The organism is Undibacterium sp. Ji22W (assembly GCF_049340305.1).
GTDB lineage: Bacteria > Pseudomonadota > Gammaproteobacteria > Burkholderiales > Burkholderiaceae_D > Undibacterium.
The window spans coordinates 801,864-859,534 of sequence record NZ_JBMPOU010000002.1 but is presented as its reverse complement, the minus strand read 5'-3'; the positions used below and the strand labels follow the sequence as shown (position 1 = coordinate 859,534).

The following is a 57,671-nucleotide window of genomic DNA, read 5'->3' as shown; positions in this document are numbered from 1 at the left end:
TCCTCCGCGAAGAATGTTTGTGCCGTAGTAGTCAGTTAAGATATCGTCGCCGTCACCACCTTCGAGAGTATCGTTGCCACTGTCTCCATTTAAATCGTCATTTCCGGCACCGCCCGATAAGGTATCGTCACCGCTGTCACCATTTATTCTGTCATTTCCGGCATCTCCGTACAGGCGATCATTGCCTGCCCCGCCTTGAATTGTGTCATTCCCGTCGGCGCCATAAATGGTGTCATTCAGGTTTTTTCCGATGAGGTTGTCATTGCCATCGGTGCCACGAATTTCTTCGCCAATATCACTACCGTTAGGTTGCCACCCATTTTTGAAATTATTGGCGGTTAATGTGGATAACTGGATATTCTCCAAGTTAAGTATTGGGCGCATGCCATATGTACTGCCCTCCGCCCCATCGGCATCAAAGGAAATAATGACGTTATTTCCTTCCTGGCTCGCTTTAAAATAGCCAAGGCTTCCAAAAGGATTCCCTACAAATTGATTTTGCAATAACAGCGTGAGGTCTATGACATCACCATCGGCAACAGAGAAATCAATTACTTTTGCGTCAGCAATATTGGCGTTACGGAACAGGATCGTATCGGCACCAGCACCACCGCTAATACTGATATTCTTTATTTTGGTGTAGGCATTGATATCGAACGTATCTTTGCCATTTCCACCCTCATAAACTCCACCTTCGAAGTTGACCGAATCATTAGGAGCGATTCTAAATTCATCGTCTCCATCTTGACCGCGAAGTGTGTTAAAACCATTGGAGTCGATCAATATATCGTTACCGCTGCCACCTTCTAAAGTGTCGTTTCCATTTCCGCCATAAAGCGTGTCGTTACCAGCTCCGCCTATCAACAAATCATTACCGTCATCACCGTATAACGTGTCTGAATCTTGAAGAGAATCTTCGTTGCCGCCGATCAGGGTGTCGTCTCCTGCGCCACCGTACAGCGTATCAGGGCCGGCCAAGCCAGAAATATGATCGTTGAGGATATTGCCACTTAACGTGTCGGCGCCATTGGTGCCAACGATGGTCATCCCAACCTGGCTGCCATCTGGATTAAAGCCGCCCACAAAATTTGATGCTGTTAATTGATTTGGTGCGATGTTTGCGAATGTCAGCAAAGTCAGAAAATCTGCATTGCCTTGTATAGTTGGCTTAAATTGCAATTGCGTGTCGGCACCGTTTTTTAGAAGGCGTAGAGAGCCATTGGCAGCAAAGGGATTGGTGTTGGAATTCCAAGGTACAAAATTACTCAGATTTATTTGGTCACCATTCGCACCAACGGTAAAATCTTGTACGATGTAGCGCATACCTTGAGAAGCATCGAAGCTATACCCAAAGGCGATTGTATCCGTTCCAGCACCGAGTTTGATATTGATGACATTTCTATGTGCCCCTAACCCAAGTGTCAATTTATCGTTGCCATTGCCCGCATCCAAACTGGCAGTGCGTGTTTGATAATTATTGGGTTGAAAATTGATATTGTCATTGCCATCGTCGCCATTAACGTCATCTGCGCCACCCGCGCTGATTTCATCGTTTCCTGCACCGCCCGATAGCTGATTAAAATCGCCAGTTGTATAGTTGTTGCCAGAACTTAATCTGTCGTTTCCATCACCACCAAAAAAGATGTTGCTTCCGCTGTAGTCAGAGAGATTGTCGTCACCAGCTCCACCATACAAAATGTCATTGCCAATGCCGCCATTTAGGACATCGTTGCCTGCATCTCCGTATAAGGTATCATTGCCCTCGTCACCATTCAGGTAGTCGTTGCCTGTGTTGCCATGTACGACGTCGTTGCCGGTACCACCGTTGATGTTGTCATTCGCATAGCTTGATGTGTCGGTTTCATTATCACCGTTGATGATGTCGTCACCGTCATAGCCGTTAATGTAATCAGATCCACCTGCGCCATTCAGAATATCTGCCTTGCTTCCTCCATGGATCGTGTCCGAGCCATCGGTACCAGTGAAGTTGATGGCGACATTACTAAGCTCTGTTTTAAAACTTACTACGTCATAATATGGGGCTTGATATGCCAAGCCTTCTTTCGTTGTGACAATCCCGGTGGACAAGGTGACGCGATAATCCGTCATAAAAGCAAAATCAACGCTAGGGTTGAGTGTCAAGACATTGCCTGAAATAGAAACATTAGGGCCAGTGACACTTTCATATACAACCACTTCGCCAATGCTATTTTTAATCGTGATGTAACCGACTCCAGCGATAATTGCTTCGCTGAACGTGAAGGTAATATTGCTATTGATGGCAACGCCGTTTCCATATACCGGGGTGGTCGAACTGAGATAAAGTGTTGTGTTTGCTTGAGTCATTTTGCGAAATGGGATAGGAATGTTGTTTGTCAAAAAGGCACGCGAGTTTATAGCATAAAAGACCAATCTTACCGATGAAATATATTAATTTTTATGCCATCAATCGGTCTCCTAATGAGACTCAATTCGGGTAAATGACGAGCTTTAGATCGGTGACGGGAGCAAGACCGGGATGTAGCTCGCTCTGTAATATGCCTTTACGACAGTGGAATTTGGAACGATGTTCCAAAATGTAGATGGAAAGTCGAACCTAGATTAAGCGGATAATTTGAGCAGATAACTTAAGCAGATAACTTAAGCAGATAATGATTGCAATCAGGATGCGTATTGATCTTTCCTAAATCAATACGCTTCAGTTTTTAAACCCCAAAAAATTCCGCATGCACCGCTTGCAAAGCCAGCTTGCAGTCATCTTGATGCACCAGCATATACGCTGCCACTTCACTCGCACCTGCAGCAGCCAGACAAACGCGCACACCACTGGCAATCGCGGCGGATAAGGCACGGCTGGCAATCGCGCTACCGACATCAGACGCTTCTAACACGCCATCACCGACTACCGCGACGATCGCTACTTCGGCGTTGCGTGAGACCTCGACCACGCCAGCTAAATGATGTTCAGCAACGATCGCATAAGCAGCATCCAGATGGTCGCGCGCGAGTAAAATATTGATCGCCGTTTGCGCGGTCAGTACGCTCTTGATATTGATGCCATTGCTATCGAGTGCATTCGTCACATGCGCCAAAATGCCGGATTTGAATCCAACGCCCGGGCCATGCAATTTGAGAATCGCTACGTCCTCGGTCGACGTCACGCTCTTCACCACATCTTTGGTGACTTTGCGCTGCGCGTTAATTACCGTGTAAGGCTGCAGCCCGCGCTCAGGTTTGGTGATGTTCAAGATACGGATAGGAATGTCTTGGTTGAACAAAGGTTCGACGGTGCGTGGATGCAAGATTTTCGCACCAAAATACGAAAGCTCCGCAGCTTCCAAATAATTTAATTGCGAAATTGAACGGGGTGTACTAACTGCGCCCGGATCTGCGCTTAAGAAGCCATCCACGTCTTTCCAGACATCGAGTGATTCTGCGCATATGCAACAGGCAATGGAGGCGGCCGAATAATCCGACCCGCCTCGCCCGAACAATGTCGCTTTACCTTCTTTATCGATACCGTAGAAGCCGGGCACGATGATGACTTCATCGCCGCTCAGTGCTTGCGCAACAGAGGCCGTACTTGCTGCAAAATCACAGGCCGAATTCCCAAATACGCCGTCCGTAATCAGACCGATATCTTCTGGCAAAGCTTCACGCGCCGGAACGCCACGGGTCAGTAAGACTTCCGTGAGTAACAAACTCGACAGGCGTTCGCCATAACTGAGAATCGCATCGTAGACAAAAGTCGGCACGTCGCCTATGCAGTGAATGCCCGTTAAATAGCGATCCAGTTGATCAATGCGTACGGCTAAGGCTTTTTCAATGCGATCACGGTCAGCCGGATTACTGACATTGGCCGCTATGATTTCGCGTTTCAGGCGACGCAAATGCTGCGTGTAATCCTGACTTTCCGCCAGTGCGGCTTTGGTGCCTGCACCTTCTTTGGCATTTTGTACGCACGCAATTAAGGTATTGGTGATCCCGAAAAACGCCGAGACGACCAAGACTAGAGGACGATTATAGGTCTGCACGACGCTGATCACGCGATCAATATCTTGTGGTTGACGCAAATTAGAACCACCAAATTTTACAACGATCTTTTTCATTTCAATTTCCAAAGGGATGAAGTGTCAGCGCTGCTGACGGTGCGTTATTGTTGGCGCACTCTGATTAGCACTACTGCGAAGAGCGGCTAGGTTACTGCACTGGCGTATTTGGGTCAATTGGCCGTCCTGCTATTTTTGATCAGTGTGAGGGTAGGATCAAAGCACCGAGCAGATTCACGAAGCACCGCATGTTCTAGGCTTAGCCTGAGCTATAGTTGTTTACAGTAGTGCTGTAGTTCGCTCAATTCTCTGGTGTTCTTTTGTAATCTCTTGTGTTGTGCAGTCATGAATAAAAGTCAAGCTTATCAAACCATGCAAAGTCTGTTATCGCAGACTTCGTCTGTGACTGCGTCGCCGCACTATCAGGCCGAGAAAAGTGCGACCTACTTGCATTTTAGTGGTTACGATCCGCGCGCTGCAGGTGGTCGTCAGACCTTAAAGCTGGAACTGCGCTCAGAGCTTGATGGCGCCATTCAAGAATTGCGTTTTGAATTCCGTTCGGAATTATTGTTTCCGCAGACATCGCAACAAACGCTGCAGCGCACGCCATCTGGCGCCTGGCAAGCCGTGTTGCTGAAATTTTCGAGCAAGGGCAAAGAGCATGGGCAATACCCTTTGGATGTGCAACTTAGCTATCTTGATGCCAGAGGATGTCAACATGTGTGGGTTTGCACGACGACGGTCTTGATCCCACGCGCCAATGCCAGTTTGAGTGAAATTCATCAAGTCTTTTTAGCTTCGCAAAAGAACGTGCGTGTGCATGCCGAAGATGGTGCGATCGCTAAACTCGGTGGGCTTTCGACTAGGCAAGAGACCCAGCATCGTCAATTAAATATCGATATTTATGCTAAAGACGCAGCGATTGCGCAATGGGACGGTGCAAGCGAACAGCGCGAGGAATCATCCGCACAGTTTGAAATGGGATTGAGCAGCATCGCCTGGGATGAAAATTTGATCGAAGTTGCGGTGCCGATCTATCAAAATTTGACAGGCGCGCCTATCGTCGCAAACAAAGTCATTGCTCAACCCACGCCTGCACCCATGTCCCAACCGGTGCTCATGCTGACACGTGGGGTCCTTTTGCCGTTAGCCGAAATGATGACAGCGGCGAACCAGCTGACAAATATCCCGATTCAATTGTTAGCACGGCAAGAATGGACGCTGGGTCGTGAGAGCGCGAAGGGCCGCACTGATATCGCCTTGCGCCATCCTAGCTTAGAGCGGCGCATCAGTGCGCAGCATGCCATTATTCGCCGCAGCGTGCGTGGTGTCGAGATCGTCGATACGTCGCGTTACGGTACTTTGCTCAATTCTGTGCTACTTGAGAAGCATCAGCCCATGCCCTTGTTGCCAGGTATGCAGATTGAATTGTGTGCCAGTTTCAAAGGCTTGGTGCAATTGCGTGTGCTGCATATATTGCCGCATGCATTAATACTGGGCCGAATGCAGCAAGGGAAGGCGCAAGATGGAATTCTGGAAATATATTATTTGCTGACGCCAGATTTGCGTCCCGAAGCGAGTCTGTCTGCACCAATGATAGCAGGCGGTAAATTACCCTTGTTATTTCACGCGCAAGGGCAGTTTTATGCACATGATCCGGTGACGATGGAAGATACGAATTTAATGAATGTCAGCTCGGAAAATACCTCCACAAGACCAGGGTTTCCTTACCGCTTTGAATACGCATGATACGTATGATATGCATGAACAAGCTAAGTTGCCCTAAATATCGCAAACAAAAAACGAGCTGAAATTTCTTCAAGCTCGCTTTTTTGTCACTATGTTCGCTTACAGTTGATTCACAAAATTGAGTAATTTTTCGTGGAAAATTGTTGGTTGATCGAGCATCACGAAATGACGTGCGTCTTTGATGCTGACCAAACTCAGTTTCGGAATGCCTTGCATAAAGCTCATGTAGTAAGCGCTTTTCGCTTCTTCCGACATATTCATGCGAACGAAATCGGTGGCATAGTAAGGTGACACCAAGACCACTGGCACGCTAATTTTTGGCAGGTCTTGACGTGTATCCATTATCAATAATTCTGCCATGTAATCAGCGGTTGCCGCTGGATCGCTCGTTGCGCTACGTACCGCGATTTTTTCTGCTTGTGCTTGGTCGACTAGACCGATCATGCGCATGTATTGCAATTGTTGTTCGGCGAAGGTTTTTGCATCCGCACCCGCCATTTGGCGACGAGCTGCTTCTGCCATCGCTGTACGTTGTTCTAGCGTCATATTCTGCGTGCCAGGGAAAACCGGCAAACCATCCACCGCAAATACCCCACGGATTAAGTTTGAGTGAGATTCAGCAAACCAGAGCGATAGCGCTGATCCCAAACTATGACCGACCAATATCGGTTGATTGATTTTCTGCGTTTGAATTAATTCTAGTAGCGACTCTTTGGCCTTAGGCAGTTTGGCACCAGGCATCGCCGATTTTCCATTAAAGCCCGCCAGCGTGACCACATACAATTCGTGCTCAGCGCGTAATTGCTTGACGGTTTCATCCCACACATAACCGCCACTCGACAAGCCTGGAATCAAAATCACCGGTGCGCCTTTGGCTTGTGGGTTTGCATATTTTTCTACATACATACTGCCCACTTGAAATTGTTCTGCGGCTGAAGTTGCGCTAGCAGTGGTCGCATTTGCTGCAGCACTGACCGGAGCAACAACGGCAGCGTAAGCCGTTTCATAGGTCGCCGCACCGATAGCCGTGGCGAAGGCGATACTGAAGAAAGTCGAGGTGAATGTTTTGCTGATATTCATGATGTTTTCCTTATCTTGATGATTTGTGATGTAAAGCAAAGTTGACACGTCTGGCGATAAAAAAAGCAGGGAATCCATAGACACCTTGCCGTTCGGTATTTTTTACTAACAACTCATGCCATTCGCTATGTAAAGCCTGCTTGACATGTCAATTCAAAAAATAAGCAGCACTTGGAATATCCGTGTGAGCTGCTTGTTGCTTGCTAAGCACTTAATGCGTAGAGCATGTGTGTAAAGCATGTTTGACATAGTAAACCAAAAAAAATCTTTGTCAAGCATCCTTTACATAATTTTTTGAACGATTTTTCGTCATAGTTTTATCGATAAAAAAAACCCGTCAAGACAGTCGTCGTGACGGGCTCATTCAACTATTCATTCACGTAGGATGCGCTTATTTACTCAACAGCACAGGCTCACCAAAACCTAGCTCCTTCATCCGCAACAATTGGGTTTTGGCATCGCCAACTACCAGCCAGATCATTTTGTTAGGGTCCAGATACTTCTGCGATAAAGCCTTGATCTGTTCCAACGTCATGGTTTTTACGATCTGTTCGCGCTCTTTCACATAGTTTGCAGTCCAGTCGTATTTGCTGATGTTTTCGAGCATCCCCAGTTTGGCACTGAAGGTTTCAAAAGCACGTGCATTGCTTTTAATCAGGAAGCTCTTCGTCGTCGCTAAATCGGCATCTGAATAAGTGACAGCGTAATCCTGCAGAATCTGCTTGATCAATTGCGCCGATTCCAGCGTCACATTGCTGCGTACGCCACTGCTGATGCTGAAATCGCCGACACTACGACTGCCCGAAAAGCCAGAACGAATGCCATAGGTATAGCCCTTGCCTTCACGTAATTGCTGAGTCAAACGTGAAGCAAAACCACCGCCGCCCAAGATGTAATTCATGACGGTTGCCGCATAAAAATCTTTATCCGTCGCAGCAAGTGCAGGATAACCAATTTGCAAAACGGATTGTTTGGCGTCGGGCACGTCCACAAAATACACTTTCGCCGTGCTCAAATTGGCAGCTTTCATTGGTGCTGGCAAATCAACTTTTTTGGCTTGCCATTTTTTTGCGAGCTCGCTCAAAGAATGACTGATACTGGCTTTCGGCAAGGCACCGACCACGTGCATACGCGCTACAGATGGCGATAGATTTTTACTGTAATAGGCTTTTAAGTCTTCGATGTTGATCGCATTCACGGTTTCCGCGCTACCCAAAATATTGCGTGAACGGATATTCTCGTTACCATAAATGAGTTTGCTATAGGCAATCGCCGCCAGCATATTTGGATTTGCATCTTGTTGACGAATCTGGCTTAAAACGCTTTGCTTGAGTAAGCTAAATTCCTTTTCATCCCACCGTGGCTCCAACAAAATCTCTTCGACTAAAGCCAATGTCGCCGCATAGTTGCGCGCTAAGGTGTTGACGGTGATGCGGATGTCTTCGGTGCGGGCGTTGACGTTGATAGAGGCACCCAATTGCTGGATCGCTTCTTCCAATTCTTGCGGAGTCTTTTTCGCCGTGCCTTGTGTCATCATGCGTGCCATCAAATTTGCCACGCCAACTTTATTGATGTCCTCTAATAACAGGCCACCATCAATCAAGATTTCAAATTGCACCAAGGGCACTTCAGCATTTTGTATACCGTACACGCGCAAGCCATTTTTCAACTTGTCATTCCACACGGTCGGTAATTTAACTTCGGCCGCAGCGCCATACGCAGGTTCGGTAGCACGCGCAATTTTGGATGGCGTTTTGGTATAGGTCGCATTGATACTAGGATCCACTGCATCTTCGGCGCCTTGCACGATCTTTTCTTCGACCACTTCTGCTTTGGTGGAGCCGCTGAGGGCAACCGCGACTTTGCCTTTAGGCACAAAGCTGGTTGCGACATAATTCTTACCCTTGATGTATTTCTCGTACACGCGCATCACGTCTGCTGGTGTCACGGCGAGGATATTCTTGATATCCTGCTCGACAAAACCGGGATTGCCCGTCAGATAGTTGTATTCCGCCAGTTGAGAAGACTTACCCAACACGCTGGAAAGTGAATTATAAAACTGCGTTTCTTGTCCGGCCTTAATTCGGTTCAAATCCTTTTCCGCAATTCCTTCTTTTTCAAATTTCGCAAAAGCCTCCGTGACGGCAGCAGCGACTTCGTCCAGGGATTTGCCATCGAAAGCACGTACACTCAACATGAATTGACCGGCGACTTCGGATGTACGATTGCCGATGCTGACATTCGAAGTGAGTTTTTTGTCTTCGACTAAGACTTTATAGAACGGCGCTTTTTTACCGCGTGACAGATACTCACTCAAGACATCCAAGGCGTAAGAATCGGCATGCAATTGCTCAACCGCCGGCCATACCATGGTCAGCGCGGGGACGCGTGCAAAATTATCTTCGTGATACAGCTTGACCGTTTCTTTGACAAAACCCGCACGCTTGGCAATAGGCTTGATCTCTTCACCACGTTTGATTTCACCGAAATATTTCTCTACCCATTTTTTGGCTTGTGCGGTATCGAAGTCACCTGCGATGACCAGCGTGACATTGTTCGGGACATACCAGCGGCGGAAAAATTCTTTGACATCATCGACAGTCGCGTTTTGTAAATCTTCAAGCGAACCGATGACTTGCCAATTGTAAGGATGGTCGGCCGGATACAGGGCTTTGTCGATCACATAGGAAGTATGGCCGTAAGGATTATTGTCGACGCTTTGACGTTTCTCATTCTTAACGACTTGCTTCTCTTTCGCTAATACCTGATCGGTCACGGTATTGATAAACCAACCCAACTTATCGGCCTCGGCCCAGATCATTTTTTCGAGGGCGTCTTTCGGCACGGTTTGCAAATAGTTGGTGCGGTCTTGCGATGTCGAGCCGTTGGCACCTGAACCACCGATGCGTGCAGTCATTTTATCGAGGCCACCTTTGCCGAGGTTTTCGGATTCTAAAAATAACAGATGCTCGAACAAATGCGCGAAGCCAGTGCGACCCGCTTTTTCGCGGGCAGAACCAACGTGGGCAGTGAGATTGACTGCCACCACAGGATCTGAGCGGTCTACATGGAAAATTACTTCTAGGCCATTCGCTAAGCTGAATTTTTGGTAATCGACTTTTAGGTTGGCAGCGGCGTTGGCTTTGGCCTTAGTCATAACATTATTAGCTTGCGCTGGCTTGTCGTTTGCCGCAGCCATTACAGGCAGGGCGTTGGCTGACGAGAACGCAGCTGCAATGAGCAGCGAGGTGGTGGCAATCTTCATAAAGTGTGGTGTCCTCAAAAGTGCAGAATCCCAAAGCAGAATTCGGGCGTTTTAAAATTTTCAGAATATCTTGCAGAGCAGCAATGTTCTTTTTGTATGAATAGGCTTGCAGTATTCCCTATGCGAGTTCGTCGCACAAGAGCTGTTGTTATTTCGTGTGCAGCCTTCGCCGCAATGCGCGCGACACGGTAAGTGCAGACCATGTAAGGTAAGCAAAGTTCCACATCGGGTGTGAAGTGGTGAAGATGAAATGCGATGGGGAAGAGGAGAGGCCAGCGCTTGCCTTATGAGCTGACCTAAAAACGAAAAATGAGCGCTCTAGGCTGGGCTATTAGCCTGCGCCAGCGCTTGTGCAAGCACAGCACGGGCACGTTGATAGTTACCCATGCGCTCTATTTGCTCATCAGTCACGGGCATGCGGCTGACTACCGCTGCATGCTCTTCCACGTCGGCGCGTTTGACGCGAGTGGCGAGTGGGTGCTGAATCACGCGCTGGATGTAGTCGTCATAACTTTCATCCATGCGTCCTGTGAGGGTTTCGACCGCTAAAATAATCTCTTCTGTGAATCCAGCTTGGCGTAATTCTGGCGCTGTCATGCCGCCATCTTCGATCACATCATGCAAAATCGCCGTCTGTCTTTCGTCATCGGCGCTCAAGCGCAGCATGACGCGCAGTACATGCAAAATCTCCGGATCACCATCTTCACCTATTCGACCGGCATGCGCCTGCGCGGCTACTTGTAGTGCTTTTTCTATGCTAGACACAAAAGAGTTTCCTGAAAAATCGACCGCGGATTAACGATAAAATGGCTCAACCGTGCCTTTGACTTTAATCATCATAGGCATGCCCTTACGATCTAAAGTTTTGCCAGCCGGGACTGTGATCCAACCTTCGCTGATGCAGTATTCCTCTACGCCCAAACGTTCTTTACCATTGAGCATGATGCCGACTTCGTGGTCAAAAATTGCAGCGACATAATATTTGCTGCGTGGGTCTACAGAAAGGCGATCGGGAAAGGCGGGTTTGCTGATATCAGTCATGTTTACTCATCATCCATGGTCAAATTATGTACCGCGCTGTTTGCCTGACACGGTTTGGCAAGCGGCTGGCGGCATGAAGTTCGCTAGTTTATCTGGTTTTACGAAAGAATTGGTTGACGCTCTGGCAGCATCTGAGAGATTTTAGCCCAGCGCTGCCTTTGCTCGTAAGGCTTGTAGTTGCTGATGCACCTCGTCGTCCCAATTAATTTTTAGTTGTTGTTTAGCACTCAGATAGTGATTGGTGAATACATCCAGATAGGCGCTCAACGTTTCTGCCGCCAGAGTCTCGCCGGCTAGGCCAAGGCAGATTGCAGCGACTTCGGATGTACATAAATGATCTTCGCGGCGTGAGCGACGTAGACGATAGCGCGATAATTGTTCAGGCGCGATACTCAGTACGGGGAATCGATCCAAATAAGGGCTTTTCTTGAAAATTTTTCTCGCCTCGGGCCAAGTAGCATCAAGCAAGATAAACAAGGGACGTTTAGTGTTGACGGTGTTGGCTGTATTTTCCTCTACCCCGAATACATTCGACACCACACGTTCGGGCGCCACGAATTCACCAGGGAACACTACATACGGTTGCCATTGCGTATCGGCTAACAAGCTCAGCAAAGCGGGTTCCACCGTCGTTCTTGCCCACGGAAAAGCCCAAGTGTTGGGCACGACATCGGCAATCAGCCAACCCGTATTGCTGGGCTTTAAGGTTTCATGTTCAGCCATTAATAGGCAGACGCCCGATTGTGTCGGGATAATTGTTCGTAGCGTACAAATGCAGTGACTAAGAATTAAGCGACAACCGGCACAACGTTCGCCGCTCGGTCCGCCACGAGCGAGAAAGGGGCGAGTGCTGCGCTCTAAGCGTGCGGAGCGCAGGCGCGACACGGCGTGTGGTGGGTGAGATTGTATTGTGGTTGTTGTCATGTCAACAGACGCTCGGTGCAGAAAGTAATCCGGCATTTTAGTCGAATCGAGGTGGCACAGGGAGGACATCAAGCATGACACGTCAGCCTTTTTCATGCTGGTTCAATGGATCGAATCGTCCGCGTACCCCTTTTATTTCGCGATTGTCGTTGTCGCCATTTTGGTCTTGATGATGTCAATTTACTGGTGCGAATATTTCTTTCAGTGCATATCTAGATTACTATCTAGGCGTATTTCGGGAGGTATGAGTGGAGAAAATTAGCGGAATTTCGCTGCGCTGGCGCTTGGCATTGATTATTTTTTTGTGCTTACTGATACCCAGTAGCGCGGTGGTTGGTCTTGCCTATTACCTTAGCTATGGCAACACGCGCAATCACGCGATTGAGGTGGTAGGAATTTCCGCGCAAAATCAACATAACAACCTGCAAAATTTTCTACTGCAAAATCAACGCCAGCTCGAAGTTGGTTTATCTGAGCTCGAAAAAAGCTGCGCGCCAATCCAGAAAAATCGTGCTTGTGTGGAGGTCGCTTTAAGCAGCTTAGTGCGTTTCGAAAACGCCGAAGGCGCGTTCTTTGTGCTCGAAGATGCAGCACCAATTCAAGTAGGCGAATTACGCCCGTTCGATCCCAATACTGTTCGGTTTTACGACGGCCAACTCGCTTATTTTTTGCCGCGGGAATCTGGGCGTATTCCAAGTTTTTTAATGAGAGCTAGCACTGCCGAGTCGAAGGCGCATTTATACCTGAGTTATTCAGCAAGTAGCTTGCAATTTATTTTTGTCAAACCGAAAGAGTTGGGTCACTCCGGTGAGACATTTTTAGCTGACGCCAAAGGCTTCTTCATTACCAGTGCCCGTTATCAATCGTTGCAAGGGCATGGCGTTGATCCAATTTCTGCGGAACCTATGCGGCGTTGTCTGTCGCTAGAAAATAGCGAAACCTTGGATCTGGACTATCGGAATGTTCCGATCATTCATGGTTTTCGGTATGTCAAAGAGATTGGTGGTGGCTGCATCATGGCGCATATCGATCAGGCCGAAGCATTTTTACCGGTGCATGGATTAGGTGCGGTCACGATCTTGATGTTGATTTTACTCAGTGCCGTTGGTGCTATTCTCGCTTTGGCACTGTCAAACAATATTGCGAAGCCGATTGAAGAAATCACTCAGAATATTGCGCAATTTGATCTCGCATCGGCAGACTCGCCGCATTCTATGCGAAAAGTCGATGCCAATTACCGCGAGATTGAAAGCTTGGCGCAAACATTTGATGCGATGGGCGTTAAGCTGAGCAGCGCAGTGCGGGATAAAGATGCCTTGCTGAATGCATTAAATTTGCACGCGATTGTGTCGGTCAGTGATCCCGCGGGAAATATTTTGGATATGAATGAAGCATTTTGCGAGCGCAGCGGTTATAGCAGAAGTGATTTAATCGGGAAAAACCATCGATTGGTGAATTCTGGCAGGCAAGACGCTGCATTCTGGGTCGAGATGTGGTTGACAATTTCCAGTGGGAAGCCCTGGCGCGGTGAGGTCTGTAACTGCGCCAAAGACGGCAGTATTTATTGGGTCGATACATTTATTGCGCCATTCACAAACTTCAGAGGCGAGATAGAAAAATATATTGCGATTCGCTTTGACATCACTGTCAGCAAAAACAATGCCTTAGCAATGCGCGCGGCAAATGAAATTACCAGCGCAGCTCTTGAAGAGATGCGTATCGTAGAAGAGCGTCTGGCGTTTGCATTTGATGGCAGTGGTGACGGCGTGTGGGATTGGGATTTGCAGACGGGCAAAATTTTATTATCGAATCGCTGGAAGAGTATGCTGGGGTACGCCGAACATGAAGTCGGTCAAGAGTTGATCGATTGGTCATCGCGTGTCCATCCCGACGATTTGCCTAGAGTCATGGCCAGTGTGCAAGCGAATCTTGATGGAAAAACTGCATCGTTTTCGATTGAAAACAGGATGCTGTGCAAAGATGGCAGCTATTTGTGGATATTGGATCGCGGTAAAGTTGTGGCTCGCAATGCGGAGGGCAAGGCTTTGCGCATGATAGGCACGCATACCGATATTTCTCAACACAAGGAATTGGAACGAATCAAAGCCGAGCTGATCTCCACGGTCAGTCATGAGTTGCGTACGCCAGTCACCTCGATACGCGGGGCATTAGGTTTATTAGAAGCGGGAGTGCTCGGAGAGCTGCCGGTTAAGGCGATGGATTTTGTCAAAGTTGCCCATAGAAATAGTCAACGGCTTTTATCATTGGTGAATGATATTCTCGACATGGATAAATTGTTATCTGGAAAAATGACTTTGCATTTGGATAAAATTGATTTGAATGAATTAATACAGGATGCAATCACTGTGAACGCACCTTATGCCGCAAATTACCGCACACAATTCCGTTATACAGCGAGCGAAAATTTGCCGATGGTCGTGGCGGATTATCAACGCTTAATGCAGGTTATGGCCAACCTGATGTCGAATGCCGCAAAATTTTCAGTAGCAGATAAATTTGTGGATATTCGCGTACAAGTTAGTGGAACGATGATGCAGATTGAGGTTGAAGATTATGGTTGCGGTATGCCTACTGCGTTTCAATCGCGTGTTTTCGAAGCCTTCTCGCAGGCCGACAGTGCGAGCACCCGGAAACAAGGTGGTACAGGTTTAGGTCTAAATATTACAAAGAAAATCGTGGAAGCGATGGGCGGTGAAATTGGATTCTCATCGGTCGTTGATGCGGGTAGTCGTTTTTGGTTTACGATTCCCATTGCGGGCGATCAAGACAAAGAAGACGATGGCGGCAATACTAGTAGCATCGCGTCAGCATAAAGTTACCAGAGGCTAGCGCCTCTGGTAACCTATTTGCGATAAGTAAAAACTTCGCGAATTATTTTGCAAATTGTGCGTAGTAAGCGACGACTGCTGGATGTTCCGCAATACGTTTTGCGTGCGCATTGAGTGCTGGGGCAACTTGTTCAACTAAGTCGGTTGGGACATGATCAAGACGACCTGAGTTCAATGTGCGAACATCGATAAAGACTTTCAAATCAGCGACCGTTAAACGTTGATCTGCAAAATATTCGCCACCATGCGCCAACAATTGTTTTTCCAGCCAGCGCAGATAAACAGGTACGGAGCCGTTGACCAGCGCGAGACGTGCTGCCTTTTGTTCTTCGCCAGTCATTCGATACGTGGGCCCCATTTTCACGCTTGCTTCTTCGACGACATACATGACTTCATCGCATAAAAGGGCTTGATAGGCATCTTCTGGATACAAACCAGCTAATTTACCTGCATAGCGCAGCATGGAATCACATTGTGTTACCTGAACACCATCGACTTCTAAAGTTGGCACCTGGCCAAATGGTGTGCTTTTGCGCACTTCAGCGAATGCTGGAAAGGCAAAACGGTGATCTTCGAAGGCAACATTGCCAATCGCCAAGGCAAGTCGGACTGGCTCAGCACGACCACCGTGGGTGTCGAAATAAGTAATTTTAAGTTGTGGCATAGTGAATTCCCGCAGAAAAGGTTAACGCCCAATGGCGCACAAAAATGCAAAGCTCAGCTAGTGTAACAAAAGTTTTGATGACGCATCCTGCCAACCTGAATTTGGATTTTGGTTGGCATGTCCTGCGCTTTCATGTTGAGCTTTATTCGAGCTTCATACGTGGGAACTCAGTAGCCAAGTTCCATAAAAAACGCTGCGTTCACGCTCACCAGCGTGACGCAGCATCGATGCAATGAACACATCGAAAAAACAAACTTAGGTCATTAATTTGCGTAAATTAGTTTGCAGTAGATTAAGTGACGATGATTACCTTGTCATAAATTGTTCATTCCCGATGATACCCAAAGATTTAACTCCCCTGCTTTGCGCTGAGGCCAAAACAGCGGCCACATTTTTGTAAGCAGCCAGTCGATGCGCGAGTAACTGTACTTCTGGTTGTTTGCGCATTTCTGCGAGGCCGGTAAAGCGCGCGTCTAATTGCGATTTATCCAGCACTATCCCGTTCCAACTCAAGGTTCCATCAAAATCAACATCAACTCTGACGACATCTGGCAGCGGGCAATTGCCATCACAGGAGTTCGGCATCGTCATATTTACTGCATTTTGTGAGAGTGGTAAGGTCGTAATGAACATAATAATCAAGACGAGCATCACGTCTATCATCGGTGTCATATTCATTTCTAGCAGGGGAACCGAAGGATCATTTTCGGTGTTGGTGGCCGAGGCATGTTTATTGTGTTCCATGACGATATCCTTTCGACTAGCTAATCAAAAAAACAGACAAACTGCGGAATGCGGACGGATACAGCGAGAGTATTTACACGGGGAATTGCGGCAAGAGAGAAGACACAAGCAAAAAAATGACCTCCTTCATCACAATATGGACGATGTGAAGGCAGAATTCAAGGAAAAATATTGCTTATGCAGGAAAGTAAGAATAGTGCGTTCAAATGATTAAGCGACTTCGCAACTCGCCCGTACCAACTCGCGCAACCAACGATGCGCAGGATCGGCTTGCATACGTGGATGCCAGATTAAGGCAATACTGATTTCAGGCACAGAAAATGGCAATGCAAAGCTATGCATCCCATTGCGCAAGTCACCGGTATGACGCGCGGGTACGCTAGCGATTAAATCTGTTGCACGTGCCAGTGCCAGGGCGGTCGAAAACCCGCCGGCGATAGTTTTGATATTTCTTTCCACGCCAAGTTTCTGCAATGTAGAGTCAACCGGACCAGAAATAATTCCTTTGCGTGAAATACCTATGTGTTGACTGGCTAAATAACGAGGCAATGTGATGCTGACTTCCCCTGTTTTTTTGCTTTTGACCGTGCTTAGGAGTAATGGATGATCGGCCCGCATAACACCGACAAATCGATCTTTGAATAAGGCCTGTGTGCGTAATTCTGGACTCATATTATCGTCGATCACGCCGGTTTCCAAATCAACTGTACCATCGCGCAATGAGGCGCTATCCTTATCTGGCTTGGGCATAAAACAAAGGCGAACATTCGGTGCCTGAGCATGTACACGCCTGATTATTTCTGCACCAAAATTTTCCGCAAAACCCTCACTGCTACGTAGCGTAAATGTTCGCTTCAGTTGCCCAAGATCAGGCGCGCTAACAGGACGTAAAACTGCCTCCGCCGCCTGCACTAAATGACTAACTTGTTCGCGCAGCGCCAATGCTCGCGGCGTTGCCACTAATCCACGACCAGCACGCACTAACAAAGGATCGCCAGTCGCCTCACGTAAACGCGCTAGAGCCCGGCTCATCGCAGACGGACTCAACTGCAAACGGCGGGCGGCCTTCGCCACACTGCCTTCAGTTAATACGGCATCGAGTGTGATCAGTAAATTGAAATCGGGTGTAGGCATACAGCTATTGTAACGTTGATTTCTGATAGCTAGCGTCCCATACACGAATAAAGTGCAAATGCTGCGCCTTCCGCTAGGTGTTCGAGCGGCGTAAGCTAACGACATTCAGTTTATTGAGAGTGCACTTTGTTTGCTTGATGCCTTCTCGCTTTGAATCTTTTCCTATTCAATAAGACCAAAATTTATCGGCAATAAAATGACCTCTGAAAACATCAAATCCTATGCAATATTAGTGGCGCTAGGTCTTAGCATCTTGCTGTCATCTCTCAGCACCAGCATTGCCAACGTGGCCTTACCCAATTTGGCACAAAACTTTCACGCCAGTATGCAAGAGGTGCAATGGGTGGTGCTTGCGTATCTGCTGACGATCACCACATTGATCGTCAGTGTAGGCCGTTTGGGCGATCTCATCGGGCGACGACGTTTGCTTTTATTTGGGTTGATGACCTTCACAATCGCATCCGTTCTGTGCGCAATAGCTTCCGATTTGTGGTTCCTAATCGCAGCACGAGCCTTGCAAGGTGCGGCTGCTGCGACCATGATGGCGCTTGCTATGGCGATGGTAGCCGGAGCACTCCCTAAAGAGCGAACCGGAAGCGCGATGGGGCTGCTAGGGAGTATGTCGGCTGTTGGTACTGCGCTTGGACCTGTAGTGGGTGGGTTCTTGATTGGTGGCGTTGGTTGGCAGGCGATTTTCGCGATCAATATTCCGTTCGCTTTGTTGACGTGGTTGCTTGTCTATTGCTATTTGCCGGCGGAGAGTCAGTCGGAAAAGCAGCCGCGCTTGGCATTCGATTTTGTGGGGAGTCTGTTGTTAGCCTTTAGTCTGGGAACTTACGCACTGGCAATGACTTTGGGTCGTAGCAGTTTTCAATCGACGAATGCGGCTTTATTGCTAATGACATTGACAGGACTAGCTATGTTTGTGCGTGTGCAAAGTCGTAGCACAGCACCATTAATTGAGCTGAGTCTATTCCGTCAGCCTGAGCTCAGCGGTGGTTTTGCCATGAGCGCCCTTGTCACGACGGTGGTCATGGCAACACTGGTAGTTGGCCCCTTCTACCTTGCGGAGGCATTTAACTTAGATACGGCACATATAGGACTCGTGATGTCATCCGGTCCTATTGTTGCTGCTGTCACAGGCCTACCTGCAGGACGTTTGGTCGATCGTTTTGGGGCAACAATCATGTGCAGCGTTGGGCTTGTCGTCATGTTCGTTGGCAGTGCGTCGGTCGTCATGCTGGCTGGGCATTTTGGCCTTGCTGCTTACATAGCACCATTGGTGTTGATGACAGCGGGTTATGCATTATTTCAAGCGGCAAATAATGCGGCTGTGATGAGCAGCATCGACGTCGGACAACGCGGCTTGATTGCGGGCATGCTCAACTTGGCACGCAATCTCGGTCTGATCACTGGTGCTTCGTTGATGGGTAGGATTTTTGCTATTAGTAGCGCTAGCCATACGTTGACACCCGACACCCTTGGCGGCTTGCGAATCACATTTGCCGTGGCGACGGGTTTAATTATTCTGGCATTGTTTATTCAGGTACGACGCACATAGTTAAGCCAGCTCAGTTACGCCAGCTCAGTTACGCCAATAAGTCTCGCATATCATCTGCATGTTCTTCTTCCATTGCCATAATACCGACCAACATATGTCGTGTCGTCGGGTCGGTTTCCCCTATCTGTTCTATCATTTGACGATAGGTTTCGATTGCGACACGCTCGGCGATCAAATTAGCTTTGATCATGGCTTGAATATCATCGGCTTCATCATATTCAACATGACTGCGTTCCATCAAGGTGGCAGGATTGAAATCGGGTTTGCCATTGAGTTGCACGATGCGCTCTGCCAGCTGATCGGCATGCGCTTGCTCTTCAAGTGCATGTTGTAAAAACTCGGCTTTGATTGGTCCATTTTGTAAACCGCTGGCAGTGTAATAATGGCGCTTGTAACGCAAGACACATACCAATTCGGTTGCCAATGCCGCATTCAACAAAGCGATCACTTGTTTGCGGTCGCCCTGATAACCTGCAGTGACCGCACCATCATCAAAATTTTTAGCTGCTTCGCGGATTGCATCGGTATCGATGCCGGTGTGTGCTGATTTTTTGGATTCGTGCATGATGTTCTTTCTGTGGAAAATGGGATTAGGGAGTTCGGTGAAATTCTTAGGCAGACTGTTTCGCGTGCTTTTTGACCCAAGCCACATAGGAATCCATCCAAGTTTGGATAAACTTCTTGCTTCCCGCATTAACATTGCCATCGGTATCAAAGAAACCCTCTATTGCATGAATGAAGGCTTCCGGTTGCCCGAGGGTTGGCACATCCAGATTCGCCAGAATATTGCGTAAGTGTTGTTGTGCCAGCGCAGTACCGATCGCACCAATGGATACGCCCAATACACCCGCCGGCTTGCCAGCCCAAGCACTCTGACCATATGGTCGGGAAGCATGATCAATCGCGTTTTTTAACACGCCAGGAATCGAGCGGTTGTATTCTGGAGTGACAAAGAGCAATCCCTGCGACGCCAAAATATCGGCTTTCAATCGTTTCACCGCCTCGCATTGGTTCGCATCATCATCTTGGTTGTACAGCGGTAAGTCACCAATATCGACTTGTTTAAAAACGAATTCTGGCGGCGCCATCTTTGCCATCGCATCTGCTAGTTTGCGGTTAAGTGAAGCCTTGCGAAGACTACCAACTACGACAGCGATTTGATATTGAGTCATGATGATTTCCTAGACAATTGATCCGATAAAATTGGCTGAATACGGCCTACTTTTCTTTCTTTGCTGGTTCTATACTTTGGCTATTTTGATGGTCTACACCTGCATCGACCATTTCAGGCGCGACCTCAATTCGTGTGATTCCGGAGTTCACCGAAATCGGATCGCTGGAAGGAAAGCTCATTTCTAATGCATCATCGAGCAAAGTTTCTTTCGCGTTTTCTGTGGCTTCTTTTTTATTCGGCTCTACGGCTAACTCTATGCGCGAGCCAGGTTTGGATTTGGAGATTTCAGTGGCATAGTCGAACGCACTCTCTCTCGTCTCAAAGGTTCCGAGCGGTGTCTGAGTACCAGTTTCGTTGACCTCCCACTGTGTATCGCAGACTTGTCGTATTTGAATAAGGACACCGCTTTTTTGGTCAATTTCCACTTCTGCCTCCTATCATTACTGAATATGATGAGAACGCAGCATGCGCCGATCTGACGCTTTCGTTTGTTCGTTGCCGTACAAAAATTGGTTGATCTGTGGGATTGGTTTAGCTAATGGAAGGTGGAAGAAGCAGAAGAAGCAGAAGAAGCAGAAGAAGCGCCCGATAGTCATGGTGACCGAGGACGCCAAAAATCAACGATTTGCAGCAATCTAAGCGGGCGTTGTCACGATATTAAATGCGCATATTCAAATGCTATCTTTGTCAGCCGATGGCTTAAACAAATCTTCTAAAGCAGAACGACTGGTAGAAGGTGAAGAAGAACGAGTCGTACCACGTTTACCATGAAATTCTTCTTCGATATTATCGCGATAAAAACTCCATGCCGTACTTGATGATGCGGTCGATAAGCGCCGCCAGATCTCCTGCCCGACGCCAGAATAATCGATGGACGTACCGTCATCCATCTCCACGCGCAGTTGGCGTTCACGTAGGTCGTAACCAATCGCGCGTAGCTTGCCAGCATTGATGTGCTTCATGTCCATGTTGATTTCCTTTAGGTAATCGCATGACTGATTTTAAACCATTGAAGCGCTCTTAGCTCTTAATGGCGTGGCGTTAGCAAACCGACGTAATGTGCTTCTGCATTACTACATCGCGTAAGGCAGCTTGTCCCAAAACTATATCAATTAAAGCGCAAGGTTCATACGACCATTTTCTATAAAAATCCTGCGCCTGATGATTGTGCTCCCAGACCGTGAGATAAATGCCATCATGTTGTCGATTTGCCGCTTCGAGTATACATCTTTCCATTAAGCTGGCACCGACGCCCAGACCTAGAAAACGCTGTCTGCAATACAGTCGTCTTAGCTTAATAGGATTATTTAGGTGCACGCCGGGCATCCCTTGCTGTACCTCCATTTTTGCATAACCGACTGCCTCACCCGCATGCTCAGCTAGCAGAAAAAAAGATTTTTCATCTCCTAATTGGGCTGCCAAATTAGCGACTGTAAACTCGGCTTTTAAATAGCTGGCGAGATCGTCAGCCGGCATTTGTGGATAGACAGAAAATGCATCGTGAAATGTTTCTCTACCGAGCTCAGTAAGTAGCTCGGCATCATTTTCTCCCGCGAAGCGTATGCTAATTTCAACGTGTTTTTCTTGCGCTGTGTCGACTAGTGTTTTTTCGAAGCAGACACTATTTGCCACACCCTGATATTGCCCATAGTTGGGAATAATTTGGTAGTCATTTTTTTGATACAAACGTATCGCTTCCAGCTGATTTACGCCGGTTTCCAGCAGACATTTTGGATGCGCCAACTGTACAGCCCAATTTTCTAATTCTTTCAATATAGATGAGGCAAGGCCTTTGCCACGCGCACTTGGCGCGACGTACATACGTTTCACTTCCATAACCTCGTCAGCATAGTTCTTGATCGCACCACAGCCGAGCGGCGTATCGCCATCGTAGGCTACAACAACGTATTTCAAACCGTTCGATTTATTAAATTGCGTGTAAAACGCATGCTCATCCCCATCCGTGATGGCCAGATAACGATCGAGTTCAACAACCAGTTGTTGAAAATCCGTATTACTTGAATCAGTGCGTTTTAGCGTAATCATTGTTCTCTTCCATTCACAATGTGGCATTTAGAATTTGGTGTTTAGAATGCGGTATTTAATTCTTCTGATCTAAACTTTTTCAATCAGCGCCAGCACCGTCATGAACAAATAAACACCGTTCAAAAAAGTATTGGCGAAAGCTTGTTTTCTGTATGTGTAGTAGATCAGGCAGCAGCACCCAAATACATTCATCAGCAGAAATGCCATCGACGTGCTGGCCAATAGTTGTTGGGTGTTTAAACCATACGCAATGAGGCACACGATACCGCCACCCCAGCCCAAGCCATTTAAGTATTTGTCCTGTTTCATTTGCTGCGTTTTCATACTCTTTCCTTCGCTTCACCTCAACAGTGATCTGTTGAACACATAGACGCAATTTACACTTCTATTTAATGCATAAAAATGCTAAATTCGATTCAATTAATGTGAAATATGGGTTAGTTAATTAATCTTAACGAGCGGCGCAGCGATGAACCTTCAACAAATACAATACTTCTTGGCATTGGCAGATGAACTCCATTTTTGGAAAACGTCCGAGAAAGTCTTCATCACCCAATCGGCGCTCAGTCGACATATCAAAAGCATGGAGCAAGAGCTGGGTTTTGATTTGTTTGAACGTGATAAACGTAATGTCAAACTCACGCCCGCCGGTGAATTTCTACGCGATCAATATGCCAAGTTAGTAGCCGACTATGAAAGCGTAACGCGCCGCGCGAGCCTGATTGCCTCCGGTGAAATCGGCGCAATACGTATAGGATTTCCGGCCTCGATTACCTTTTCGGTGTTGCCTGATCTGCTGTTAGCTTTGCATCAAAAGTACCCACATATCGTCGCGCAAATGATCGAGGTCGACGCCAGCGATGTCGATCCGTTTTTGCTGGCGCATCGTATTGATATAGCCTTCAATCGAGAATCGGCAAAAGCTAATGATCTGTCATCAAGCTATTTGATGACAGAGAATTTTGCCTTGGTAGTGCCTGCTGGCCATCGCTTTGCGGGTAAGCGCGAACTTAAATTGCAGGACCTTTACAAACTCAAAGACGAAGAATTCGTATTGCCAGCGCTTACCGGCAAAAGCGAACATGCTTCGCAGCTACGTGCGATTTTTCAAGGTGCGGGCTTCGATCCCATCATCCATGTGGAATCCGATTTCGGCGTCGCACTCTTGGGTCTGGTCGCCAAAGGGCTGGGCATTTCTATCATGCCGATTTCTTATTCGCATCACTTAAAACATGAAGTGAACTTCATCAAAATACCGCCGACTTCAGATTTGCTGGTTCTTTGGCGCGAGGGTGATGCCAATCCTGCTTTGCAGATTTTTTTGCAGGTCATTGAAAAGTTTGATTTTAACTTGGGTTCCGGCTAATTTATTTGTGGCCGTTTAGCTGCGCAGCGATTCTTTAGAAGGTGGGAGAGCCGGGTTATTGCACAAAAATTTAGAATGCGCTGCCATCGATCAAGGGCTTGATCGCTAAAGTCACCGCAACTGTGCTCAAATGTGTGTCGCGTAATTTCTGCATTGCTTGCGTAATTCGTGGCTGTTCTCGCGCAGTTTGCAGTGCTGGCCAAGTCAAGGCTAATTGTCGCAAAATCTGTGTGGTGAGTTGATCTAATTCTGGGCGAATGATGGTATCCAAGTTTGGTACATTTTCAAATTTGCCGCGTTGCTGTGTTTGCCACTGCACAAAATGTTCATGCTGAATTTGCTTCGCCGCTTCGATTTGCCCTCGAAAAAAATGTTCCGCCCATGTCGCTGGGATACCGAGTGCTGTTGCTTGTTGCTGTAAAGAAGCGATGATTTTTTGTTCGCGCGGCAGATCTTCGATCGCGCTTTGCTGATTCCATTTATGGCGCGCCACATCTTCCATCATAGACAAACGTTGCGCCATCAGATCACGTAGTTCATCGACTTGTATTGCAGACGGACTCGCTTGCGGCCACGGATGATGCAACCACTTTTCCAAGCTATCAGCGAGCTTGCCGTGTTCCATATACGACAGCAACCAACGATCAACGAAGGCTTTCCATACCGCGTCTTGTGGTAGCAGATACGCCTTCTCAGAGACGTTGAAGGGTGCTTCGGGATGTACTGCACACAAGCTTGGTTTGAGTTGTTGCTGCAAGCGTGCTTCGATTGCGTCGGTGATCATTAAATCCGCTTTGCCCTCCACAATCTGATCGAAGATGTGATTGTTATCGGGATAGACAATCATCTGCGCACGCTGCAAATTGGCACGTGCAAAACTTTCATTGGTTCCACCCGGATTCACCACCACACGCACGTCAGCCTGATCTATCTGTGCCAAGCTTTGAAAGCGCGCCTGATGCGCGCACAAAGTAATCGGCGTCTTCCCATCCTGTAAATAAGCGATCGAAAACATCGCCAATTTTTGCCGCGCAGCAGAGATCGACACGCCACTCATTGCCACATCAAAGCGATCATTCTCTAGATCGTTCATCAGCGTTGGCCACGAGGTTGGCACCAGTTCGAGCTTCACACCAAGCGCTTTCGCCAACGCCTGTGCCATCTCGATATCAAAGCCGATGAAGGGGCTGTTCGTATTGGTACGATAACTGAAGGGCTTGTAATCACCGGTGGTGCCTACGCGCAGAGTGTTGCGGGTTTTGATTTGCGCTAGGTGCGATGTAGTTTGTGCTTGTACCAGCGTGTTCGATGTAAAGTCAGCTAATAGCGTGGCACAGAAGAGTAAGACACATTGAAGTCGACGCATGGTACAGGGACAGAATAGAAAAGAAGAATGCTATCGATCATTGACCTTGATCGTGGCGGCATTTTGAATCTAAATGAAACATCAAATCAGGGGCGCCAAAAACGGGATAAGGTCTTGGCATCAAGATCTACAACGATGCTTCACACAGTAACTTTATGTGAAAAAAATGCAGTGCGTATAGACTTTAAAATCTTGATAGTTCGTGATTCATGATTCATGATTATAGGAGTCGGCAATGTCACGATCACTTGGCATTTTTCAGGGGACAGCATGAAAGAACTATTTCTTGCTACCGACCCCTGACAACTTGGGACAGGCTTACATTCCTAAAGACCGCAATAACTCATCGCTATCATTGTCCTCAGCAGGCGCTGCGGCTGCCGCTTGCACACCTTTTGCGCGATCTGCTTGCTCACTATCGAGCAAGGCATCTGGGTCGAGCACTTCGCTAGAATCAAAGTCGTGAAGTTTGATAAATTCGGTGCGGTCGATTGCCAGCTCCAGATAGAAGATGTTGTTGCTCTCGGTGAAGAAAGAGACGCGCCGGATTTCTGGGCGATCAAGCGGCGTATCGACGCTGAGCATGACTTGTTTGTTGAGTACCAACATTTTTGGTTGGTTTTGCGTGATATTGGTTTGCAGCTCGCGACGGATCTTGCCAGTGAAGTCACCCACGATTTGGTTCATTAGTTCACCCAAAATATTCGAGACTTCATCCGAAGTAAACGCAGAGGCAAGCTCGGATTTTGGCATGCCCATACTCAACATGTATTTTTCGTAAATTTCTAAGGCAGCGGAACCAGAAAAATTCAATACGACCAAGCCAGAAAAACCGCCATCGAATAACACGAAGCAGCCGATGTCTGGCTTGAGTCCGATTTTGGTAATGCGTTGCACCATGGCCGAATAATGGATCTTCGTTTGTGTCGCCACGTTCAATACTCGCGTGACGGAATTACATAAAGCGGTTAACAGATCTTCCGTTCCGTACACAACACCGTTTTCGTCCTTGCCCATAACCAACTCCTAAAAATTCTTTAAAAAATAATACGGTTCAACGCCATCAGTGGTCTGAATTATTGTTGATAGATGATTGGCACAGCAAACATGGTTACTGAATTAATCATTTGTCCATTAAGCAACGCACTCGCTGCTTTGGAACCATTACCTCAGGGAATAGTGAAAGAATATTCCTTTGGGGCACTTGCCGTCTAGTTGTTTCATGTTTTCTGTGCGGTTTGTCGCTTGCGTGGCCGTGCTTTTCAAAAGGCATAAAGAATTGCATGAGCAAAAAAGCAAGAAAGGCTGCAATCGCAGCCTTTCATCCATCTTACCCTCGCCGGTTAGCACTTCTCAAATTTCCTCGGCGACACGTCCTAGTCTTCGCTCGCATGACAGCAGATACCAATCTTGTTCCCATCAAGATCACGGAAATAGGCACCGTAATAATTGGGATGGTAATGCGGGCGTAGGCCAGGGGTACCTTCGCAAGTTGCGCCGAGTGCGATGGCTTTAGCATGAGTTGCATCCACTATTTTTCGAGTTTTGGCTAACAATGCCAGCATCTGACCATTCCCCGCACTCATGGGCTCTCCGTCGTAGGGCTTACCAATGCCTACGATGGGCCGAAGCGTACCTTTCTCAACCCAGCCAGACCACGATTTTTCGGGATAACAAAACTTCAAAACATAGCCCAGCTCATCCATGATCGCGGAATAAAAATCATGGGCACGCGCGTGTTCGGTAATTCCTAGGAAGACATGTGAAATCAATTGCCACCTCTCTATTTAAATTTGATCGATACTAATCGGTTATTAAACTTCTAGCGTCGCCTTGACGGTCAGAGGCACGCCATTGCGCAGTGAATGCACACCAATGACAGAGCGCACGTGCATGCCTGCTTCGCCAAAAATCTCCACTAACAAATCAGATGCCCCATCAAGCACATGCGCATGATCACTAAAATCTTCTGTGGTATTCAAAGCACCATGCAATTCAACGAATCGTACGATTTGATTCAGCGAACTCAATTCCTTTTGTACTGCCGCTAGCAAATCGAGGCAGGCGAGGCGCGCAAATTGATAACCCTCATCGCTGGTGTATTCTCTACCCAATTTGCCCTTAGGCACGACCCCGTCTATTGCTGGCGCTGCCCGGCCAGATGTTAACACCAGATTTCCGGTTCTGATGACCGACACATAATTACCGGCGGGTGGGCTTATTGAAGGCAAGACGATGCCGAGTTCACGAAGTTTTAATTCTGGTCCACTGATGCTCATAGTTTATTCAATCCGATTTCGTTATAGTTGTCCGCCAGTCTGCACGCAAAATGCGAAGACTACCGAATGACACAATTACTTATTTACCGCCTGCGATATCCAAAAAGGCACCCGTCATATAGGACGACGCCTCGCTCGCTAAAAAACAAATAGCCTCTGCAACTTCGTTCGGATACCCGCCACGTCCTAAAGGAATCCCTGCACTCAAGCGATCAACACGCAGCGGATCACCTCCGGCAGCGTGGATGTCGGTATGGATGAATCCTGGACGGACGGAATTTACTCGTATGCCCTGTGGCGCAAGCTCCAAGGACAAGCCTTTGGTTAGCGAATCGATTGCACCTTTTGATGCGGCGTAATCGACGTATTCGTTAGGCGAGCCAAGGCGAGCTGCTGCCGAGGAGACGTTCACGATCGCACCGCCTTTGCCATGAAACTGAGTCGACATGCGCTGGATTGCGTACTTACTACACAAGAATGCGCTCAGTACATTGGTCTGCAACACGCGAAGAATTCTCTCCGCGTCCATATCGACGACACTGGCTTGCGGCAACAAGATACCCACGTTATTGACCAAGACATCGATCGTTCCTAGCTCTTTATCCAACCGTAGAAACATCTGCTCAACTTCGTTCTGCTGTGACACATCGGCCTTTAACAACACGGCACGCCCACGCAACTTCATCACCTCGTTCAGCAATTGCTGTGCAGCGCTGTCGCTACTCAAATAGTTGATACCGACCGCATAGCCGTCACGTGCAAGTGCCAAAACGGTGGCCGCGCCTATCCCTCTGCTGGCACCGGTGACCAGAGCGACTTTGGAGGCTCTTGAAGAAACATTCATCATTGGCTTATTTATCCTTGTTAATCAATATTGCGAACACCCCGACTAGACATCGTTACCATAAGGACGTCCGTCTTTATGCACGAATTGCCAGCGCCCATCAACGCGCAGCGCCTGTAAATCATCCTGAGGATAGATTCCCTCGTCACCCTCTGTTCTATCACCGATCTCGAGATAACGTACCATCTTATCACTGCGATTAATGAGTGAGTGCGCAGCGCCCATCGCTGGAAAACCACAGCACATACCTGCATGCAGCACTTGCTCGGCATCACCAAGGATCAAGCTCACGCTCCCTTCCAACACGTAGATGAATTCATCTTGCCGTGTGTGATAGTGAACCAATGATGAACGCGCACCTGGTTGTAGTTCAGTCAAATTCACACCGAAGTTATTCAGACCAAAATAGTCACCTAACGCGTGCTTTTTTCGCCCGTCCATTTGGATCGCGAAAATCGATGGATAGTTAGATGGCGTCAATCGCGCAGGGACTTGTGAAGCAGCAATTGGTGGCTTTGGATGGTTCTCGGTGATTGGATTGGGCATGGTCATTAGTAGTCTCTTAATAAAGGTGATTATTTAGTTCCTGTGATAAGACTTGCTTCGGTCAAATGCAAACAAGTGAACTGTCATTCCGGACTTGATCCGGAATCTAGTTTCACAGACGTAAAGGCGAATTCTGGATGCAGTCCGAAATAATTTTCTTGCCAGTTTTGGCTTGTAACTCCCTTCTCCCGCATGCGGGAGAAGGGGCGGGGATGAGGGACGCCCAGATTCAGATAACATTTTTTAAACCAGAAATATCTAAATCTTTGTCCTGTTTCGTATTATTCAAACACTTCGCGGTCGCTGAGCTACCCTCACCCTAGCCCTCTCCCGCTAGCGGGAGAGGGAATATTTCCCCCACCACCTATCGTTCGATTTCAATTCCAGCATAACGCCAATACGCCTTAGTTCCGATCATAAACCCCTCGTGCAAAATGCAAAGCATCCTCCAATCTGTCATCCCCCCAGAACAGCTGTCCTTCCACAATAAAACTCGGTGCCCCAAAGATCTTCTTCGTTATCGCCAATTCGGTTTGTTGCCTCAGCTTGATCTTATTCTCGTCGCTCTCCATGTTTCTCAATATGAGATTGGCGTCTAGTGCGAGATCCGTCAACACTTGCTGGACGACCGTCGCACTATCGATCTCCCTATCTCGCACAAAATTGATGTGCATGATCGCTCGGCAGAATTCAGCTATCCATGACGCATCTTTATAGGCTGCCGCGACCCGCATAGGCAATAAAGCAGAACGAGGAAATTGTGTCGGTTGCGTCCATGCGAGGCCATACTTTTTTGCTTGGCGCGCCATGTCTTGCCACACATAGTCCCCCTTATTTTTCTGCAGGACAAAGGGTGAAGTATTCCAACCCAGCGATTTGAAAATAGGCCCGAGTAAAAATGGACACCACTTTATTTTGACTTGATAGAGACGAGCCAATTCCTCAATGCGCATGACGCTGAGGTAGCTATAGTTGCTGGCAAATTCAAACCAAAATTCGATTTCTGGCAATGCTTTTGCAGAAGTGTTTTTATGCATGGAAAACTCTAATAGGTGACTAAGCAACGTAATTCAATACTCTCACGTGGCGGCGTATCAGGCGGAACTGCGGGTAAGTCAAAGGCTGAATGTGGCGTAAAGCGAGAGGTGTTGGTGTGCAAGGAATCGTATTGCTTGAAAATCAGCACTTCTTCTTTACGCATAGACGGATAGTAAAACCAGCGATGTTGAGGAGAATGCTGAAGCAAATAGATATCACCTGTGCGATTCGGATAGCGTACATCGCAATGGAATAATTCCTTGCTCGATACCGTTCTAGCGTCACAAATCGCCAAAGGCGCGTCTTGCATGGGGCCATTGAGTGCGCGCCACATATTGATGATGCTAAAGCGCGTGACTTGTTCGCGTTGATGCAAGTCTTCAATCACGAGTGCGAGTCGCCGCTTCCCTGATTCCTCGGTGTAATCATTATGAATGCGACCATTCGCTGCCGCATAGCCATTCGCGCCGCGCTTACCAAAATCGAGAGGATTGTCTCTCGGCGCTCGACGCCTAAGTAAATGATCAAACACATAGGCCTGTTTGGCACCTGTCACCGCGAGTGCAAGTTGACGGGCTTCGCGGTAGTACACGTCTTCAATATTTGCACGATCACTAAAATCGCTAACCTCGGTGCTCGCATCCCACAACTCAAATCCCTCCACTTGAAGTCGCGGTCTCGTGGCTAATTGTCGGGCGTTGTGTATCGCCATTTTGTGCACATCATAGTCGCCACTCTCCCATGGCACGCCTGCAGGCGGCTCGAACGTGTAGCTAACCGGGCGGGTAGAGCTAGGTCGATAGTAATTAAGCTCAGCAAGCACATGCGGCGCGAGGCTGCGTACCGGTTGATCTGCACCTAAGGATAAGCTTGCTGTGTTGATCGTCATTCGCACATCCTTCACTAACAATGATTGTTGGACGACGCTGGCGCTATTTCAGACAGCGTGGTGTCCGTCGCAGGCAACAATTTGCTTTTGAAAAATTCCAGAATTTCGTCCCGTGCGGCGATGGTAGGCTGTCCTTGCTCATCCACCAGATGCGCCGTCACCACGCTATGCGGACAAGCGACGACTTTTTCGAAGAACGGCGGCGGATGAGGATGCGCAGCGCTATCGGGTAAAACCTTGGCGACGAATCGTTTACCTAAGGCCTTGCTATACGCATCAAAGCGCTCGGCGCGGCAATAGCGATCGCCTTCAAAGCGGTAGGCCAGCACCGACAAATCGTCTTTCTCTAGCCTAGCGGCGACGGCTTGCAGCTCATCATCCGACATATTAATCGCTGAAGGATCATCGAATGGTAGCGAAGGCTGGCACAACACCGGCGCTAGCATGACCGATTCCAGCATCATGGTCAGCGCAAAGTTACCCGTAAAGCACATACCAATCGCCCCCACACCGACGCCACCGCACTCTTGATGCGCGTGCTTGGCCAATTGCCGTAACCACTGTGTCACCGGGCTAGACTCATTACTCGCAAAGGCGCGAAACTCGGCGCTGACACAAGCCCGTTTCAAAATCGCAGCACCGTCTTCAGCATTCGGCACCGCGCCATCGACACCAAACAAAGACGGTAGATACACGGTAAAACCGGCGTCTATCACCCACTTAGCGAAGCGGATCACTTGCGGACTGATGCCAGGCATCTCTGTGAGCACGATGACTGCGGGTCCATCACCAGCGACATAGACTTTCTTCGTGCTGCCAATGAAGCTCAACATCCTCACTTGAAAACCCGCTAGCAAGAGACTTGGCTGGTCGGAAAGCGGTAGCTGCGGATTGGATTGTGGAACCTGACTCATGAAACCTCACCTCGTACGTAATATTTCGACAGTGAGCAAACTATAGATGGAGGGTGCGTGTTTTTGAAGTGTCTAATCTGACATATTTCATGTGATAATGGACAAATGAAAACCTTTCTTGTTTTAGCCACAGAAGGCATATTGGATTCCGGTCTGGCAATTACGCTGGACATTTTGCGCACGGCTAACTTCCTCATCGAGCGCAACCACGAGTCGCAAAGCTTTCGTATCGTCACCGCCGGACATCGTAAAAAAATCCGCACGGGAGCGGGATTAGAGCTCACATGTGACTACACTTTTCAGCAACTACTACGCGGTGAAGCGGAAGCCGATTGGGTGCTACTACCAGGCTCAGGCAAAAAATTGCTCGCGGAACTAGAAGACAGTTTGAGCAGCAAAGAAGTCTCGCAAGTCATGGACGTACTTAAACACTATGCAGAACGCGGGAGCTGCCTCAGTGTCTCTTGCGCCTCGACCTTCATGCTTGCAGAAGCGGGTTTACTCAAAGGCAGGACAGCAACCACCAGCTGGTGGCTAGCCACGGCGTTCAGGCAACGCTACCCCGATGTCATCCTAGATGAAGCCAAAATGCTGGTACGCGACGGTAATTTCCTCACAGCGGGCGCGGTTTTTTCACAAATGGACGTGGTGCTCGACATCGTCGCGGAAGTAGTAGGCTCAAACATCGCCTATTTGTGCTCACGCTATCTCCTGATCGAACAGCGCTCATCGCAAGCACGATTTATGATTCCCACCCAGAATCAACACCTCGACCCCATCGTCATCGCTGCCGAAAAATGGATAGACAAAAACATCGCCCGCCCACTCTCAGTGCAAGAACTCGCATCACAATTCGCTGTCTCCACCAAAACGCTATCGAGAAAAATACAAGAAGCCACAGGCGACTCGACTATCAAATTTATTCAAAGACGAAAACTGATGCGCGCTGTGCATTTGTTAGAGTCGACCAACTTATCCATCGAGCTAGTCGCAGAACGTGTCGGCTATCAGAATGGGACCATGCTGCGGCATTTGGTTAAGCGGGAGTTGGGGGTTTTGCCGGGAGGGATTCGGTAGGCCACGAAATTTATGCATGGGGTTTTTAAATATGGAGTGAAAGGGTGCATCGATAACAAATTAATTGATGCTGAGGCCTTTCATTGGGTACGTCAACTTGTGTGAGAGATGGGGTGGGTAGTAAAGAAACACGATGACTACCATTGCAAATATTACCAGGGTAGAATAATTATTCATTCTGGTTTAACGTCTCAAAATCGGGGCTTTGCAATGAATATCGAATTTTCTTACTTATATCGTGATGCTGGAAATTTCAAAAATTTCGGCACCGTAGTCTTTGCGAATAAAGATCAAACTTCGCTAGAAAAGCTCAATGAAATGATCAAACAAAGACTCATTGATGAAATGTATTTTGATGCGTTCAATGCGGGTGTTCCTTCGCTTTTCTTTGATGACTATGACGAGGAACTGGACCATGATTGGCATGAGTTTGAATGCATAAATGAAGTTGAAAGCGTACCCACCGATTCGCATAGGAGAGACATCACCGCTTTCATTTCAAAACTCGCGGAAAAACCAGCATGAGTACGTCAACTTTGACACTGCATGAAGATACTTTCTACAAACACTTCAAGCCCTACCACCATCCAAAGGCTAGTTATGATATTTGGGGTGGGCTTGGTTTAGAAACTTTCGATGCAGACTACGATCTGGTTCGTAGTTTGCGCGGCGAATTTGTTTGGACCGTTCTCGATGGTGAAGCGAATGATCAATGGATAGTACCGGGCATCCAATACGTGAACCGCGTTTGCTATCTTGTGACAGAGGTACCGCATAATGATTTGTCCATTGAATTTAGAATCAAACATCGAGCAGCATCACTCACAAAAATCGGATTGGCGCGTCAAATCAAGCGTCCGATTAACTTCAGATGATCCATATCTTAAATCCGAGTTAACGAAGGAAAAAATTACACTACCCACCTCGGAGTATGCTGAACCGTCGAAATATTTCAACAGGCATAGGATTTTTTAATCTCCATGTAATTGAGATTGGTCGATCACCTTCGTGTTCCTCTAGAACGACGGGGCCTAGTGTGACATAAGCGCTCTCTGTGTTTTCCCGTACAAACAGTTGAAAACACCAACCGTTTTCTCGACTATCGATATAGCGACGGCCTGTTGCATTGTCAAAACCTGCGCGATTTTGGGTCTGCCAATGAAACTGTTCTGGACTAATGGCGTAATCGTGGTATTGCACACGCTCAGAGAAACCTTCACGTTTATCTAGCGTGACGAACAACAATTCTATTTTTTTATCGGCAAAGAGTAAACACCCTTCGTTAAACATTGGCCGTGAAAAAGGAGTCAAATGTCCAGCAGCAGTTTGAATTTCTCGACGGCCATAGCGCGCATGTAAATTGAGTGGCCAATCAGACGGAACGTCAGGCAATGGATGGGAGCTAATCGTGGTTTCATCAATTAGGAAATCAATAATTTCACGCAATTCATCACGTATAGCTGGATGCAAGTTCATCATCTGATGGAAGCCCTCTGGGTCAATCAGATCATCGCGATTATCAAGCAATTGATACGCTAACATCTGGACTCTATACGGATCGATTTCGCCGCTACTAAGAACCGTTGTCCATGCGTTAAGTGCATTAGGGTCGTTGACATGCAACACTCGTCCAAGGTTGCGAGAAAGCTCGCTCTCTCTCGGACCTGCTTCTGGCACGGGCAATCCGACATCTCGCTTGAAACTGCTCCAAGAATGCCGCTTTGCATAGATATCAGAAATATCCAATTGATTTTCACGCAAAAAATCTTTTAACGTAAGCGGTTTTCCTGCACGAAGTGCAGCCCAAGCTGCGAGTTCTTTACGAAGTCGAACAGCGTTCAAATTAAGTGCTGCTCGCAAGCTCAAAAGAACCCGCTCACGCGACACGCGATCGAACTGAATATGACAACCAGTCGGTAAAAGACCGAAGCCGCTTTCCACAGACTCCTTGAGTTGTAACCGTGATAAACCTGTAATTGTTCTCAGCAAAGTATCAAACCGAAATTCTTCATTATATTGACCAACGAAATCGAGAATCAGACAGCTGTCTTTACCATCTAAAAGGCGTAAACCACGTCCAATTTGCTGTTGAAAAAGTACAGGGCTTTGTGTTGGACGTAGAAGCAGTAATGTATTTACTTCTGGGATATCTACGCCCTCATTAAATAGGTCGCACGTACAGATGAGTTTGATTACACCAGATCGCAAATTCCTTATCGTACTATCGCGTTCTTCGCTAGTGTTCATGCCCGTAAGGCTACGTGCCGGAAGTCCAGATTTTTCAAACCATTCAGCCATAAATTTGGCATGCTGCACACTGACACAAAACGCAATGCCTTTTAATTTACCCAAATCAGATACGTAGAGCTCCAAAGCATTAACAATAGTTCTGCTGCGAATAGTGTTGCTTGATATTAATTGATCAAGCTGCGATGTTTCTTCTGCCCGATTCCATTTCACTGTCGACAAATCGGTTTCGTCCGCTGTCGCATAGTATTCAAACGGTGCTACCAGTTGTTGGTCTAATGCATCCCATAGACGTAAGGAAACCGCAGGAGAACCATCTGGTCTTGCATCAAAATATTCGTTCAAACTTTTTCCGTCTGCACGCTCGGGGGTTGCAGTCAGCCCTAACAATATATGCGGTTTAACCGCTCGAACAAATTGCTCAAATGATTTTGCGGGTATGTGATGAGCTTCATCAACAATCACTACGCGCCAATGCTCAGCACCCAACTGCATAACCAAATTGCGGCTGTGTACGGTATTAATCGTCGCGAACAAATGATCATATTGTGTAGGCTCATTGTCTCCGTCAAGTAGTTCACCGAAACTTGGTTCACGCAAAACTTGGCGAAATGTGGCGAGCGCTTGTTTTAAAATTTGTACACGGTGTGCTATGAACAGTAGCCGCGGTGGAGTCCCCTCTTCGCGAGCTCTACGTTGATAATCAAAAGCCGAAACAACTGTTTTTCCAGTACCAGTTGCGGCAACAAGCAGATTGCGTCTACGTCCATGACGCCGCTCTGCTTCGAGTCGTTCGAGCATTTCGAGCTGATATGACTTTGGACGAAGTTCAAACCATGCGTGAATCGCGATAGGTTCTTCCACATTTTTATTCGTTCGGGGGTCGCGTCTTTGGTCTCGTATTGCTTGCTCGAGAGATTGACGTTGTTGCGCGTCATGTGGGTTGTATGGCTGAAATTCTTGATCATTCCAAAGCGTTTCGAAGTGCGCACCGGCCGCTGAAAATAATTCATGATCTGTTGCTTGCGCAATTTTCACTGTCCATTCGATTCCACCAATTAGTGCTGATTCAGATAGATTTGCACTACCTACAAAAGCTGTGCCGAATCCTGAGTGTCGATGGAATATCCACGCTTTCGCGTGCAACCGACTGCGTCGCCCATCTAAAGAAATACGCAATTCAACTCCGGGTAATTCAGCGAGACAGTTGACCGCACGCGCCTCAGTAGCGCCGATATAGGTAGTGGTCAAAATGCGAAAGCGCGTACGTGAAACCCCTTGGGCATTCAATGCTGTTGTTTGCTTAAATACATCCAATAGTTTGCGGACGCCACTCCATGTAATAAAACTAACTAAAATATCAACCCGATCTACTGTTGCCAATTCTGCGCGAAGTTCGTCAAGTAAGGCTGGATCACTACGTGCAGATGTGAAGAGCCAAGGACGCCGCAATCCAGTTGATGGTAATACTGGAGGTGCATTGGGAGCATGTAAAGCTCGCAGAATACGCAAAGGTTCTACAGGTGCACGATCGATTGACGTAGTTTTTGTTTGCAGGCGGGCTTCGCGCAATAAATGGCTAATCAACTTTAATTCAGCCCGCGCTTGTTCTGCTTTTCCTTCAGAGTCAGTTTCGACTTCATCAAGAAGCTCTGGTAATCGAGAGGAAATTTCATGAATCAAATGTTCGCGACGTTGGATTTCTGATGGCTCTTCAATGAGTGCCTGATTGCTTTCAATCAAGGCATTAAGTTGACTCATTTCATCTGAATAAATAAGTCGATCATACAAGCCTAACGGAAGTGTTTCGCGCTTCGATCCTTGACTGCTCATTAATGAAGCCTCTGATGGTTTGGATTTGGAACTAAAAGGGTCATCATCAGCTAATTTATCTGATGATGATTCTTACTTTATTCTTACCTTGTGGCTTTCTATGATCCCGCGAAACGCCGGACTAATAATCTAAGGGGTCAGCATCGCTTAAATTTAATGCGATGCTGACCCCTGGTCGTTCGGCTTCGTCGGCGACAATTATAAGGCTTCGCTAGCGTCTGGGTTAGAAAAGCGTAACAGCCCGAGTTTTGCGTCGACTCATCAAGCTACAGCAAGCGTGAATATGAATTTCTAGTTTGCAAGCAAACTCGTTTTCATGACGCTTCTCCAGATTCTGTACCCGCTTCGCGCAAGGTCAGTTCTAGCTCGCGGCGGAGTTCTTCGCGCTCGGGCAGGTAGAGCTGGTATTTCTGTACAAAGAGCTGGCTGTTCATTTGGTAGGTGGCGTATTCGACCAGCAGCTCGTCCTTGTTACGGCTTAGGATGATGCCGATGGGCGGGTTGTCGCCTTCTGTGTTTTCTTCTGCGGCAAAGTAGCCGAGGTACATGTTCATCTGGCCGATATCGTGGTGCTGCACATCGGTAATTTTGAGGTCGATCAGCACAAAGCAGCGCAGGATACGATGATAAAAAACCAGATCCACTTTGTAGTGTGTATTGTTCAGGGTAACTCGGTATTGCCGTCCTACGAAGGTAAAGCCCTTGCCCAATTCCAGCAGAAACTGCTGCAGGTGGTTGCACAGCAGGGTTTCTAGCTGGGTTTCAGACACTAGATAAGGCTCGGGAATTTTCAGAAACTCGAATACATAGGGCTCGCGCAACAGATCGGCGGGCTGTTCTATGAGCTGGCCTTGTGTGGCAAGCTGCATGATGCTGGCTTTGTCTTTGCTGGCGGCGAGGCGCAGAAACAGGGCGCTGTTTTTTTGCCGTATCAACTCTCGAACCGACCAACGCTGGCGTATGCTTTGTTGCTCGTAGAAGCTACGTTCCAGCGGGTCGTCTATTTTGAGCAGTTCCACCCACTGTGACCAGCCCAATAAGTCAGACAGTGTCTGACTTATTGGGTAACGCAGGTACAGCAGCCGCATAGAGATTAAGTTAGTGCGGCTAAACCCCTTGCCATGGCGCAGACTGAGGTCGTTGGCGAGATTGCTGATCAGCGCTTTGCCGTATTGGGCTTTGGCTTTGCCGCCCTGCTCAAACTCCACAATCTGCCGCCCGACTTGCCAATAGGTTTGCGTGATGTGGGTGTTGACAGCCTGCACCGCCTGAATACGCCCTTGCGTATAGGTGTCTGATATTTGCCTGAGTAGATCAAGGTAGGCTTGATCTGCATCTGGCGGTAAAGCTGGTTGATTGGTTTTATTGGTCATAACTGCCTCAAATATAGGGGTCAGCTTCGATTAAAAATTAATTGATGCTCACTCATTTTGTTATAACTGCTCGGCGTAGTCTAATGAGATCAAAAAATCCCTCGCCCAAGTATTGGCTTCTTGCTCTTGTTGGTTGTTAGAACCAGCCTGTCCTATGTCATCAAGAAAAATGGATTTTTTTTCCTTACTGTGCAACAGAATATGTGCGATTTCGTGGCAAAGCGTGAACCAGAATTTATCATTGCTCTTACCGTACAACGACAACTGAATTAATGGTCGATGTGGGTTAAGCCAACGCGCAACGCCTGATACGTGGGTGCCGGTAATCGCCGGTACGAGAACGAGTGCGACTCCCGCTTCATGTAGAAGCTGCTTTAACTGCGGAAGAAACTCTGCTGGTGTTAAGGTCGTCAATGCGCGAATCTGTGGCAGATTTGCGCGTAAGCGTGCTTCATCGTATTTGGCGTTTGCCGATTTATCTAACAAGAGCTTTTCTGCCGCTTGCTCACCTAGTCTTAGCCACGCTGAAATCGCGCCAATATTTGACTGTTCTTCACGGCTGCGACGAAACGCTAATTGCATATCGCAATAATGGCTTTGCCATTGATTCGGTGTCGCCACTCCAAAAAATGCCAATAGCTTGCCAACCAGTTGCGGTTTAGATTTGGCGTCGACTCGGCACTTGTCTAATACACCTGCATCCATTAAGGCTTTAATTGGGAACTGATCGAGCCAAGACACCCTATTCGCATTTTGCTCTGCGGCCTCAATCGATGCGATACGTTGACGGTATTGCGCCTCGCGCGTGAGCCAAAAGCCAGCGGAGGCACCAAATACATTTTGTAAGCGTATGGCAGCATCTTCGCTGAGTGGAACTTTACCATTAATAAGTTGGCTGACGTGCTTGGTGGAATAGCCTAGTCGATCTGCTAATTGGTTTTGCGTCCAATCACGTTCTTCCAAAAGATCCAAAATGGTGTCGCCAGGCGGCGATACCCAATCGGGTGCGAACGATTGGGTATCGCTTGCTTTTTGTAAAGTGAGATTAGTCATGATAATCACCAATAAATTCAATACTTATGATGGTCACACGGGACCAATCAATTGATGCGTCTAGATTACGTGGAATGGGATCATTTGCCGATTCAAACACCAAGCGCCAACCGCCAGCAAGATCTAATGCAAATTGACCTAACCTATCGCCCTTCAACGGATGAGGGTTTCCAGCGATGAGATCTGTTACTCGGTTAACAGCCGCTAAGTCAGACAGTCGAGAAAATAACTTCCTTGCACCGATATCGCCCAAAAGCTTTTTTGCGTGTGCTTGCTTTTCGCAAATGTCACGTAATTTCTTGTTCTTAAAGAGAATTTCCAAAGATATGTTCTCCGCATTGCATAATACTTATTTTTACCTAGTAGGTAAATAAAAATTTACGGCTAGCCTGAATCAATATCGCTTCAGACGACTATTAATAATTAAAAATTTACTATCTTTTAGTTAGATGGGCGAGCTAGAATTTTACATTAAACCACAATAATGCTGTATGCGTAATCAGTGTTTTGCGAATTGGTTCTTATTAATTATGTTTTTCAAAGCGAAAAAAAACCCAACACAAGGTTGGGCTTCTCCAGATCGCGTTGACGATCAAACGTCAATATTCCCAGCCCGAAGCGCATTAGACTCAATAAACGCACGACGTGGTTCCACATCGTCGCCCATCAAGGTCGTAAAGATCTGATCCGCTGCAATCGCGTCTTCGATTTGTACTTTGAGCAGGCGGCGTACGGTTGGGTCCATCGTGGTTTCCCACAATTGGCTTGGGTTCATCTCGCCCAATCCTTTGTAGCGCTGTTTGGAGACGCCGCGTTCGGCTTCTTCGCGTAGCCAGAGCATGGCGTGGTGGAAGTCTTGTACTGCGACTTCTTTCATGCGTTCGCCTTCGCCACGGCGGATGAAGGCGCCTTCGCCTAATAAGCCCTTGAAGGTTTGTGCGGCGTTTTCTAATACTTTGTAATCGCTGCTTTCGACGAAGTCGGCGTCGATGCTGCTGACTTTGACGTTGCCGTGGTACATGCGTTCTATGCGCAGGCTGAGCATGCCTGAGAGTTCGTCACTGCGAACGACGGCTTTGACGGCTGGATCGTTCATGGTTTTGGTCAACTCTTGCGCGGACAATTCGGCGTTTTCTGGCGTGTCCATTTTCAGTGCGACACCGGTCATGATCGCGGTCAAAGCAGCGCGGTCGATGACGCGGGTTAGGCGCGTCATGATGGCGTTGGCAAGGTTGAATTGGCGGACTAATTCGCCCAGTGCTTCACCAACGATAGGCTCTGCGCCTGTGCTTGGTGTGAGCGCTGCGCCATTTAATGCAACGGTGGTCATGTAGACCGCTTCTTCCGCGTCATCTTTTAAATAGCGTTCGTCGCGACCGGCTTTGACTTTGTACAAAGGTGGTTGCGCGATGTAGATGTGGCCGCGCTCTACCAATTGTGGCATTTGGCGATAGAACAGGGTCAACAACAGCGTACGAATGTGGGCACCGTCGACGTCCGCATCGGTCATGATGATGATGCGGTGGTAGCGCAATTTGTCGGCGTTGAATTCGTCAGGGCCGATGCTGGTGCCGAGTGTGGCGATCAGCGTAGTGATCTGTTCGGAGGACAGCATTTTTTCAAAACGGGCTTTTTCTACGTTCAAGACTTTACCGCGCAGTGGCAAGATCGCTTGGAATTTACGATCACGGCCTTGCTTCGCAGATCCACCCGCAGAATCACCCTCGACGATGTAGAGTTCGCAAAGCGCTGGGTCTTTTTCTTGGCAGTCGGCCAGTTTAGAAGACAGGCCTAAACCATCCATCACGCCTTTACGACGTGTGAGTTCGCGCGCTTTGCGGGCGGCTTCACGAGCGCGTGAGGCTTCGACGATTTTGCCGCAAATGATTTTAGCGTCGTTTGGACGTTCTGCTAAATATTCGGTCAAGGTTTTAGCCACGATTTCTTCGACCGGGCCACGCACTTCGCTGGAGACGAGTTTGTCTTTGGTTTGTGAGCTGAATTTTGGTTCTGGTACTTTGACGGACAACACGCAAGTCAAACCCTCGCGCATATCGTCGCCAGTGACTTCGACTTTGGCTTTTTTCGCGTAGTCGTGTTCGTCGATGTATTTGTTGATGACGCGTGTCATCGCTGCACGCAAACCGGTCAGATGCGTACCACCGTCACGTTGCGGAATATTATTGGTGAAGCACAGCACTTGTTCATTGTAGGCGTCGTTCCATTGCATGGAAACGTCAACCGTGATGTTAGTGTTTTGATCCGACATCTTTTCGCCAGTCGCCTGGAAAATTGTTGGATGCAAGACGGATTTGTTTTTGTTGATGTATTCCACGAAACCGCGCGTACCACCTTCGAACGCGAACAATTCTTCTTTGCCAGTGCGGTGATCATTGAGCTTAATGCGTACGCCGTTGTTCAGGAAGGATAGTTCGCGGATACGTTTCGCTAAAATTTCGTAGTGGAATTCAACGTGCGTAAAGATTTCTTCATCGGCCCAGAAGTGGACTTCGGTACCGCGTTTGTCGGTGTCACCCATGACTTTGATTGGTGAGCAAACGACGCCGTCGATGGTTTCGATTTCACGATTTTGCGGTACGCCACGGACAAATTCCATCGCATATTTTTTACCATCGCGACGAATCGTCAGCTTCAATAATTTGGACAAGCCATTGACGCAAGACACACCGACGCCGTGCAAACCACCGGACACTTTGTAGGAGTTTTGATCGAACTTACCACCTGCGTGCAATTCGGTCATGACGATCTCAGCCGCGCTACGCTTAGGTTCGTGTTTGTCATCCCACTTAATGCCCGTCGGAATACCGCGACCGTTATCGGTAATTGAAATCGAATTATCGTTGTGGATGGTGACGTTAATTTCTGTACAGTGGCCAGCTAAGGATTCGTCGATGGAGTTATCCAAGACTTCGAATACCAAATGGTGCAAACCGGTGCCGTCAGAGGTGTCACCGATGTACATGCCGGGACGCTTACGAACGGCTTCGAGACCCTCAAGAATTTGAATGGACGATGCGCCATAGCCAGCGGATGTGGCGGACTCAGTTGCAGGTGCATTTGCTGGTACGGGTGCTGGCGATGCTGTGTTGTCTTGGGTATTCTCGGACATGGCTACCTTCTGAAATTAACGAGCAGTTTTTGGCTGCGATTTTTTTGAAACACTGCTTAAGCTACTGCGCGACCAAATTTTGAATCTGCGATGCTCACTGTACTTGAGTACAGCTCCGCTTCTCAATTCAAACTTAGGCCGCTCGCTACGCTTAAGCAGTGCTTCGTTCGTGCTTTGTTTGCTTCTTTTGTAGGGCGGGTGCAACCCGCGCTGCTCAGGTTCTCAATCGTCTGGCGGCGCGGGTTGCACCCGCCCTACATTTATTTAGTTCTTTACTCCCTCTCCCGCACGCGGGAGAGGGTTGGGGTGAGGGTGGTTAAATCACGAATTACATCGACAATTTAGAGAAATCCAAACTTCGATTTCTAAGATTTTTATCGTTCGCTGAACGCCCCTCATCCCCGACCCTTCTCCCGCTTGCGGGAGAAGGGAGGTTTTTTTGCATCAAATCCGCATCGGCATGACTACGTATTTGAAATCACCATTCTCAGGAATCGTGATCAAGGCCGATGAATTGGAATCACCCAAGGCGACATTAATCTGATCGACTTTGAGGTTATTCAATACATCTAACAAATACGTAACGTTAAAGCCGATGTCGACGCTGTCACCACCGTAATCGATTTCGATTTCTTCAACCGCTTCTTCTTGATCCGCATTGGTGGACAAGACGCGCATCAAACCTGGTTCGATCACACAACGTACGCCTTTGAATTTGTCCGAAGTCATAATCGCGACGCGTTGCAAAGAGCGCAGGAGTTTTTCACGGCTTAAGGTGAAATTGTTTTTGTAACCTTTTGGGATCACGCGGTTGAAATCAGGGAATTTGCCTTCGACCAATTTGGAAATCAATTCAATATCAGCAAACGTCAATTTGACTTGGTTGTTAGCGATATCGAGTTGGACTGGTTCGTCTTTGTCTTCCAACAAGCGTTGCAATTCCAAAATCGTTTTGCGTGGAATGATGACTTCTTGACGCGCGAATTCTTGTTCGACTTCGACTTGCGCATAGGCCAAACGGTGACCGTCAGTCGCAACTGCAATCACGTTTTTACCATCAACGACTAATAACAAGCCGTTTAGGTAGTAACGAATATCTTGCTGTGCCATGGAGAAATGCACCATGTTGAACAAATGCTTCAATGCTTTTTGCGGCAGGCTGACGCTAGCATTGAAATGCTCAGCTTGGGCAACTGTTGGGAATTCTTCTGCTGCTAAAGTCTGCAAAGAGAAGCGTGACTTGCCTGATTGCACGGTCATCTTTTTGTTGTCGAGTTTCAGCGTGACGTCGTTGTCATCTGGTAACGCGCGCAAGATGTCGAGCAACTTACGTGCTGCAACTGTGGTTGCCGTGACTTCGCCACCTGAGCCGATTTCTGCGTGCGTGGTGATCTGCACTTCGATATCCGTCGATAAGAAGGACACTTTTTCGCCGTCTTTACGGATGAGGATATTGGCCAGAATCGGCAATGTGTGCCGACGCTCGACAATACCACTCACAATTTGCAGGGGCCGTAATAGGGTATCCCTGTGAGTTTTTACCAATTGCATTTTTATATCCTCACTAATGAATTCAATGTTAAAGGATGCTGCATCTATCGCAACTCATTACTTCTTGCATTGGGAGGACTTGCGAAAAACTGCCCATTATTAGTGTGGCCAATTTTACGTAAATCCTACGCCGGTCTTTACTGCTGATTACTACTTATTTTTGTCTTTACCCCCTTCTCCCTCTTGCGGGAGAAGGGTTGGGGATGAGGGCGTTTCAGAATCTAGTAAAGGTATCGTCAAGCTTAAAAAAATCGATCTTTAACGTTCACAATTCCAAAACACTTTTTCGTTGCTGAATCACCCTCACCCTAGCCCTCTCCCGCTTGCGGGAGAGGGGACTTTCAATCCTTCTATTACCCCTTCAAAGTCTGCTCCAACACATGAATCTCATGGTTGCACTCAGGACTCTTAGCGCGATCCGCTGTGATCTTGCGTACTGCATGCAAAACCGTGGTGTGATCACGCCCGCCGAATAATTCACCGATCTCCGGCAAACTCTTTTGCGTCAATTCTTTCGCTAAATACATGGCAATCTGACGCGGTCTGGCGATATTCGCTGGCCTACGTTTTGAATACATATCGGCGACTTTGATATTAAAAAAGTCGGCGACGGTCTTCTGAATATTTTCAACTGAGATCTGGCGGTTTTGTACCGACAGCAAATCTTTCAATGCTTCTTTGACGACATCAATTGTGATGTCTTTGCCGTGGAAGCGTGAGTACGCCAAAATTTTGCGCAATGCACCTTCGAGTTCACGCACATTCGAACGCAAATGTTTCGCGACGAAAAACGCCACGTCATCTGAAAAACTTACGCCTTCGGTATAAGCTTTTTTCAGCAAAATCGCGACGCGCATTTCTAATTCGGGAGGCTCAATCGCTACCGTTAAGCCGGAATCAAAACGCGAAATCAAACGATCATCCATACCAGTAATTTCTTTCGGGTAGGTATCGCTAGTGATAATGATTTGCTTTTTCGCGGCGATCAAGGCTTCAAACGCGTAGAAAAATTCTTCCTGCGTACGACTCTTTCCACCGAAGAATTGAATATCATCGATCAGCAACAAATCGAGCGAATGATAGTAGCGCTTAAATTCGTCAAAACCTTTGCGCTGATAGGCTGTGACCACATCGCGCACATATTGCTCAGCGTGGATGTAGCGAATTTTTGCATTCGGTTTGTCGTGCAAAATTTGATTGCCAATTGCGTGGATCAAATGCGTTTTACCTAGACCAACACCGCCATATAAAAATAACGGGTTATAAGAAACGCCTGGATTGTTTGCGACCTGAATCGCTGCGGCGCGTGCTAATTGATTGGCTTTACCGGTCACAAAACTGTCGAAAGTCAGGTCGAAATTAATTCGTGCATTGTCACGACGTGGCGCTGATTCTGGCGGTGGTTCGTTTGGTATTCCATCGGCCTGACCGATCTGCGATGTGCGTTGTCCGTGATCAGCACCGTTGCCCTGACCAGAGTTGACCGGTGCCGTTGTGGTTGAAATCGGTTTTTTACCAGCACGTGGATCGATGATGAACTCGACATCAACCGTGTCGTCCCAAAACTGCGCCGCAAATTCGGCGATACGGCTAGCGAATTGAGCTTTGACCCAATCTAATTTAAAGCGATTAGGCGCACCAATGCGCAGATGACCTTCTTCAAAGTCAACCATCGTCAAAGGCTTAATCCAAGCACTAAATTGCTGAGGCGTGAGTTCCTGTTCGAGTTGTGAAGAGCAGGCTTGCCAGAAATTTTCCATGAATCGCTTTACTGTTTACTTAATGCTTAAGTTTTTTGTTCTTGTCAAAATCGATATTTGAGACTTTTGATCTAGTGCTCGATTCCACTTTTAATTTAAAGCTACCTCAGTGACCGCCAATTAATTCCGCTATCGTTGTTGATACTAGCCAATTATAGCGGAGCAATTTGAACCGCTAAATCCAAAATTCGCACGCGATTGGCAGATATCCCACGCTATTTAGCGTTGTGTGGATAGGAAATAAATAGTGTATTTTTGGTTACGTAAGGCAATACTTCAGACCCCGCTATTCTACCCTTCACGGCTAGAGTTATCCACAGGCACGATGAAATTTCTTTTCATTAACACTTCGCAGAATCGAAGAAAAACGGGTAAATGGATTGACAGCGGCTTCCAAAATGGTGTCTAATTACGGGTTCCCTACCCTGTTTTGTTAGATGTGCGCTTTTATTGCATTAACGCTATCTCGATAGTTTGTTGATGATTTGAGCGAAAGCACAAGATGAAACTAAGCATGAGCAGCGGTTTTGGGGCAGTAATCGTGTGAATAGCGTGTTGCTATTGTTTATATAGTGCTTCTCCATAACGGAGCATCATCAAAGCAACGGCGCAATGCACTATTACCCGTAATTCCGATTTATTTTTTGCTCAAATAGTGAGATCAACATGAAACGTACTTATCAACCTTCCGTAGTTCGTCGTAAGCGCACTCACGGTTTCCGCGCTCGTATGGCAACACGTGGCGGCCGCGCAGTTTTGAACGCACGCCGTGCTAAAGGCCGTAAGCGCCTCGCAGCTTAATCGCGAACATAAATCCAATTCTAGGGCGCATCTCGTCGTAGGTGTTGTAACAGCGATGCTCGCCATACCTGTGTATGGCTGTGCCGAAGTTGTAAATTCTGCCTAGATCTGCATCCCTATAATTGAATTTCTGAATCGCGCTTTGGTCTAGTATCTAGTCTGTTAGTTAATTCAATAGGTTTAAAAATTATTGTGACTAATTTGACTACAACTCCTGACCTAGCTCAAAACCAGTTGTCCGGCGGTGATTTTGCGCGGGAGCGACGAATACTTAAAACGGATGAGTTTTCATCCGTTTTTCGTTTACGCCCTGTGCAAAAAACGGCGCATTTTGTATTATATGCGCGCTCAAATGTTTTGCCGCATGCCCGCCTTGGTGTGGTCGCTGCAAAACGTTTTGCACCGCGCGCTGCTACGCGCAATATGATCAAGCGTGTTACACGTGAGATTTTTCGACAGTCTGACCTGATGAATGTGGATTGCATTGTGCGCTTATCTAAGCCAGTCAATAGCAAAGCCGGTCCTGCCACGAACGCGCAATTAAAGCGCGCTTTGCGGGACGAAGTCTTACGTCTGTTCGTTTCGCAACGGGCAGCGAAGGCCATTCTCACCGCACAGACTGTCGCTGTTCCCGAGTCTTCCTCATGAAACCCTTGCTGCTGCTGATCTTGCGTGGATACAAGCTGGCGATTAGTCCTATGTTGGGACAAAATTGCCGTTTTTATCCTAGCTGTTCAGAGTATGCGATGGAAGCGATTCTTGAATATGGCGCGGCAAAAGGTTCTTTGATGGCAGGCAAACGACTTTGCAAATGTCATCCTTGGCATCCGGGCGGTATCGATTTAGTTCCGCCTAAGGCAGGAGAAAATACTGCGGGTGGTGGGGATGAAAAATCGACTAATGCCCCAACATCAGACAGCGCCCAAATAAGTAAGCAAATGAGCAGCCAAAATACACAACTTAGTAAGCAGCCAACTAGTTAATTTTTCCGATCTTTAACATATATCAACACCTACACAAGTGGATAAAATGGATATAAAGCGCACCGTCCTTTGGGTTATTTTCTCGATGTCTCTGTTACTCCTATGGGATAACTGGATGCGTCATAACGGAAAACAATCCATGTTTTTCCCATCAACGACTGCTCAGCAGACGAATAAAAATGCCAGCACTTCGGCTGCTACTACTTTACCAGCGGCCACTAATGCGAGTGCCACTGCGAATGGTGCCGGCTCAGCGCCATCAGTAGGCGCAGATGCAGCAGTCGCGCCAGTGATCAAGAGTGAAATCATCACGATTACGACAGATTTGTTAAAAGTGGATATCGATACAATCGGCGGCGAAATCAAACGCCTAGAATTGTTGAAATACGCGGATAGCCATGAAGGAAAGAAAAACGTCGTTTTGTTTGATAGTCATGGCGATATGACTCGCACAGAGGAAACGGGTTTCTTCGGATTATTCAAAGGCACCAAAGAAGTTCCGGTACCAGCGCGTACGTATGCGGCACAGACTGGTTTGTTAGGCGGTAACTTCCCCAATCACAAATCTGGTTTTATCGCATTGCCTGGCCCACGTTCTTTGGATGGTGCGAATGAATTGAATTTGGTGTTGGAATCCGAGCAGGCTGGCGTTAAGTTGACCAAGACCTTGACCTTCAAAAAAGGCAGCTATGTGATTGATGTGAAACACACAGTCGCGAACAGTTCTGCGGCTGCGATCACACCCTCTTTGTATTTGCAGCTGATTCATGATGGCACTAAGCCAACTTCTGGCGGTATGTTCTCTGGTCAGACTGAATTCTATGCGCCAGCGGTGTACACAGAAGCGAAGCACTTCCAAAAGTTGAGTTTTGAAGACATCGAAAAACGTCACGGCAAAGCAGATGCCAAGCCAGATCACGAAACTAAAGCGGATAACGGTTGGGTTTCTATGATCCAACATTTCTTTGTTTCTGCTTTTATACCTGAAGACAAAGTTCAACGCGAAATCCGTACAGAACGTGTACGCGACAATATTTATTCGATTAGTTCTGTCATTCCTATGGGAACGGTCGCACCAGGCGCGAGTGTGAGTTCTAATGCGCGTTTATATTCCGGTCCACAAGAATCAGCGATTTTGGAAACAGTCGCGCCAGGTATGGAATTGGTTAAAGATTATTGGTATTTCGCGATGATTGCTAAGCCTATGTTCTGGATAATGGAACTAATCCATAAAGTCTTGGGTAACTGGGGTTGGACGATTGTGGTGTTTACGATTGCGATCAAGTTAGCTTTGTTCCCATTGTCTGCAGCAGGCTATCGCAGTATGGCGAAGATGAAAGTCGTTACGCCAAAAATGACGGCTTTGAAAGAGAAGTTTAAAAACGAGCCACAAAAATTGAATATGGCGATGATGGAGCTCTACAAAACCGAGAAAATCAATCCACTCGGTGGTTGTTTGCCTATTTTGATCCAGATGCCCGTCTTTTTGTCTTTGTACTGGGTCTTGCAGGCGTCAGTCGAGATGCGCGGTGCGCCGTGGATGGGTTGGATTATGGATTTGTCTAAGCCAGATCCGTATTTGGTGTTGCCGATTTTGTACGCGATTTCTATGTATATCACGACTAAATTGAGTCCGGCTCCTGCCGATCCAGTACAGGCCAAGATGATGTTGTTTATGCCTTTGCTGTTCTCGTTCATGTTCTTGTTCTTCCCATCTGGTTTGGTGTTGTACTGGGTTGTGAATAACGTCTTATCAATTGGTCAGCAATGGGTCATCAATAATAAGATCGTCCCGCCTGAGCATCGATAAAATTTAGTCGCATTTATTCAAAAAAAGCCCATGGTTCATGGGCTTTTTTTCTACTGAACGCAAACATTTTTTGCTGCAGATCATGTCGTGTTTACGATACATCTGCCAGTATCAAACTCTACAGATTTTTCACAGCTTTCCCTATTGCAAGGTTAGAATTTCTTCATGACACATACTTATGACAGCACGCCTATCGTCGCCATCGCCACCGCGCCCGGTCGAGGTGGTATTGGCGTTGTGCGTATTTCTGGTAAAGACTTAAGTGCAATCACACGCAGCTTATTCGGTAGCGCAGTTTTAAAGCCACGTCACGCCACTTATTTGGATTTTACGCAAGCCGATGGCACGGTGATCGATCAAGGTTTGGCGATCGCCTTTAAAGCACCGCATTCCTATACGGGCGAAGAGGTCTTGGAACTGCAAGGTCACGGTGGCCCAGTCGTCATGCAAATGTTATTGACGCGTTGTATAGAAGCAGGCAAAGAACAGGGCTTACGCTTAGCCGAACCGGGAGAATTCACGCAACGCGCCTTTATGAACGATAAGCTCGATCTGGCGCAGGCCGAAGCGGTCGCCGATCTGATCGAGGCATCGACGGAAGCCGCAGCGAAATCGGCATCGCAATCGATGTCGGGCGCGTTTTCCAAAGTCATACATGCTTTGGTGGAAAAAGTAGTGCATCTGCGTATGCTGGTCGAAGCAACTTTGGACTTTCCCGAAGAAGAAATCGACTTTTTAGAAAAATCTGACGCGCGCGGTCAACTCAGTGAAATTCAAAAAGCCTTGCGCACGGTATTTGAACAAGCCGCCCAAGGCGCACTATTGCGTGAAGGTCTAAACGTCGTATTAGCCGGACAACCGAATGTCGGCAAATCGTCTTTGTTGAATGCCTTAGCGGGTGACGACATAGCCATCGTGACGCCGATTGCAGGCACCACCCGTGATAAGGTCACAGAGACGATACATATTGAAGGAATCCCTCTAAATATTATCGATACCGCCGGTATTCGTCATGATCATGACGAAGTTGTAGCGGGTGACGTCTCGATTAAGATCGATGCGGTTGAACGTATCGGGATAGAGCGTACTTGGAATGAGGTACAAAAAGCGGATGTCATTTTACATTTGCTCGACGCTAGTCGTGGTCCGACACGTGCAGATGAAGAGATTGCAGAGCGCTTTCCAGAAGGTGTTCCCGTGATCTGTGTTTGGACCAAGATCGATATATCCGGGCATCATGCTAGTGTTGATACCGTCGGTGATCTGACTCAGGTGTATTTGTCGGCGCAAGAGCATCTGGGTATGGATTTACTGCGTCAAGAGTTACTGCGTATCGCTGGCTGGCAACAAACAGGTGAATCTTTGTATTTGGCACGCGAGCGCCACTTGATCGCTTTGAAGCATGCACACGAACATTTAGAACAAGCGGCTGCCTATGCCGCGCAAAATGATCAGTCACTCGACCTGTTCGCAGAAGAGCTGCGTCTCACGCAAGACCGTTTAAATAGCATTACGGGTGAATTCACTTCCGATGATTTGTTGGGCGTGATTTTCTCGCGTTTTTGTATAGGCAAATAAAAACATGCTTAGTGCCGTCCATCGATGGCACTGAGCGTCTTCCTCAAATCTTCCACCAATCGTTTGCGACTACTTCGTGGATATTCAAAAGGCGAAAAAGGCATCGCGCTGTTGGCATATTCATCGATGAGTTTCTTCAACGCTGCGATATCCTCGCCTTGGTAGTCGACACGCTTTCCATTGTCACTGATAGCACTCAATTTTTCTTGCAAAATTTCTTTGTGCACGATGTTCGTGATGCTGTCAGGCTTGGCAACACATAGACTGAAAACGCCATTGAGAAAGTATTGCCAATTGGCGTTGACCCGTTGTTCTATTCCGGCCGCAATGGCTGTGCCAGTCTCATCAAAACAATCTCGCAGTCGATAGGTGTTTTTGTTTTCGATTGCTAAAGCTTGCGCGAATTCTTCGGCAAATTGCTTCCTTATGATCTCTTTCGCTTCATCAGCACCGTGATTTTGTAAAGTGTCGAAAGCATATTTTGTCCAAGCTGATGCCGCAGGATGAAAGTAAGTTCCTGTTTTCAGTTCTTCCTTCGAATTCGGATCGAGAAGTTCGCCAAAGACCACGGATGTGCAGCGTTGCGCATCAATGACTAGGTAGGGCGGCGCTGGGATAAGTTCGGCCGCAACTAGCTCTTCGATATCTTGTAGACGGAGTCCGCAGTATTTCGCAAATTGAGTTTGATCGAGGTAGTGTTGGTCGAGGTAATCTTGGGTTGAATTCATAGGGTGCCTGATGGATGTGCTGCGCGACTGTCGTTTGGTGCTTGCTCGCGTTCTGTGAGGCCGTAGTCACGCATGACCGCAGCAATGCGAATCCGGTAGTCGCTGAAAATGGTTTGACGGCCTTGGCTCTGCGCAGCGCGGTGTTCTTCGGTGTTGCGCCATTGTGCGACGGCCGCTTCATCACGCCAGAACGAGAGTGACAAGAGCTTGCCGGGGTCACTTAAACTTTGAAATCGCTCGATAGAAATGAAGCCATCCATCTCTATTAGTTGAGACTTTAATTCTGCAGCGATGTCCAGATACACTTGCTGATGAGTCGCATGCGGCTGCACTTCAAAAATCACGGCGATCATAATTCATCCTTATGGTAGGTTTGAAAAACCGGCAAGCGTCCATTTACCGATGGTTTATAGGTCCAGTGTAAATGCGCCAAGGGATATGCTTCTGTTTGATTGCTGGAGCTATGTGTTAAGGACGTCAAAATGTGATGCAGCCCTGCGCTGACGATACGAACGGCCAGAGTCTCCCCAGGGCAAGCATGTCGACCGTCACTAAAGCTGACTAAGTGCGTGTCGCTGCGATTTAGGACTAATTTTTCGGCATCAAAATTGCTTGCCGGATCGCGATTCGCTGCTGCTAACAACAATAAAATGCAGTCACCAGATTTTAGTGAAGCGCCATAGAATTCACCATCGCTTTTCACAAAGCGGCGTGTATTTTGTACAGGTGAATCATGGCGTGCAACTTCCTTGATTAGCTGCGGCAATTTCTCAAGATCCTGTTGTAGTTCGGTGTAGAGCGCTGGATCATGATAGAGCGCAATTAAAGTATTGCCCATCAAGCCCGCACTAGCCTCATAACTTTGCGAAAGTAGACCAACCAAATTGGCGAGTAGGGCAGAGCCAGAATCCCAACCTATGACCTTTGCTTCGGCTTGTAGCTGACTTAAGAAACTATCGGGATCGCTGCCAGCACTTGATAGTAAAGTTTGAAATGAGCTCATTAGCGATACGGCTGATTTACTCGCAGCCTCTAATTGTTCAGGTGTACTGATAGGTGAAAAGCATTGCACAAATTCATCGATCCAAAGACAGATTTGCTCGAGTTCTGAATGTGAAAAACCGCAAAGCCTTGCGATGACCGAAACGGCGAGGTGGCTGATCCAAGCATTCAGTTGATCGGCTTTATTGATATCGTAGCGCCGTGACAAATCTTCGATCACCTCGGCGATGACAGAGTCGAGTCGCCGCAGATCTAGTTGGTTTAAACTCGTTTGCAAAACCTGTTTCCCTAGGCGATGTTTGTCACCCTCATTCATACGTATGAGCAGTGAAAACAGCTCGCCAGCACTACTGCCTGCAATAGGAGGCGGTACCTGCGCACTAAGCGGCCGAACTAAAAATTGGGACGACGATAAGATCTCTTGTACGACGTTGAACTGCGCCACGATCCAACATTGTGTGCCTTCATCAAAGCGTATTTTTTCTTGCGAGACATGCCATTGATATGCCGGATAGGGATCTGGGTGTGAAGGCAATGCTAAAACTGGGATAGATGACATCGGATCTTTTCTGAATAAATTAAGGGATTATTCTAAGCCTTGTTTGTCATCAACAATTCGCTTACCATCAAACTATGCCTGCAGATGATATCAATATTCAGTTAGCCAAAATCGCCGCCGCGATTGCTGAGCCAGCACGTGCCACGATGTTGTGCGCTTTGATGGATGGTCGCGCACGTACCAGTACCGAACTCGCAATATTAGCGGAGATTAGCCCATCAACTGCCAGCGCGCATTTGGGTAAGTTACGAGATCAAAGTCTGGTGCAAGTGTTGGCACAAGGAAAGCATCGATATTATCAATTGGCGGGCGCACAAGTCGCTGCCGCTTTAGAATCTTTGATGGTGATCGCAGGGAAAGTTGCATCGCAATTTACGCCATCGACACCTGAGCGTTTGCGTCAGGCGCGTACGTGCTACGATCACATGGCTGGTGAATATGCGGTGGCGATACACGACTATTTATTGCGCAATACCTATCTAGTTGCGCAACACTATGCCACAGCCTATGAACTGAGTGCGGATGGTGAGCAATTGTTTGACACGATGGGTATCCAAGTCGATACGCTCAGAAAAAGTCGGCGACGTTTTGCTTGCGCATGCCTAGATTGGAGCGAGCGCCGCCCGCATATCGGTGGTGCTGTTGGTGCCGCTCTACTCACCCATTTTGTACAGCACGGTTGGGTAGAAGCTGATTTGGATAGCCGTGCTCTGCAAGTGATGGCAAAAGGACGACGCCAGTTTACAAAATATTTTAAGTTGATTTAATCGGGAATTTTTTCGGAAATTTTCGCAGACATTCCACTATGCAATCAAGCTGATTTAGCGAGACCAGAAAAATCTGGCCTCGCCGTCAAACGCATACAGGATCAATTTTTATGTGCTAGAAACTCTCCGCAAATTTGGTTGTTTTCAAAGCGATATTCATCATCACAAGCGGTAAGACAAACGCAGGCGTATTGCATTCGAATGATTGCCTTCACTGGCGCGATAATAGCCGTAATTGAAAATGATCACCCAGCCGCTGTCGAGTAATAAATCTCCACCGACACCCATGTGGATCAAATTACGATTTTGTTTGCTACCGTTGATGATATACGGCGTGCTATCTGGATTATCGACATAATTAATTTTGACATCATCGCGCTTGCTGACATCTTTTTGATACTCAAGACGGAAGCGCGGAGTAAGTTCACCAACACTGGTTTTCACCGATGTTTCCGTATTCAAGCCCAGTGTTGTTCTTTGGCTGTTGAAGCTTTGTTCTTGATAACGTAAGGCACTACGGGTGTCACCACTTTCTGTGTAGGCACCTATCGTGACCGCTGAGCGATCAATGCGCAGATATGGTGACATTTTGAAATCGGTGAAGGTGATATCAAATCCCAAGGAGCTTGAACCGATTTTTTGTTTTCCTGACCATTTACCGGTGTGTTGCGTCGTATTGCCTGGTGCTGCTGCCATGCCAGTGAATAATCCTGTAGAAGGTGGGCTAGCCAACGCTAAGCTATCACTCAATTGTTCAGTGGTTCTGGTGTAGTCGCTATTGATATCGTTGACGCCCAGCACCCATGAGAAATTGAAAAATGGCAGGGGTTTGATCTGACCATAATTGGCAATATTCCGAGCATTTGCGTTAATGCTCGTATTGAGTCCGCGCAATTCACCACGACTATTCGCGTAGCCGACACCGAAGCCGAGTACGCTATCTGGGCTGCCAATGCAACGATCACCACCAAAGCTGGCACCGCCATTTTGCTGCTTGATTTCGTAGTCTGCGGCAAGGGTACTGAAAGAATTTAAGCCGCCAGCCCATAGGGTGACTTTGCTACAGGTGTCTTCATTTTTCTTTTTGTCTTCTTTGCTCCGCAGGCCGGAATTTTGCGTCGCAATTTCGGTTAAACGCGCGTTGAAATTTTCTAATTGCAAGCGTTCAAATTGCGTGATGACGGCGCCTTTGGACGTCTGCAAAGCTTGCACTGCCGGATTTTTACTTGGGTCAGGGCGGGAGGTGATGGTGATTGCAATCACTGCGGCATTCGATGCCTGTCCATTCGCATTGGCGACGATAGTCAGTTGATCGGCGCCGGCATAATTGAGTTGCGCATTCACAGTCAGACGTGTGCCAGCTAGTGATGCACTTGCATGTGCTGGTTGTGTGAGTATGCTAAAACTGACTGGCGCACCACCAGTTTGGCTGACTAAGTTCGCCAGTTCCAAACTCGCACTACTGCCTGCCAGTACTTGAATATTCGCATTGCTGACGATGGGTGCTTTGGCTTTCACTGCGATGCTGACAGTGGCTGGACTAGAACTACCGGCGGCGTTGATCGCGACATAAGTGAAGCTATCGCTGCCCACAAAATTGAGGGCGGGCGTGTAGCGGAATTCTAGTCCGCTGATCGTTACCGTGCCGTGACTCGCTGGCGAATCGATTGCGATCCTCTCAGTATTGTTGCCGATATCCGGACGTATCTGGGCATTCGCCTGATTGCTCTCAAGTACCGCGCTAATAGGCTTGGCGACTGGGGCAACGGGTTTGACATTGATACTCACCAGCGCTTCATTTGAACTGCCGCTGGCATTAAGAGCGACATAACTAAAGCTATCGCCGCCGACATAATCTTTGGTTGGCGTATAGCTAAAATTATTGCCGTTGACGCTCACAGTGCCGTGAGTGGCGACTTTGGTGATATTGATTTGTTTGAAGCTACCGGTGATATTAGCAGCGACCGTATTGGCACTGCTATTTGTTAATACTTCAGTGGTGACAGGATTGGTAACCGGTACAGGCAGCGTTGGATCTGCATTGACTTGGATACTGACTAAAGCAGGTGTTGAATTGCCAAAAGCATTCTTCGCTAAATACGTAAAACTATCACTGCCGACAAAATCTGCCTGCGGGGTATACGACAGCACTAAGCCCGAGATGCTGACAGTCCCGTGGGCTGGCGCACTAGCTATCGCTATGCTGCTGGCATCGCCAAGTATATTGCTGGTAATAGCATTATTGCTGCTATTACTCAAGACGGTCACACTCAGTGGGCGTGCGGTCGGTATTACACCTTTCACAGTGATGGTGATCGTGGCAGCCTCCGAACTACCGGCTGCGTTGGTGGCTGCGTAACTAAAGGAATCTACTCCGGTGAAATTACTGGCTGGTGTGTAGATGATTTTTGATCCCTCAACGCTTGCGGTACCATGGCTTGCATTACTTTTTAGACTGATACTCGTCGAGGTACCGGTAATATTGGGAACAATCTGATTATTCGAACTATTTGCGTCAACGGATGCATCGATCGGATTGGCGACGGGTATCGTTGAGTCGATGACGGTCACCGTGACGTTCGCTGCTGTCGATAGGGTATTGTCGAAAGCGGCGCTGTAGCTAAATGTATCGACTCCAGCGAAACCGGGTTTAGGCGTATATACCAAGTTTAGACCATTGATGCTAGCAGTGCCGTTTGCCGGCGCAGTTTCAATCCGTATGGAATTAACCGTGCCGCCAGTGCTAGCGTTAATCAGATTATTCACACTATTCATGTTCACATTTGTGCTAATCGCATTCGCAATCGGGTTCACGGGATTGACGGTGATAGTCACCACCGCTGGCACCGAATTGCCGAAAGCATTCGTTGCTGTGTAATTGAACGAATCGCTTCCTACGTAGCCACGCGCTGGTGTGTAGGAAATAGCTGCACCGACTATTTGCGCACTTCCATGCTGTGGCGGATTAACTAAAGAGATGCGGTCAACTGTGCCCGAGGTATTGGCGGCAATGACATTATTCGCGCTATTTGCTAGCACGTTGGCATTGATCGCATTTGCCTTTGGCGTCAGTGCCTGCACACGCACGTTCACCGTGGCAGCAGTCGATGCTCCACTGGCGTTGACGGCTTGATAGGTGAAGCTGTCGTCCCCCAAGAAGCCTGCAGACGGGGTGTAGATGATTTGTAGCCCTCTGCTAGTGGCGACACCGTGCGCAGGGCTAGTGGCAATTAAGAGACTGCTGGCGTTACCGGTAATATTGGGGGTAATTGCATTCTCGCTGCTATTCATGAATACATTGGCAGTGACAGAATTAGCGACGGGTATCGTATCTTTTACCTGGATTGAAACCGTGGCTGGTGTTGAGCTGCCGAAAGCACTAACAGCAATGTAAGTAAAAGTGTCGGTACCGATAAATCCAGCATTTGGGGTATAGGTGAATGTCATACCTTTGACGCTGATATTACCCGATGCGGCAGTGTTCTGAATGACCAGACTGGTCGCTCCGCCGGAGGTGATACTGTCTATCGCATTATTGTTACTATTGGCGAATATGCTGGCCGTAATTGGGCTAGCAACTGGCACAACACTATTGACCGTGATCGCAATTTTTGCCGGTGCTGAAGTGCCGAATGTATTGCTTGCCGTGTAGCTAAAACTATCCAGTCCAGCATAGCCGGCAGTCGGCGTGTAGACGATATTGAGGCCATTGATAATGGCGACACCATGCTGAGGCGAGGTGGCGATGGTGATGCTGCTAGCATTTCCAGTAATACTCGAAATAATGACGTTGTTATTACTGTTTTGCAAAACACTTGCACTAATCGGATTGGCCACCGCCGCGATGCCATTCACCGTGATGATAAGGTCAACCGCAACGGATGTTCCGTAGGGATT

Annotated in this window: 50 protein-coding genes (1 of these 50 only partly in view); 14 read left to right on the top strand and 36 right to left on the bottom strand. The window is 47.7% G+C overall.

What is annotated here, in order from left to right; translation table 11 throughout:
* Positions 1-2,379, bottom strand: the start of a protein-coding gene (locus tag ACO0KW_RS10465) for a type I secretion C-terminal target domain-containing protein (protein WP_423053018.1). It extends 3,114 nt beyond the left edge of the window; 2,379 of the gene's 5,493 nt are visible here — the first part of the coding sequence; the start codon lies at positions 2,377-2,379; its stop codon lies off the left edge, out of view.
* Positions 2,380-2,705: 326 nt separating this feature from the next.
* On the bottom strand, positions 2,706-4,109 hold the full coding sequence (locus ACO0KW_RS10460; RefSeq protein WP_423053017.1) for an aspartate kinase: 1,404 nt from the start codon (positions 4,107-4,109) through the stop codon (positions 2,706-2,708).
* A 285-nt stretch (positions 4,110-4,394) separates the two neighbouring features.
* Here ACO0KW_RS10460 and ACO0KW_RS10455 point away from each other — a divergent pair, with 285 nt between their 5' ends.
* Positions 4,395-5,798 carry an FHA domain-containing protein gene (locus ACO0KW_RS10455; RefSeq protein WP_423053016.1) on the top strand — a complete coding sequence of 468 codons (1,404 nt, stop codon included), beginning with the start codon at positions 4,395-4,397 and terminating at the stop codon, positions 5,796-5,798.
* A gap of 99 nt (positions 5,799-5,897) precedes the next feature.
* On the opposite strand, the gene ACO0KW_RS10450 is transcribed toward ACO0KW_RS10455, so the two are convergent.
* The 4 genes from ACO0KW_RS10450 to ACO0KW_RS10435 all read right to left on the bottom strand — a co-directional run bounded on the left by ACO0KW_RS10450 (position 5,898) and on the right by ACO0KW_RS10435 (position 11,184).
* Entirely contained in the window at positions 5,898-6,878 is a 981-nt protein-coding gene (locus ACO0KW_RS10450) for an alpha/beta fold hydrolase (RefSeq protein ID WP_423053015.1), read from the bottom strand.
* A 391-nt stretch (positions 6,879-7,269) separates the two neighbouring features.
* The gene (locus tag ACO0KW_RS10445) at positions 7,270-10,143 is read right to left on the bottom strand and encodes a M16 family metallopeptidase (protein WP_423053014.1); all 2,874 of its coding nucleotides are present in this window, start codon (positions 10,141-10,143) and stop codon (positions 7,270-7,272) included.
* Between the two features lie 318 nt (positions 10,144-10,461).
* Positions 10,462-10,908 (bottom strand): hypothetical protein, encoded by a 447-nt coding sequence (locus tag ACO0KW_RS10440; protein WP_423053013.1) that lies wholly within the window; start codon positions 10,906-10,908, stop codon positions 10,462-10,464.
* Positions 10,909-10,938: 30 nt separating this feature from the next.
* Positions 10,939-11,184 (bottom strand): DUF3297 family protein, encoded by a 246-nt coding sequence (locus ACO0KW_RS10435; protein ID WP_423053012.1) that lies wholly within the window; start codon positions 11,182-11,184, stop codon positions 10,939-10,941.
* On the opposite strand from ACO0KW_RS10435, the gene ACO0KW_RS10430 reads away from it, so the two are divergent.
* A complete protein-coding gene (locus ACO0KW_RS10430; protein WP_423053011.1) occupies positions 11,183-11,329 on the top strand; it encodes a hypothetical protein in 147 nt (48 codons plus the stop codon). The two genes, ACO0KW_RS10435 and ACO0KW_RS10430, sit on opposite strands and share 2 nt — an antisense overlap.
* On the opposite strand, the gene ACO0KW_RS10425 is transcribed toward ACO0KW_RS10430, so the two are convergent.
* Entirely contained in the window at positions 11,326-12,108 is a 783-nt protein-coding gene (locus tag ACO0KW_RS10425) for a tRNA-uridine aminocarboxypropyltransferase (protein WP_423053010.1), read from the bottom strand. The two genes, ACO0KW_RS10430 and ACO0KW_RS10425, sit on opposite strands and share 4 nt — an antisense overlap.
* 248 nt (positions 12,109-12,356) lie before the next feature.
* Between ACO0KW_RS10425 and ACO0KW_RS10420 the strand changes: the two genes are divergently transcribed.
* A complete protein-coding gene (locus ACO0KW_RS10420; protein WP_423053009.1) occupies positions 12,357-14,942 on the top strand; it encodes a PAS domain-containing protein in 2,586 nt (861 codons plus the stop codon).
* A gap of 58 nt (positions 14,943-15,000) precedes the next feature.
* Here ACO0KW_RS10420 and ACO0KW_RS10415 read toward each other — a convergent pair whose 3' ends face one another.
* The 3 genes from ACO0KW_RS10415 to ACO0KW_RS10405 form a co-directional block, all read right to left on the bottom strand.
* Positions 15,001-15,621: a glutathione S-transferase gene (locus ACO0KW_RS10415; RefSeq protein WP_423053008.1), complete on the bottom strand. Its 621-nt coding sequence runs from the start codon at positions 15,619-15,621 to the stop codon at positions 15,001-15,003.
* A gap of 306 nt (positions 15,622-15,927) precedes the next feature.
* Positions 15,928-16,365 (bottom strand): ExbD/TolR family protein, encoded by a 438-nt coding sequence (locus tag ACO0KW_RS10410; protein ID WP_423053007.1) that lies wholly within the window; start codon positions 16,363-16,365, stop codon positions 15,928-15,930.
* Between the two features lie 210 nt (positions 16,366-16,575).
* A complete protein-coding gene (locus ACO0KW_RS10405; RefSeq protein ID WP_423053006.1) occupies positions 16,576-17,499 on the bottom strand; it encodes a LysR family transcriptional regulator in 924 nt (307 codons plus the stop codon).
* 196 nt (positions 17,500-17,695) lie between these two features.
* Between ACO0KW_RS10405 and ACO0KW_RS10400 the strand changes: the two genes are divergently transcribed.
* A complete protein-coding gene (locus tag ACO0KW_RS10400) occupies positions 17,696-19,060 on the top strand; it encodes an MFS transporter (RefSeq protein WP_423053005.1) in 1,365 nt (454 codons plus the stop codon).
* Positions 19,061-19,088: 28 nt separating this feature from the next.
* Here the strand turns inward: ACO0KW_RS10400 and ACO0KW_RS10395 are convergent, their stop codons facing one another.
* From ACO0KW_RS10395 to ACO0KW_RS10370, 6 genes are all read right to left on the bottom strand, one after another.
* Positions 19,089-19,625, bottom strand: coding sequence for a ferritin-like domain-containing protein (locus ACO0KW_RS10395; RefSeq protein ID WP_423053004.1), 537 nt, complete (start codon positions 19,623-19,625; stop codon positions 19,089-19,091).
* Positions 19,626-19,671: 46 nt separating this feature from the next.
* The gene (locus ACO0KW_RS10390; protein WP_423053003.1) at positions 19,672-20,232 is read right to left on the bottom strand and encodes an NADPH-dependent FMN reductase; all 561 of its coding nucleotides are present in this window, start codon (positions 20,230-20,232) and stop codon (positions 19,672-19,674) included.
* 46 nt (positions 20,233-20,278) lie between these two features.
* Positions 20,279-20,659: a DUF2188 domain-containing protein gene (locus tag ACO0KW_RS10385; RefSeq protein WP_423053002.1), complete on the bottom strand. Its 381-nt coding sequence runs from the start codon at positions 20,657-20,659 to the stop codon at positions 20,279-20,281.
* A 246-nt stretch (positions 20,660-20,905) separates the two neighbouring features.
* On the bottom strand, positions 20,906-21,202 hold the full coding sequence (locus ACO0KW_RS10380; protein ID WP_423053001.1) for a KTSC domain-containing protein: 297 nt from the start codon (positions 21,200-21,202) through the stop codon (positions 20,906-20,908).
* A gap of 73 nt (positions 21,203-21,275) precedes the next feature.
* Positions 21,276-22,280, bottom strand: coding sequence for a GNAT family N-acetyltransferase (locus ACO0KW_RS10375; protein ID WP_423053000.1), 1,005 nt, complete (start codon positions 22,278-22,280; stop codon positions 21,276-21,278).
* Positions 22,281-22,349: 69 nt separating this feature from the next.
* A complete protein-coding gene (locus ACO0KW_RS10370) occupies positions 22,350-22,604 on the bottom strand; it encodes a hypothetical protein (RefSeq protein WP_423052999.1) in 255 nt (84 codons plus the stop codon).
* Positions 22,605-22,749: 145 nt separating this feature from the next.
* Here ACO0KW_RS10370 and ACO0KW_RS10365 point away from each other — a divergent pair, with 145 nt between their 5' ends.
* A complete protein-coding gene (locus ACO0KW_RS10365) occupies positions 22,750-23,646 on the top strand; it encodes a LysR family transcriptional regulator (RefSeq protein WP_423052998.1) in 897 nt (298 codons plus the stop codon).
* 70 nt (positions 23,647-23,716) lie between these two features.
* Here ACO0KW_RS10365 and aroQ read toward each other — a convergent pair whose 3' ends face one another.
* From aroQ to ACO0KW_RS10320, 9 genes are all read right to left on the bottom strand, one after another.
* The gene (gene aroQ, locus ACO0KW_RS10360; RefSeq protein WP_423052997.1) at positions 23,717-25,012 is read right to left on the bottom strand and encodes a gamma subclass chorismate mutase AroQ; all 1,296 of its coding nucleotides are present in this window, start codon (positions 25,010-25,012) and stop codon (positions 23,717-23,719) included.
* A gap of 318 nt (positions 25,013-25,330) precedes the next feature.
* On the bottom strand, positions 25,331-26,029 hold the full coding sequence (locus ACO0KW_RS10355; RefSeq protein ID WP_423052996.1) for a DUF3334 family protein: 699 nt from the start codon (positions 26,027-26,029) through the stop codon (positions 25,331-25,333).
* Between the two features lie 359 nt (positions 26,030-26,388).
* On the bottom strand, positions 26,389-26,784 hold the full coding sequence (locus ACO0KW_RS10350; protein WP_423052995.1) for a VOC family protein: 396 nt from the start codon (positions 26,782-26,784) through the stop codon (positions 26,389-26,391).
* A gap of 42 nt (positions 26,785-26,826) precedes the next feature.
* Positions 26,827-27,291 (bottom strand): RidA family protein, encoded by a 465-nt coding sequence (locus ACO0KW_RS10345; protein ID WP_423052994.1) that lies wholly within the window; start codon positions 27,289-27,291, stop codon positions 26,827-26,829.
* A gap of 79 nt (positions 27,292-27,370) precedes the next feature.
* Positions 27,371-28,135, bottom strand: a complete 765-nt coding sequence (locus tag ACO0KW_RS10340; RefSeq protein ID WP_423053464.1) for an SDR family oxidoreductase — start codon at positions 28,133-28,135, stop codon at positions 27,371-27,373.
* A 45-nt stretch (positions 28,136-28,180) separates the two neighbouring features.
* A complete protein-coding gene (locus ACO0KW_RS10335) occupies positions 28,181-28,687 on the bottom strand; it encodes a cupin domain-containing protein (protein ID WP_423052993.1) in 507 nt (168 codons plus the stop codon).
* 398 nt (positions 28,688-29,085) lie between these two features.
* Positions 29,086-29,718 (bottom strand): 2-hydroxychromene-2-carboxylate isomerase, encoded by a 633-nt coding sequence (locus ACO0KW_RS10330; RefSeq protein ID WP_423052992.1) that lies wholly within the window; start codon positions 29,716-29,718, stop codon positions 29,086-29,088.
* A gap of 8 nt (positions 29,719-29,726) precedes the next feature.
* Entirely contained in the window at positions 29,727-30,608 is an 882-nt protein-coding gene (locus ACO0KW_RS10325; protein WP_423052991.1) for a CmcJ/NvfI family oxidoreductase, read from the bottom strand.
* Between the two features lie 14 nt (positions 30,609-30,622).
* Positions 30,623-31,522, bottom strand: a complete 900-nt coding sequence (locus tag ACO0KW_RS10320; protein WP_423052990.1) for a dienelactone hydrolase family protein — start codon at positions 31,520-31,522, stop codon at positions 30,623-30,625.
* Positions 31,523-31,627: 105 nt separating this feature from the next.
* Here ACO0KW_RS10320 and ACO0KW_RS10315 point away from each other — a divergent pair, with 105 nt between their 5' ends.
* The 3 genes from ACO0KW_RS10315 to ACO0KW_RS10305 all read left to right on the top strand — a co-directional run bounded on the left by ACO0KW_RS10315 (position 31,628) and on the right by ACO0KW_RS10305 (position 33,474).
* Positions 31,628-32,599: a GlxA family transcriptional regulator gene (locus ACO0KW_RS10315; protein WP_423052989.1), complete on the top strand. Its 972-nt coding sequence runs from the start codon at positions 31,628-31,630 to the stop codon at positions 32,597-32,599.
* Positions 32,600-32,809: 210 nt separating this feature from the next.
* Positions 32,810-33,124, top strand: a complete 315-nt coding sequence (locus ACO0KW_RS10310) for a hypothetical protein (protein WP_423052988.1) — start codon at positions 32,810-32,812, stop codon at positions 33,122-33,124.
* Positions 33,121-33,474: a hypothetical protein gene (locus tag ACO0KW_RS10305; protein WP_423052987.1), complete on the top strand. Its 354-nt coding sequence runs from the start codon at positions 33,121-33,123 to the stop codon at positions 33,472-33,474. The genes ACO0KW_RS10310 and ACO0KW_RS10305 overlap by 4 nt, the downstream gene beginning before the upstream one ends.
* Before the next feature lie 40 nt (positions 33,475-33,514).
* Here ACO0KW_RS10305 and ACO0KW_RS10300 read toward each other — a convergent pair whose 3' ends face one another.
* The 7 genes from ACO0KW_RS10300 to dnaA form a co-directional block, all read right to left on the bottom strand.
* Entirely contained in the window at positions 33,515-36,607 is a 3,093-nt protein-coding gene (locus ACO0KW_RS10300; protein WP_423052986.1) for a DUF3427 domain-containing protein, read from the bottom strand.
* 386 nt (positions 36,608-36,993) lie between these two features.
* Positions 36,994-38,052, bottom strand: coding sequence for a PDDEXK nuclease domain-containing protein (locus ACO0KW_RS10295; RefSeq protein ID WP_423052985.1), 1,059 nt, complete (start codon positions 38,050-38,052; stop codon positions 36,994-36,996).
* Positions 38,053-38,112: 60 nt separating this feature from the next.
* Positions 38,113-39,105, bottom strand: a complete 993-nt coding sequence (locus ACO0KW_RS10290) for an ImmA/IrrE family metallo-endopeptidase (protein ID WP_423052984.1) — start codon at positions 39,103-39,105, stop codon at positions 38,113-38,115.
* Positions 39,098-39,427: a type II toxin-antitoxin system RelE/ParE family toxin gene (locus ACO0KW_RS10285; protein ID WP_423052983.1), complete on the bottom strand. Its 330-nt coding sequence runs from the start codon at positions 39,425-39,427 to the stop codon at positions 39,098-39,100. Before ACO0KW_RS10285 ends, ACO0KW_RS10290 begins: the two co-directional genes overlap by 8 nt.
* Before the next feature lie 270 nt (positions 39,428-39,697).
* Positions 39,698-42,235 carry a DNA topoisomerase (ATP-hydrolyzing) subunit B gene (gene gyrB / locus ACO0KW_RS10280; protein ID WP_423052982.1) on the bottom strand — a complete coding sequence of 846 codons (2,538 nt, stop codon included), beginning with the start codon at positions 42,233-42,235 and terminating at the stop codon, positions 39,698-39,700.
* A 444-nt stretch (positions 42,236-42,679) separates the two neighbouring features.
* Positions 42,680-43,786: a DNA polymerase III subunit beta gene (gene dnaN / locus ACO0KW_RS10275; RefSeq protein ID WP_186891296.1), complete on the bottom strand. Its 1,107-nt coding sequence runs from the start codon at positions 43,784-43,786 to the stop codon at positions 42,680-42,682.
* 353 nt (positions 43,787-44,139) lie between these two features.
* Positions 44,140-45,546, bottom strand: a complete 1,407-nt coding sequence (gene dnaA, locus ACO0KW_RS10270) for a chromosomal replication initiator protein DnaA (RefSeq protein ID WP_423052981.1) — start codon at positions 45,544-45,546, stop codon at positions 44,140-44,142.
* Positions 45,547-46,212: 666 nt separating this feature from the next.
* On the opposite strand from dnaA, the gene rpmH reads away from it, so the two are divergent.
* The 5 genes from rpmH (at position 46,213) to mnmE (ending at position 50,718) form a co-directional block, all read left to right on the top strand.
* The gene (gene rpmH, locus ACO0KW_RS10265; RefSeq protein WP_061535510.1) at positions 46,213-46,347 is read left to right on the top strand and encodes a 50S ribosomal protein L34; all 135 of its coding nucleotides are present in this window, start codon (positions 46,213-46,215) and stop codon (positions 46,345-46,347) included.
* 201 nt (positions 46,348-46,548) lie between these two features.
* Positions 46,549-46,995, top strand: coding sequence for a ribonuclease P protein component (locus tag ACO0KW_RS10260; RefSeq protein WP_423052980.1), 447 nt, complete (start codon positions 46,549-46,551; stop codon positions 46,993-46,995).
* Positions 46,992-47,330 carry a membrane protein insertion efficiency factor YidD gene (yidD, locus tag ACO0KW_RS10255; protein ID WP_423052979.1) on the top strand — a complete coding sequence of 113 codons (339 nt, stop codon included), beginning with the start codon at positions 46,992-46,994 and terminating at the stop codon, positions 47,328-47,330. Before ACO0KW_RS10260 ends, yidD begins: the two co-directional genes overlap by 4 nt.
* A gap of 46 nt (positions 47,331-47,376) precedes the next feature.
* Entirely contained in the window at positions 47,377-49,140 is a 1,764-nt protein-coding gene (yidC, locus tag ACO0KW_RS10250; RefSeq protein WP_423052978.1) for a membrane protein insertase YidC, read from the top strand.
* A gap of 165 nt (positions 49,141-49,305) precedes the next feature.
* Positions 49,306-50,718 carry a tRNA uridine-5-carboxymethylaminomethyl(34) synthesis GTPase MnmE gene (gene mnmE, locus ACO0KW_RS10245; protein WP_423052977.1) on the top strand — a complete coding sequence of 471 codons (1,413 nt, stop codon included), beginning with the start codon at positions 49,306-49,308 and terminating at the stop codon, positions 50,716-50,718.
* Positions 50,719-50,726: 8 nt separating this feature from the next.
* Here mnmE and ACO0KW_RS10240 read toward each other — a convergent pair whose 3' ends face one another.
* The 3 genes from ACO0KW_RS10240 to ACO0KW_RS10230 are packed head-to-tail and all read right to left on the bottom strand — an operon-like array spanning position 50,727 to position 53,007.
* On the bottom strand, positions 50,727-51,446 hold the full coding sequence (locus ACO0KW_RS10240) for a DUF6058 family natural product biosynthesis protein (protein WP_423052976.1): 720 nt from the start codon (positions 51,444-51,446) through the stop codon (positions 50,727-50,729).
* The gene (locus ACO0KW_RS10235) at positions 51,443-51,799 is read right to left on the bottom strand and encodes an antibiotic biosynthesis monooxygenase family protein (protein ID WP_423052975.1); all 357 of its coding nucleotides are present in this window, start codon (positions 51,797-51,799) and stop codon (positions 51,443-51,445) included. The genes ACO0KW_RS10240 and ACO0KW_RS10235 overlap by 4 nt, the downstream gene beginning before the upstream one ends.
* Positions 51,796-53,007 carry a cytochrome P450 gene (locus ACO0KW_RS10230; RefSeq protein WP_423052974.1) on the bottom strand — a complete coding sequence of 404 codons (1,212 nt, stop codon included), beginning with the start codon at positions 53,005-53,007 and terminating at the stop codon, positions 51,796-51,798. Before ACO0KW_RS10230 ends, ACO0KW_RS10235 begins: the two co-directional genes overlap by 4 nt.
* 74 nt (positions 53,008-53,081) lie before the next feature.
* Here ACO0KW_RS10230 and ACO0KW_RS10225 point away from each other — a divergent pair, with 74 nt between their 5' ends.
* Entirely contained in the window at positions 53,082-53,774 is a 693-nt protein-coding gene (locus ACO0KW_RS10225; protein WP_423052973.1) for an ArsR/SmtB family transcription factor, read from the top strand.
* A gap of 162 nt (positions 53,775-53,936) precedes the next feature.
* Here ACO0KW_RS10225 and ACO0KW_RS10220 read toward each other — a convergent pair.
* Positions 53,937-57,671 (bottom strand): Ig-like domain-containing protein (locus tag ACO0KW_RS10220; protein WP_423052972.1); only part of this gene is annotated, 3,735 nt, incomplete at its 5' end.

Excerpts from the sequence above, each read along its gene's own strand:
- ACO0KW_RS10460 (WP_423053017.1), bottom strand. The coding sequence starts at position 4,109 with ATGAAAAAGATCGTTGTAAAATTTGGTGGTTCTAATTTGCGTCAACCA.
- ACO0KW_RS10455 (WP_423053016.1), top strand. The coding sequence starts at position 4,395 with ATGAATAAAAGTCAAGCTTATCAAACCATGCAAAGTCTGTTATCGCAG.
- ACO0KW_RS10450 (WP_423053015.1), bottom strand. The coding sequence starts at position 6,878 with ATGAATATCAGCAAAACATTCACCTCGACTTTCTTCAGTATCGCCTTC.
- ACO0KW_RS10445 (WP_423053014.1), bottom strand. The coding sequence starts at position 10,143 with ATGAAGATTGCCACCACCTCGCTGCTCATTGCAGCTGCGTTCTCGTCA.
- ACO0KW_RS10430 (WP_423053011.1), top strand. The coding sequence starts at position 11,183 with ATGTTTACTCATCATCCATGGTCAAATTATGTACCGCGCTGTTTGCCT.
- ACO0KW_RS10435 (WP_423053012.1), bottom strand. The coding sequence starts at position 11,184 with ATGACTGATATCAGCAAACCCGCCTTTCCCGATCGCCTTTCTGTAGAC.
- ACO0KW_RS10425 (WP_423053010.1), bottom strand. The coding sequence starts at position 12,108 with ATGACAACAACCACAATACAATCTCACCCACCACACGCCGTGTCGCGC.
- ACO0KW_RS10415 (WP_423053008.1), bottom strand. The coding sequence starts at position 15,621 with ATGCCACAACTTAAAATTACTTATTTCGACACCCACGGTGGTCGTGCT.
- ACO0KW_RS10410 (WP_423053007.1), bottom strand. The coding sequence starts at position 16,365 with ATGGAACACAATAAACATGCCTCGGCCACCAACACCGAAAATGATCCT.
- ACO0KW_RS10405 (WP_423053006.1), bottom strand. The coding sequence starts at position 17,499 with ATGCCTACACCCGATTTCAATTTACTGATCACACTCGATGCCGTATTA.
- ACO0KW_RS10400 (WP_423053005.1), top strand. The coding sequence starts at position 17,696 with ATGACCTCTGAAAACATCAAATCCTATGCAATATTAGTGGCGCTAGGT.
- ACO0KW_RS10395 (WP_423053004.1), bottom strand. The coding sequence starts at position 19,625 with ATGCACGAATCCAAAAAATCAGCACACACCGGCATCGATACCGATGCA.
- ACO0KW_RS10390 (WP_423053003.1), bottom strand. The coding sequence starts at position 20,232 with ATGACTCAATATCAAATCGCTGTCGTAGTTGGTAGTCTTCGCAAGGCT.
- ACO0KW_RS10380 (WP_423053001.1), bottom strand. The coding sequence starts at position 21,202 with ATGGACATGAAGCACATCAATGCTGGCAAGCTACGCGCGATTGGTTAC.
- ACO0KW_RS10375 (WP_423053000.1), bottom strand. The coding sequence starts at position 22,280 with ATGATTACGCTAAAACGCACTGATTCAAGTAATACGGATTTTCAACAA.
- ACO0KW_RS10370 (WP_423052999.1), bottom strand. The coding sequence starts at position 22,604 with ATGAAAACGCAGCAAATGAAACAGGACAAATACTTAAATGGCTTGGGC.
- ACO0KW_RS10365 (WP_423052998.1), top strand. The coding sequence starts at position 22,750 with ATGAACCTTCAACAAATACAATACTTCTTGGCATTGGCAGATGAACTC.
- aroQ (WP_423052997.1), bottom strand. The coding sequence starts at position 25,012 with ATGCGTCGACTTCAATGTGTCTTACTCTTCTGTGCCACGCTATTAGCT.
- ACO0KW_RS10355 (WP_423052996.1), bottom strand. The coding sequence starts at position 26,029 with ATGGGCAAGGACGAAAACGGTGTTGTGTACGGAACGGAAGATCTGTTA.
- ACO0KW_RS10345 (WP_423052994.1), bottom strand. The coding sequence starts at position 27,291 with ATGAGCATCAGTGGACCAGAATTAAAACTTCGTGAACTCGGCATCGTC.
- ACO0KW_RS10340 (WP_423053464.1), bottom strand. The coding sequence starts at position 28,135 with ATGAATGTTTCTTCAAGAGCCTCCAAAGTCGCTCTGGTCACCGGTGCC.
- ACO0KW_RS10335 (WP_423052993.1), bottom strand. The coding sequence starts at position 28,687 with ATGACCATGCCCAATCCAATCACCGAGAACCATCCAAAGCCACCAATT.
- ACO0KW_RS10330 (WP_423052992.1), bottom strand. The coding sequence starts at position 29,718 with ATGCATAAAAACACTTCTGCAAAAGCATTGCCAGAAATCGAATTTTGG.
- ACO0KW_RS10325 (WP_423052991.1), bottom strand. The coding sequence starts at position 30,608 with ATGACGATCAACACAGCAAGCTTATCCTTAGGTGCAGATCAACCGGTA.
- ACO0KW_RS10320 (WP_423052990.1), bottom strand. The coding sequence starts at position 31,522 with ATGAGTCAGGTTCCACAATCCAATCCGCAGCTACCGCTTTCCGACCAG.
- ACO0KW_RS10315 (WP_423052989.1), top strand. The coding sequence starts at position 31,628 with ATGAAAACCTTTCTTGTTTTAGCCACAGAAGGCATATTGGATTCCGGT.
- ACO0KW_RS10310 (WP_423052988.1), top strand. The coding sequence starts at position 32,810 with ATGAATATCGAATTTTCTTACTTATATCGTGATGCTGGAAATTTCAAA.
- ACO0KW_RS10305 (WP_423052987.1), top strand. The coding sequence starts at position 33,121 with ATGAGTACGTCAACTTTGACACTGCATGAAGATACTTTCTACAAACAC.
- ACO0KW_RS10300 (WP_423052986.1), bottom strand. The coding sequence starts at position 36,607 with ATGAGTCAACTTAATGCCTTGATTGAAAGCAATCAGGCACTCATTGAA.
- ACO0KW_RS10295 (WP_423052985.1), bottom strand. The coding sequence starts at position 38,052 with ATGACCAATAAAACCAATCAACCAGCTTTACCGCCAGATGCAGATCAA.
- ACO0KW_RS10290 (WP_423052984.1), bottom strand. The coding sequence starts at position 39,105 with ATGACTAATCTCACTTTACAAAAAGCAAGCGATACCCAATCGTTCGCA.
- gyrB (WP_423052982.1), bottom strand. The coding sequence starts at position 42,235 with ATGTCCGAGAATACCCAAGACAACACAGCATCGCCAGCACCCGTACCA.
- dnaN (WP_186891296.1), bottom strand. The coding sequence starts at position 43,786 with ATGCAATTGGTAAAAACTCACAGGGATACCCTATTACGGCCCCTGCAA.
- dnaA (WP_423052981.1), bottom strand. The coding sequence starts at position 45,546 with ATGGAAAATTTCTGGCAAGCCTGCTCTTCACAACTCGAACAGGAACTC.
- rpmH (WP_061535510.1), top strand. The coding sequence starts at position 46,213 with ATGAAACGTACTTATCAACCTTCCGTAGTTCGTCGTAAGCGCACTCAC.
- yidD (WP_423052979.1), top strand. The coding sequence starts at position 46,992 with ATGAAACCCTTGCTGCTGCTGATCTTGCGTGGATACAAGCTGGCGATT.
- yidC (WP_423052978.1), top strand. The coding sequence starts at position 47,377 with ATGGATATAAAGCGCACCGTCCTTTGGGTTATTTTCTCGATGTCTCTG.
- mnmE (WP_423052977.1), top strand. The coding sequence starts at position 49,306 with ATGACACATACTTATGACAGCACGCCTATCGTCGCCATCGCCACCGCG.
- ACO0KW_RS10240 (WP_423052976.1), bottom strand. The coding sequence starts at position 51,446 with ATGAATTCAACCCAAGATTACCTCGACCAACACTACCTCGATCAAACT.
- ACO0KW_RS10235 (WP_423052975.1), bottom strand. The coding sequence starts at position 51,799 with ATGATCGCCGTGATTTTTGAAGTGCAGCCGCATGCGACTCATCAGCAA.
- ACO0KW_RS10230 (WP_423052974.1), bottom strand. The coding sequence starts at position 53,007 with ATGTCATCTATCCCAGTTTTAGCATTGCCTTCACACCCAGATCCCTAT.
- ACO0KW_RS10225 (WP_423052973.1), top strand. The coding sequence starts at position 53,082 with ATGCCTGCAGATGATATCAATATTCAGTTAGCCAAAATCGCCGCCGCG.